The sequence below is a fragment of the Pseudomonas sp. MDV22-iso1 genome, from assembly GCF_058145095.1.
The window spans coordinates 57,294-110,268 of sequence record NZ_JBYVMF010000021.1 but is presented as its reverse complement, the minus strand read 5'-3'; the positions used below and the strand labels follow the sequence as shown (position 1 = coordinate 110,268).

The following is a 52,975-nucleotide window of genomic DNA, read 5'->3' as shown; positions in this document are numbered from 1 at the left end:
CTTGTATTTCTTTTATCTAAAAACTGATTAGCTCGGGCGCGCACGATGCTAATGGATGTTCACTTTTTTCTCACGGCTTCTGCAAATGATGGTGGCGCAGGGAAATGCTTACCCATTGAGGAATTCATAACCAAGCCGTAGGTTGGTAATTCTAATGGACTCATGATTTGATTTCGTAGACCTCTGTTAGCTTCAATTAGTTTTTGGGTCTGATTTATGCCTTCGAAGAAGTCGAAATCGTTAACTATGCCTTTGGGGAGTGCTACATTCAAATCTACTAGTGCGACTTCTCTTTGTATTAAAGTGTTTATGTTCTGGTCGATGTGTTCTATTGGTGAATTAGCCGAAACTCGTATGGGGTTGCTGCTTAATGGTTTTGTTAGTGTGGAATTGTTGATCAGGTACTGCTCCGGTTTGATGTTTTTTGACCTTGCGAGGTTTGCGATTCTAACCTCACCGCCTAAACTGTTTACAGATTCACTCAACAATTTTGTTGTTGTGGGAGAAAGCTTTTGAGTGGGATGCAATGCATCCGAAGATCGAAATATATTTTGGTTAAGAGTTTCAATGAAAGTAGCAAACCATTTATGGCCATTTGGATCTCGTCTATTAATCGGATTTCCACTGCAATATCCATATGCGTTCAACCCCCCCTCCCCAAACGGACTCCAACTGTCCGGGCTGTTGAACCGCATCAACACCGGGTTGAATTGCCGATACCCATTGCCCAAATGATAATGCCCGGTCACCGGGTCGGGTCGTTCGCCGTTAAATCCGAGCAAGCTGAGCAAGCCGTTTTCAAGGGGGCGATGACCATAGGGCGAGTAGGCGATAGGGTTGGGCTGGTTCGCATCGATTGCGTTCAGTACCGAGCGCTGTTGATCCGTCGCCAGTAACGTGGCGGTCCTCTTGCCACCCTCACTCTGCTGCTGCGCCAACAGTTGATCGTCGTGCTGCACGATGGTGCGTTGCACACCGCTTTGTATCTCAGTGGCGAGGCGAGTTTTGCAGTAATACCGCTGGGTGGGTTGTTGAAAGGGAGTGCTATTGACCAGCCGATCAAGCGGGTCGTAGTTGTAGCGACTCAAGAGTGTTTCACACTTAGAAGTAGGCATTGACTGAAGCTCCGTGCAAAGGTCGAAAAAGCCGAGCCTTCAGCATCGATCCTTTCCCAGTCGTTGCCTACCTATCAGAACTGCTAGGGTTTTGCCCTTTCTGAAGTCAAACCTTCGGCATTGTCGCCAGCATCGATGCTCGCTGGCTCACCTCGAAATACCAGCCCGCCAGCTTGGGATTCGCTTCGCGCCAGTCCAGATCCGGGTGGCGCAGATCCAGATAGCCCAGCGCACAGGCCACACTGATCGCGGCCACATCAAAATGGCTGGTCAGCTCGGCAATCGCGTCTGCTTCCAGCACGGTCAACGCCCGGCGGATTTTGTCGCGCTGGCCGTCCAGCCATTCGTCCCACTGTTTTTCCGGCGCGCGCAGGGCCAGTTCGTAGCGGGTCAACACCGCCGCGTCCATGATTCCGTCGGCCATGGACGCGAGGGTCATCCGCCGCCAGCGGGCCGAGCCTTCACGGGGGATCAGTGGGTTGCCGACATGCTGGTGATCGAGGTAATCGAGGATCACCCGGCTGTCGTGGATAACGCTGCCATCGGCCAGGCGCAGGGCGGGGATTTTGCCCAAGGGGTTGTCTTCGATGAGGGTCAGGTCCGGGCTGACCGGAGTGAGTACGCTGGATTGCAGCGCCACGCGGTTTTGCTGACCGGTTTCGTGGAGCAGCACCATGACTTTGCGAACGAAGGGCGAAAGAGGGTTGTGGTACAGCGTCATGCTCGGGGTGGACATGGTGGCGTCTCGTTCGGTGGTAGTGACGGCAGCATAGCGCGTTGGGGTGGCAGCTCAAGATTGCACGACGTGCTGTGGTTTGGGCTGACGCACGACGGTCCAGACGATGAGATTTCTGTAGCAGCTGCCGAGCCTGCGAGGCTGCGTTCGGCTGCGCCGCAGTCGTAATCCGGGAAACCAGGTTTGCCTGAAAGAACGTGGTCTCAGGTTTTACGACTGCTGCGCAGCCGAACGCAGCCTCGCAGGCTCGGCAGCTGCTACAGGGGCAGTCGTAGGCCCCGCGGCTGCTACAGGGGTTTCAGTAATCCACGCAGGGCGATGATGGCGGGGATGCCCAGGCCGAGCCAGCTCAGGGCGTCCCAGACGCCATCGCCCAACAACGCTGCGAACAATCCGGCAGCACTGAACAGACCGATGACCGTGGGAAGGGCGAAGACTTTCCAGAAGTTCGACTGACGCGGCCTCATGCTTGGGCCTGCGCAATGTCCGCCACGGGTTTCGCTGCTTTGCGGCGCACGACCCAGAGGTAAACCCCACTGCCGAGAACGATGATGGTCAACACGTCCAGCGTCGCCCAGAGGATTTTCATCGGCATGCCGCCGTAATCACCGAAGTGCAGCGGCTGCGACATGCCCATGGCGTCCATGTACCACGGTCGCTCGGCCACGGCGGTGACTTGCAGGGTGCTGGCGTCGATCAGCACCGGCGTGAGCAGGTGGGAAGTGAGGTGCGTACTGCCTTTCATGAACACGGCGTAATGGTGTTCGCTGGAAAACCGGGTGCCCGGGAACGCAATGAAATCGGGTTTCATGCCCGGTGCGACTTCCTTGGCGATATCGAGCAGGCGTGTCGCCGGCGCCAGTTGTGTCAGTGGTGGCGCGTCACGGTAAGGCGCGACCATCGCGCTGAGGGTGTCGGTGCGCCACGCAGCAATCAGCAGGTCCGCGCAGGCACTGATAACGCCGGTAACGCCGACCACCAGCGCCCAGGTCAGGGTCACGACGCCGATCAGGTTATGCAAGTCGAGCCAGCGCAAGCGGGTGGATTTTTCCTGGCGCACGGTGGCGAATTTCAACCGGCGCATGAACGGCAGGTACAGCACCGCACCGGACACGATCGCCACAACAAACAGTATCCCCATGAACGCCAGCAGCAACTTGCCCGGCAGGCCGGCGAACATGTCCACGTGCAGGCGCAGCATGAACATCATGAAGCCGCCGTTGGCCGACGGCATCTCCAGCGCTTCGCCGGTGCGCGCGTCGAGCATGAAGGTATGGGACGAGTTCGGCTCGGTGCCGGCTGTGGCCGCCATGATGGCGATCATGCCGTTGGGGTCTTCGTCGTCGTAACCGAAGTACTGCATGACCTCGCCAGGACGATGTTTCTCGGCCGCCAGCACCAGTTGCTGCAGATTGAGCTGGGGTGTGTCGGCCGGCATTTGCTTGAGTTCGGCCGCATCGCCGAGCAGGTGATCGATCTCGTGATGAAAGATCAACGGCAGGCCGGTCAGTGCCAGCATCAGCAGAAAGGCCGTGCAGATCAGGCTGGTCCAGGTGTGGACGAACGACCAACGGCGGATTGTTTTACTTTTCATTTCCAGACCTTCAAAAATACCAAAGCCGTCCATGGAGGACGGCCGGGTCTTGGGGTGTGTCAGGTCAGCCCGTTACCACTTGTAGGTTGCACTGGCGACGACGCTGCGCTGGTCACCGTAGTAGCAGTAGAAACTGTCACAGGTGGAGATGTAATCCTTGTCGAACAGGTTGGTTGCATTCAGTGCCAGCGACGCACCTTTCAAGCTGTTGTCCAGACGGCCGAGGTCGTAGTGAACCGCGGCGTCGAACACGGTGTAGGCATCAGCCTTGCCCAGCTCGGTGTTGGCCTGATCGCCGTAGGTGTTGCCGGTGTAGCGAACGCCTGCGCCGACGCCGAAGCCGTCCAGCACGCCGTTGTGCCAGGTGTAATCGGTCCACAGCGAAGCCTGTTGATTGGGCATCAGTTGCAGGCGATTGCGCTTGAACGTGCCGTTCTGTACTTCGGACTTGGCCAGGGTGTACGCGGCGATGACCTTGAGGTTGTCGGTCACGTCGGACACGGCTTCCAGTTCCAGGCCTTTGACTTTGACTTCACCGGTCTGGCTGGTGATCGACACGTTGTCCGAGTTGATCGTGGTGACGGAGACGTTTTTCTGGGTCAGGTCATACACCGCCGCGGTCAGCAGGGTGTTGCTGCCAGGCGGTTGGTATTTGATGCCCAGTTCCCATTGCTTGCCTTCGGTCGGTTTGATCGAGTCGGTTGGCGAGGCGGTGGCGTTGCTGGTTGGCTGGAACGATTCGGCGTAGGACAGGTAGGGCACGACACCGTTGTCGAACACGTAGCTGATCGCCGCGTTGCCGCTGAAATTCTTGTCCCGCTCGGTGTTGGTGGCGTCGCCTTTGTTGAAGAATTTGGTCCCGGTGTGGACCCAGTCCTCACGTCCGCCCAGGGTCAGGCGCCATTGGTCGAGGGCCATCTGGTCCTGAACGTACAGGCCGGTCTGGTTGGTCTTTTGATCGTAATCGTAGTACGCCGTCGAGCGAGGTGGCCGAACGATCGGCAGGCCGTAGATCGGGTTGTTGACGTTGGTGGTCAGGCCGTCACCGTAAATCGAGGTGTAGTGGGTGTTGGTGCGCTGGTGATCGAGGCCGATCAACAGGGTGTGAAGGACGTCGCCGGTGGCGAAGTCGGCCTGGAAGTTGTTGTCCACGGCGAACTGGCTGATGTCCTCATCGACGCTGGTGCTCGTACGGCCAACGTTACCGTCGGCATCGACTTGCGTGAACGGGTAGGCGCCGGGGGTGAGGGTCTGGAACGACAGGTCCGACTTGGTGTAGCGCAGGTTTTGCTTGAACTGCCAGACATCGTTCAAGCGATGTTCAAACGCGTAGCCCAGGGCGTAGTAGGTGCGGTCGTAGTATTCCCAGTCCGGGTCGCCCAGGTTCTTGTGATGGGAAATATCACCGAGGGGCGAACGGATTTTGGTGCCTTGCACCGGCAGGAACTGGCTGGTGATGCCGGTATCGTCGCGGGTGAACTGGGTCAGCAGGGTGAATCGGGTGTCGTCGTCGATGTTCCAGGTCAGGCTTGGCGCAATGTTGTAGCGCTTGTTGTCGACGTGGTCGATCTGCGTACCGCTGTCGCGGATGACACCGCTCAGGCCGTAGAGGAACTGGCCTTCGTCATCAATTTTGCCGGTGCTGGCGAAGTTGATCTGGCGGTGATTGTCACTGCCATATTGCACTTCGATTTCATTGCTCGATTCGGCGCTGGGGCGGCGGCTGACCATGTCGAGCAAACCACCCGGCGGGGTCTGGCCGTACACGGACGAGGCCGGACCACGCAGCAGGGCGAGGCGATCAAGGTTCCAGGTTTCCTGTTTCGGGTTGGCGTACACGCCTTTAGGCAGGGGCAGGCCATCGAGGAACTGGGTCGGTTCGAAGCCACGCACGCGCAGCCAGTCGGCACGGGTGTCGCTGCCGTAACTGCTGGCGACGATTCCGGGCATGTAACGCACGGCGTCATCGATGTTCTGGACGTTGCGATCGTCCATCTGCTGGCGCGTTGCGACCGAAATCGAGCGCGGTGCTTCAACCAGTGCGGTGTCGGTCTTGGTGCCGGCGGCGGTGCGAGTGGCCAGGTAACCCTCCACCGGGCCCCAGGCGCTTTCCGTGTTTTCCACACCCATGATGCTGGTTGTCGGCAAGTCCATCACGCCCTCAGGCACGGCCACCAGGCTGAAGGTGCCGGCGCTGCTTTGTTCCAATTGCAGACCGGTGCCGCGCAAAGCTTCGCGCAGGGCGCCCGTAGCGTCGAACTGGCCTTTGACCGGTGCCGAAGTTTTGCCCGCTGCCAGCGATGGGTTCAGTGACAGGGCAAGACCGGCCTGGCTGGCGATCTGGTTGAGCGTGCTGGCCAAGGGAGCGGACGGCAGGTTGTAGGCGCGAACGCTCGACGCCTGATCGGCGGCCATCAGCTGAGCGCTAAGCAGAGGGGCACCGAGTGCAATGGCGATAGCCAGCAAACCGGGGCGCAACAAGGTGTCTAGCGAGCGGGACATACAGCGGCTCCTGAAAGGGAATACTTCTCAATTGCCTAGGTGCCGAACGAGAATCCAAAAGTGATAGGGCTGGATGAAAATAATTTCGATTCATTAAACAAATCTTGTGGTGAGGCTTACGACCTCATCGCGGGCAAGACCACTCCCACATTGGATCAGCTGTGAATACAACTTCTGCGCCTGGCACATATCCACTGTGGGAGTGTGGCTTGCCCGCGATGGCAATAGACCTGTCGACACAAAACTCAGGGCTTGGCTTCAGCCTTCGCCACTGTCACCCACCATTGGGTGTGCTGTTCGATCTGCACCGGCAACGTGGGTAGCAGCGCACTCAGGGCCTTGTCCGTATCGTTCAGCGGGAAGCTCCCGGTGATGCGCAAATCAGCGACCTCGGGCGCGACGCCAAGGTGTCCACGTCGGTAGCGACCGAGTTCATGGATCAGGTCTTCGAGCCGTGCGTTGTCCACGACCAGCATGCCGCGGGTCCAGGCATCGGCACCGAGGTTGAGCGCGAGGATCGGGCCGAGGCCGTTATTGCGCATCAGCACTTGCTGGCCCTCACGAAGGATCTGCTCTTCGGGATTCGACTGCGGATGCGCGGCGACTGCCGACTTCAATACGCTCAGGCGTGTGCCGTCTTCCTCGCGCTTGACCAGGAAACGCGTGCCCAGTGCGCGCATGCTGCCTTCGCGGGTTTCAACGATGAAAGGCCGGGCATCACCGTGGCCTGTCTCGATGAGGATTTCCCCTTCCTGCAGGACAATCAGTCGTTGCTTCTCATCGAAGCGTACGTCCACGGCGCTGTGGGTGTTGAGGTTGATCAGTGTGCCGTCGGCCAGGTGCAAGGTGCGCTGCTCACCCGTGGCGGTGCGCTCATCCGCCAGCCAATAGTCGAGCGGCAGGTAACGCTCCCCGGCGAACAATGCCAGGCCAACCACAGCGACAATACTGGCCAGGCCGCTACCGAGCTTGCGCACCCGGCGGCGAATACCTTCGCGCGATTGCAGCAACGCGGTGCGAGCCGGGCCGCTGGCCGCGCTGAAGCGCTGATCGAGCATGCCCAGCTGGCGCCAGGCGCGAGCGTGTTCTTCGTGGGCGGCGTGCCATTTGGCAAACTCTTCGCGCTCCACCGGGTTGCCGGAATCCAGGGACAATTGCCAGGCAATGGCCGCATCCAGCACCTGCGCCGAGACGGGTTTGGAACTGACCGGGCTCATACCGGCTCACCGTAAAGCGCGATGTAGCACTGACGGATGCCTTGGGCCAGGTACTGACGCACGCGGGGGACCGAGACACCCAAGCGTTCGGCGATCTGCGCGTGGCTGAGGCCGTCGAGGCGGTTATAGAGGAAGGCGGCGCGGGCCTTGCTGGACAGTTTACCGAGTAGGCAGTCGATGTTTTTCAGGTCTTCGAGGATGAGCTGCTGCTCTTCGATCGAAGGGTGTTCGCCTACAGGAATCAGCATCAGCTCGGTGAGATAAGCCTGTTCCAGTGCCGCGCGACGGAAATAGTCGAACAGCAGGCCTTTGGCAATCGCGACCAGGAAGGCCCTGGGCTCGCGTGGCTCTTTGAGTTCATCGCGTCCGAGCAGCCGGACGAAGGTGTCCTGGCTCAGGTCTTCGGCCCGTTGCGGACAAGCCACGTTGCGTCGAAGCCACGCCAACAGCCAGCCGCGATGGTCGCGATATAACGCGCCGACGAGGTTGTTGTGGGGGCTTTGAACTGACGACACGCAGCATCACCGATTGGGAAGGGTTAACTAACGAGAATAGTTCGCGATTGTGTCAGAGGCGGGGGAGGTAAGCAATTGGCGCTGGTCGGGTGGGAATGTTCCTGTTCAAGCGCCCGACGCGATCCCTTGTAGCAGCTGCCGAAGGCTGCGTCCGGCTGCGCAGCAGTCGTGAAATCAGTGTTCGCGGTGCAGCAGGTAAACCGAGACGGAAGGGTTGACGACTGCTGCGCAGCCGAACGCAGCCTTCGGCAGCTGCTACAGGGACCGTGGTGATTTAAAAAGACGGTGCTTGCTGCCTGCGCTTCCATTGGCTCAACCGTTGCTGCAGGTTCAACGGGCTATGAATCTGTTGCTGCCGTGCGCGGCTGAAGAGGATCAGCGCCAGTTCTGCGGTGGCCAGCGCGTCGGCGCTGGCATTGTGTCGCTCGAAGACTTCGAGCTTGAACTGGTCAATCCACTCATCCAGCCCGGCCTCGCGGATGTTCGCCTGCGGACACAGCAGCGGGGCGATGTCGGCCACATCCAGAAACGTATGCTGCAACTTGTAGCCCAGATGATCTTTCAGCGCCCGCCCCAGCATGTGCTGGTCAAACGGTGCATGAAAGGCCAGCACCGGGCTGTCGCCCAGGAACTCCATGAAATCGACCAGCGCCTCGGCCGGGTCACTGCCGGCTGCAATCGCGCTCGGCCCCAGGCCATGAATCAGCACGCTGGGGGCCAACTTCAAGTCGGCGCATTGCAACGTGTGCTCGAACTGCTGGCTGAAGTCGATCGCGCCGTCCTCAATCACCACTGCGCCGATGGATAACACTCGATCCTTGTTCAGGTTCAACCCAGTGGTTTCCAGGTCAAGCACGACCCAACGTTGCTCGCGCAGGCTGCATTCACTCAACCCGGCGACCGCTGGCAACTGGCGGATACGCTGTTGCAGTTCACCCGGCAAACTCTGCCTGGCCGGGCGCAGCCATGAAAACAGGCTCATAGCTGATACCGCAGGGTCAGGCTGCTTTGCAGACGCTGGGCCTGGCGCAGGGATTCACGCAGGATGCGTCGATCAAGGTGATTGAGGCTGTCAGGATCGACCCGGTTGGAGTACGGCAAGTTTTCCCGGGTCTGAAGCTGGTGCTGCTGCATTCGGGTCTGCTGAATGAAGTGATACGCCTCTTCATAGGCGGCACCGTCCAGCCGCTCGATCACCTCTTTATCGACCAGTTGGCGGAAACGCTCCAGGGTGTTGTTGGCCTCGATGCCATGAGCCAGCGCCAGCAATCGGGCCCCGTCAACGAACGGGGTGAGCCCCTGGACTTTCAGATCCAGCGTGGCTTTCTCGCCATGCTTGCGGGCCAGTACAAACTCGCGGAAACGTCCTACCGGTGGGCGATTGCGCAGTGCGTTTTCGGCCATCATCCGCTGGAACAACCGGTTGTCCGCCACCTGGTCAAGAATCCCGCGACGCAGTTGGTCGCCACTCTGCTCGTCGCCCCACACCACGCGCAAATCGAAATAGATGCTCGAACCCAACAGGTTCTCCGGCGTGGCTTCGCGGATGAACGCCGAAAACCGGCGTGACCATTCGGCCCGGGACAAACACAGCTCAGGGTTGCCGGCCATGATGTTGCCTTTGCACAAAGTGAATCCGCAAAGCGCCAGGCTCTGGTTGATCTGATGCGCGATGGGCAGCAGCTTGCCGCGTATTTCTGCCGCGTGGGCGGCGTCACGGGCTTCAAACAGAATGCCGTTGTCCTGATCGGTGTGCAGGGTTTGTTCGCGGCGACCTTCGCTGCCAAAACACAGCCAACTGAACGGCACGCCGGGGTCGCCTTTCTCGGCCAATGTCAGTTCGATCACCCGGCAAACGGTGTGATCGTTGAGCAGGGTAATGATGTGAGTGATCTGGGTCGAAGACGCGCCGTGGGCCAGCATGCGTTCAACCAGTTGGCCGATCTCGCCGCGCAACGCCACCAGGTTTTCCACGCGTTGCGCGCTGCGGATCGTGCGGGCCAGGTGCACCAGATCGACCCGTTGCAGGGAAAACAGGTCCCGTTCCGACACCACACCACACAGGCGCTGGTCCTTGACCAGGCACACATGGGCGATGTGTCGTTCGGTCATCGCAATGGCCGCGTCAAACGCACTGTGGTCTGGCGACAGATAAAACGGCGCCTGGGTCATGTGCCGTTCGATGGACTCACTGAAATCGTTGATGCCCTCGGCCACCACATGGCGCAGGTCGCGCAGGGTGAAAATGCCCAGCGGCGTTTTGTGCTCATCCACGATCACGATGCTGCCGACCTGCTGTTCGTGCATCAGGGTCACGGCTTCGCGAAGGGGGGTGGTCGGGCTGCACGTCACCGGATGGCGCATGGCCAATTCACCCAGGCGGGTGTTCAGGGAATATTGAGTGCCGAGGGTTTCCACGGCTTTTTGCTGGACTTGCTGGTTGACCTGATCCAGCAGGCTGCTGACGCCGCGCAGGGCAAAGTCGCGAAAGGTGCTGGAAAGCGCGAACAGTTTGATGAACGCCAGCTTGTTCAGTTGCAGGCAAAAGGTGTCTTCGGCCGCGAGGTGTTCGGTGCGCGTCGCTCGTTCACCCAGCAGCGCCGCGAGCGGGAAACATTCGCCGGTGGTGATTTCAAAGGTGGTCTCGGTTCCGCCCTTCGCGGTGTGGGGACGTTCACCCACGACCCGGCCTTGTTTGACGATGTAGAAATGTTCAACGTCGCCATCGGCGGGCTTGATAATACTTTCGCCAGGGCCATAGAAACGTAACTGGCATTGCTCTACCAGATAGGCCAGGTGGGCATGTTCCATCTGATTGAACGGCGGGAAACGCTGAAGGAATTGCAAAGTGCCCTGGATGTTCTGCAACACCGCGGTTTTCCCTGCCTGTGTGAAGGCGTCCGCTTTACTCATAACCATTACCGCAGTCTTTTTTTGAATTGTTGTTGTCGGATGACTTAGCCATGGTCGACCCCTATCCGCAGGGTGCCCATTGGACGTAAGTCTAGGTAGGCAAATGGTGTGAGCAAATGTCGGAGAAACCCTACGCAACTGTGGGAAAAATCCCACCGTTCCCCTATTGGAAATATTTCCGACGAAGTGCACATTGAACGTCTTCCTGGCGATGTCTCACCACTGGGCCAGGAACGATTTTGAAACTTTTGAGATAGCCATGTCTGACCACGATATTTTGAGTGACGCCGAGCGCGAGGCGCTAAGTGCCGTCATGCTCGAACCCGATCTGCCGCCGCAGCGAGTGCTGATCGTTGACGACGATAAAGACGCACGCGAGTTGCTGTCGGAGATCCTTGCATTGGACGGCATTCGTTGCATGACGGCAGCCAGTGGTGAAACCGCACTCAAAATGTTGAGCGAGAAGCCTTCGATTGGCCTGGTGATTACCGATCTGCGGATGGGGCATGTCGATGGCCTGGACCTGATTCGCCAGGTGCGTGAGTCGGTGAGGGCGGCGTTGCCGATCATCATTGTGTCCGGCGATGCCGATGTGAAAGACGCTATCGCGGCGATGCATTTGAGCGTGGTGGATTTTTTGCTCAAGCCCATCGATACCGGCAAGTTGCTGGGGTTGGTGAAGCATGAGTTGGGGATGGAGCCTTAGCGCTTAAGGCTTTCGTGGCGAGGGGATTTATCGGAATGCCGCACCACCCCGTTCGGCTGCGAAGCACTCGTGAATTGGTGAATGCGATTGTTCCGAAAGGATCATAGGGGCCGCTCCGCGACCCAACGGGGATAAATCCCCTCGCCACGATTGTTCGTATTCTCAAACAAAAAGGCCCTGATCTTTCGATCAGGGCCTTTTTTTGTCCGGCATCAGCGCTCAGTTACAGGCCATTGGCAGCCTTGAACTCGCGACGACGACGGTGCAGCACCGGCTCGGTGTAGCCGTTTGGCTGCTTGGTGCCTTCTACCACCAGTTCGACGGCTGCCTGGAAGGCAATGTTGCTGTCGAAGTTCGGTGCCAGTGGACGGTACAGCGAGTCGTTGGCGTTTTGACGGTCAACCACGGGCGCCATGCGCTTGAGGCTTTCCATGACTTGCTCTTCGGTGACGATACCGTGGCGCAGCCAGTTGGCGATGTGCTGGCTGGAAATACGCAGCGTTGCACGGTCTTCCATCAGGCCGACGTCATTGATGTCCGGCACTTTCGAACAACCGACGCCCTGGTCGATCCAGCGCACCACGTAACCGAGAATGCCCTGGGCGTTGTTGTCCAGTTCGTTCTTGATCTGTTCCGCGGTCCAGCTCGGATTTACGGCCAGCGGGATGGTCAGGATGTCGTCCACCGAAGCGCGCTCACGCTTGGCCAGTTCGGCCTGACGGGCGAACACGTCGACCTTGTGGTAATGCAGCGCGTGCAGCGCGGCAGCGGTCGGCGATGGGACCCAGGCGGTGTTGGCACCGGCCATCGGGTGAGCGATTTTCTGTTCGAGCATCGCGGCCATCAGGTCGGGCATTGCCCACATGCCTTTACCTATCTGGGCGCGACCTTGCAGGCCGGTGCTCAGGCCGATATCGACGTTCCAGTTCTCGTAGGCGCCGATCCATTTTTCAGCCTTCATGTCGGCCTTGCGCACCATCGGGCCGGCTTCCATGGAGGTGTGGATTTCGTCGCCGGTGCGGTCGAGGAAGCCGGTATTGATGAACACCACGCGCTCGGCAGCAGCCTTGATGCAGGCCTTGAGGTTGACCGTGGTACGGCGCTCCTCGTCCATGATCCCGACTTTCAGCGTGTTGCGCGGTAGACCCAGCACGTCTTCGATACGGCCGAACAGCTCGTTGGTGAAAGCCGCTTCTTCAGGACCGTGCATCTTCGGCTTCACGATGTAGACGGAGCCGGTACGGGTGTTTTTGCGCGACGTGTTGCCGTTGAGGTTGTGCATTGCCGCGAGGCAAGTCACCAGGCCATCGAGAATGCCTTCCGGCACTTCGTTGCCCTCTTTATCGAGGATCGCGTCGATGGTCATCAGGTGACCGACGTTGCGCACGAACAACAGCGAGCGACCGTGCAGGCTCAATTCGCTGCCGTCGACACCGGTGTAGGTGCGGTCGGCGTTCATGGTGCGGGTGAAGGTCTTGCCGCCCTTGGTGACTTCTTCCGAGAGGTCGCCCTTCATCAGGCCGAGCCAGTTGCGGTAGATCACCACTTTGTCGTCAGCATCGACGGCGGCGACGGAGTCTTCGCAGTCCATGATGGTGGTCAGCGCGGCTTCCATCAGGATGTCTTTGACACCTGCGGCATCGGTCTGGCCAACCGGGGTGGTGGCATCGACCTGAATTTCAAAATGCAGACCGTTGTGCTTCAACAGGACCGCGGTCGGTGCCGCAGCATCGCCGTGGAAGCCGATCAGTTGGGCATCGTTGCGCAGGCCGGTGTTGCTGCCGCCTTTCAAGGCAACCACGAGCTTGCCATCGACAATCTTGTAGCCGGTGGAATCGACGTGGGTGCCGGCTGACAATGGTGCCGCTTCGTCAAGGAAGGCGCGAGCGAAGGCAATGACCTTGTCACCGCGAACCTTGTTGTAGCCTTTGCCTTTTTCCGCGCCGTCAGCTTCGCTGATGGCATCGGTGCCGTAGAGGGCGTCGTACAGCGAACCCCAGCGGGCGTTCGAAGCGTTGATGGCGAAACGCGCATTCATCACCGGTACCACAAGCTGTGGACCGGCCATGCGGGCAATTTCGTCATCGACGTTTTGCGTCGTTGCCTGGAAATCGGCCGCTTCTGGCAGCAGATAACCGATGTCTTGCAGGAAGGCTTTGTAGGCCACGGCATCATGGGGTTGACCGGCACGGGCTTGGTGCCAGCCATCGATACGAGCCTGGAAATCATCGCGTTTGGCGAGTAGGGCTTTGTTCTTCGGCGCCAGGTCATGAATGACCTTGTCGGCACCGGCCCAGAACTTATCGGCGGTGAGGCCGGTACCGGGAATGGCTTCGTTGTTAACGAAGTCGAACAGGACTTTGGCGACCTGCAGGCCACCGACTTGAACGTGTTCAGTCATTGCTTGCCTCACTCTGCTCAGCTATTTCGCTTTTCAGCTCTTCAATTATGACAATGAAGCCTCTGGCCATTTAAACCACAAACCCGTTCACCAGTACATGCCATTGCGGGCGGCTGGGAGTTGGTCCAATCAACGGCTTGGGGCCTTGCTGACGGGGCTTTCAGGGTTGCGACTGCGCCTTGGCAGACATCGATCCAACGTTATGTAGTGCGCGCTGCGGCATACTACATGATGAATTGCGGTTGTGAAAATTAGACTAATTACGTCGTTCTGCGACCCCATGACGCATTGCGGTCGCGTCGGGGAACGGGATGTTCTCAAAAAACCATCAGATTGTTCCAGTTAAATATCAGAAGTTGTACACGATTTGTTTTTTCAGTTTGTTCAGCGCTGCATTAAATCGTGGGCAAGCCCGCTCCCACAGGTCCTGCGCAATCCTTGTGGGAGTGGGCTTGCCCGCGATGGCGGCAGACCTGTCAGCGCAGAATCTGCCCTTGCCTATACTTCCTTTTCTATAACAAAAGAGGGCTGCGCCATGGACCACCTCGTACTTACTGTTTTCGCTCCGGACAAGGCTGGGCAGGTCGAGCGCATCGCCCAGTGCATTGCCGAGCATGGCGGCAACTGGCTGGAAAGCCGTATGTCGCGCATGGCCGGCCAGTTTGCCGGGATTCTGCGGGTGGGCGTGCCAGCGGAGGCCTACGATGAATTGGTGGATGCCCTGCAGGCGTTGTCGGCCCATGGCATTCGCGTGCTGATTGCCGAGAGCGGCATTGAACAATCCTGCACCTGGAAGCCCATCGCGATGGAGTTGGTCGGCAATGATCGTCCGGGCATTGTGCGGGACATCACCCGGTTGCTCAGTGAGCAAGGCGTCAATCTGGAGCGGTTGGTGACCGAAGTGCGTCCGGCGCCGATGAGCAGCGAACCGCTGTTCCACGCCGAAGCGATTCTGGCCGTACCCCTGACGCTGTCTTTGGATGTCTTGCAGTCGCGCCTGGAAACCCTGGCTGATGATCTGATGGTCGAATTGGTGTTACGCAGCGAGCCCTGAAAGGAATAGTCAAAAAAGGTTATCCAAGTTAAACGTGCACCTGCCTGTGGATAACCTGTAGAGACAGCCCGCCAGCCCACGCGGGCCGGGCTTCTTCAAGACTTGATCAAAAAACCAGCAGTTTCAACAAGTTGCGCACAAACGCCGGGGATCACGCTGTGGATAACCTTGGGGCAGATAGTCGCAGGCCACGTGATTCGTGGTCTGTAGAGGTTTGTGTGTTTTTTGATCAGCGGCGGCGACGAAGACTTATCCACGCATCAATGCTGTAGACCGCCAACCCCGCCCAGATAAAGATGAACGCCACCAGCGTGCTGGACGACAGGTGTTCGTCGAACAGCAAGACGGCCTGCAGCAGCACCAACGTCGGCGCCAGGTACTGGAGAAATCCCAGCGTGGTGTAGGGCAAATGCCGTGCGGCGGCGTTGAAACAGACCAATGGCACCAACGTGACCGGACCCGCGGCCACCAACCACCAGGCTTGCGACGTGGTCCAGAACTCGGCTTGAGCGCTGCTCGCGGCGGGATTGAACAGCAACCAGGCCACCGCAATCGGCACCAGCATCCAGGTCTCGACCACCAGGCCGGGCAGGGCTTTGACCGGGGCTTGCTTGCGGATCAGGCCGTAGAAGCCGAAGGTCAGCGCCAGCACCAGCGATACCCAAGGCAAGCTGCCGACTTGCCAGACCTGCTGTGCCACGCCTACCGCGGCCAGGCCCACTGCCAGCCATTGCATGCGCCGTAGCCGTTCGCCGAGGATCAGCATCCCCAGCAGCACGTTAACCAGCGGATTGATGTAGTACCCCAGGCTGGCTTCAAGCATGCGCCCGTTGTTCACCGACCAGACGTAGGTCAGCCAGTTGGCCGCGATCAGTGTGCCGCTCAGCGCGAGGATTGCCAGTCGGCGTGGGTTCTCGCGCAGCTCGCGCCACCAGCCTGGATGTTTCCAGACCATCAGCAGTAATGCGCCGAACAGCGCAGACCAGAGCACCCGGTGGATGATGATTTCCACGGCTGGCACGCTGGCGATGGCTTTGAAGTAGAGCGGGAAAAGTCCCCAGATGATGTAGGCGCTCAGGCCCAGGATGTACCCGCGACGCGGGTTGGCGGCTTGCATGAAGAATCCTTGCTTAGGCAGCTAACAAAGAGGGGATTGTAAGGAGGTTTGTCCGCAGATGTCCTGCCTGAATAGTTTGGGGCGGTGAACACAGAACCTGTGGGAGTGAGCCTGCTCGCGATGGCGGTTTCCTATTCAACGCATCGGTGACTGAGCCACCGCTATCGCGAGCAGGCTCACTCCTACAATTAGATTTGTGTTGGTCAGAACAGCTTCAGCGGTTCTTCATTCAGCGCAGACAGTTGCTCGCGCAATGCCAACACCTGATCCCCCCAGTACCGCTCGGTACCGAACCACGGAAAGCTGTGGGGGAAGGCCGGGTCATCCCAGCGACGGGCGAGCCAGGCGCTGTAGTGCATCAGGCGCAATGCACGCAACGGTTCGATCAGCGCCAGTTCCCGGGGGTCGAAGTCGTGGAATTCGTTGTAGCCATCCATCAACTCCGACAGCTGTCCGAGACATTCCTGACGATCGCCCGCCAGCATCATCCAGATGTCCTGCACCGCGGGGCCCATTCGGCAGTCATCAAGGTCAACGATGTGGAACATCTCGTCACGGCACATCATGTTGCCGGGGTGGCAATCGCCGTGCATGCGGATGTTCTGGTGCGGCGTGGCCTTGTAGACCTCTTCCACGCGCTTGAGCAGGTCGCGCGCAACCGATTCGTAGGCTGGCAGGAGGCTACGGGGTATGAAGTTGCCTTCCAGCAAGGTGTTCAGCGAATCATGGCCGAAGTTTTTCACGCCCAGTGCTTCGCGGTGTTCGAACGGTTTGGTAGCGCCTACAGCGTGCAGTCGACCCAGCAGTTGCCCCAGGCGATAGAGCTGATCGAGATTGCCCGGCTCCGGCGCGCGGCCACCACGACGGGGGAACAGGGTGAAACGGAAACCATTGTGTTCGTGCAGGCTGGCCCCGTTGTGGATCATCGGCGCGACCACGGGTACATCGCATTCGGCGAGTTCGAAGGTGAACTGGTGCTCTTCGAGAATCGCTTCGTTAGTCCAGCGCTGAGGGCGGTAGAACTTGGCGATCAGCGGCTCGGAGTCTTCGATGCCGACTTGGTATACGCGGTTTTCGTAGCTGTTGAGCGCCAGAATGCGGGCGTCGCTGAGAAAACCGATGCTTTCGACGGCATCGAGCACGAGATCTGGGGTGAGGGTTGCAAACGGGTGGGCCATGCTGACTCCTGCGCGCAGCAGGCTGCCGCGTCCGGCCAAGCATGGTAGCGCAGACGGGGCGTGTTTAGGGGTTGGGTTGAGGTGTGGGTTGTCCGGGCTGACACTATCGCGGGCAAGCCTTGCTCCCACGGGTCACGCGCCAATTTCAACATGGCACATATCCCGTGGGAGCAAGACTCGCCCGCGAAGAGGGCCGATCAGGCGCCGACGATGCCGCCATCTTCGCGGGAAATGGCCATCACCGAAGACCGGGGTTTGCCGTTCGGCAGGTGTTCAGGGAACGTCGAGCCACCGTTCTCCCCTGGATGTTGAATCCCGACGAACAGGGTTTTCTGGTCCGGCGAGAAACTGATCCCCGTGACCTCGCAGCCAATCGGCCCGACCATGAAGCGGCGGATTTCGCCGGTCACCGGGTCGGCACAGAGCATCTGGTTGTTGCCCATGCCGGCAAAATCACCGGCGTTGCTCGAATCACCGTCGGTCAGAATCCACAACCGGCCAGCCTTGTCGAACCCCAGACCATCCGGACTGTTGAACATGTTCTGCGGCGTAATGTTCGTGGAACCACCCTTCGGCGAGCCCGCGTGAACCCCCGGATTACCGGCGACCACAAACAAATCCCAGCTGAAAGTTTTCGCGCCGTGATCATCACGGTCGGTACGCCAGCGCAGGATTTGCCCGTAGACGTTCTTCTCGCGAGGGTTCGGCCCACCCACCGGTTGACCGTCTTCGCCGCGTTTGGCGTTGTTGGTCAGGGTGCAGTAGACCTGGCCGTCATTGGGGCTGACGACAATCCACTCCGGGCGGTCCATGCGCGTGGCTTTGACGACGCTGGCAGCAAGGCGTGCGTGGATCAGTACTTCGGCCTGATCGGCAAAGCCGCTGCTGGCATCGATGCCGTTTTTGCCGTGGCTCAGCTCGATCCACTCACCCTTGCCTTTCGGGTGATCGGCATTACCGTCGCCCGCGTCGAAGCGCGCCACGTACAGGGTGCCGTGGTCCAGCAGGTCGCGGTTGGCTTTAGGGGATTTGTGGTTGATCTTGTCGCGGCTGACAAATTTGTAGATGAATTCGCCGCGCTCGTCGTCGCCCATGTACACCACGGCATGCCCGTCAGCGGTTTCTGCCAGTGCGGCGTTCTCATGTTTGAAACGACCCAGCGCCGTGCGTTTGACCGGGGTCGACTGAGGATCGAACGGGTCGATCTCCACCACCCAGCCGTGACGGTTGAGTTCGTTGGGATTCTTCGCCATGTCGAAGCGTGGATCGTGGGGGTGCCAGTTGATTTCTTTGCTGGTGGCCACCACGCCGTAGCGCTTCTGTGCCGCATCGAAGGTTTGCTCGGCATTGGTGCTGCCAAAGCAGTCGGTGAAGTTTTCCTCGCAGGTCAGGTAGGTGCCCCACGGCGTCTTCCCGTTGGCGCAGTTCTGAAACGTGCCGAGGACGGTTTTGCCTTGAGGGTCGGCGCTGGTTTTCACCAGGGCATGGCCGGCAGCGGGACCGCTCAGGCTGATCGGTGCATTGCCATGAATGCGTCGGTTGTAGCGCGAGCCCTGGACGAAATGCCACTGGCCGTTCTTGCGCTGCACTTCGATCACCGACACGCCTTCGCAGGCCAGCGCCTTGCGCACTTCATCGGCCGACTGCGGCATGCCGCCGTGGGGATAGAGGTAGCGGTAGTTGGTGTATTCGTTGTTGATCGCCATCAGCGCCCGGTCGTGCTCGCCGGGAAATTCGAACAGGCTCATACCGTCGTTGTTGTCGCCGAACTGGACTTCCTGCTGCTGGGCTGTGCCGTTGCCACTGGGGTCGAACGCCGGGCCATCTTTGTGCAGAGGCTGGCCCCAACTGATCAGCACCGAGGATTTGTAGCCTGGCGGCAGGCTGATGGCGTCGTTGGTGGCGGCGGGAATGCTGTCAAAGCCCAAGAGTTTGCTGGTGCCTGCGCTGACGCTCGCGGCCAGCACGCTGCGACTCAGCAGGTTGCCGCCCATGAACATGGCGGCGCCGCAGAGGGCGCCGGCGCTGATGAAGCCACGACGGCTGAGACCGACCATCTTTTCGAGGTCGGTGGATTGATTGTCTTCTAATAGGCTCACATCAGGCTCCCTGCTGGTTTTTGCAGACACCTTAAAGAGCGTTAATGACGCTTATGTTTCAGAGCGGTGTACCGAGCAAGACATTTGACGGTGCGAATTGCACTTGCACGGGTGCGCCGAGGGTCAGGCCAAGCGTGCGCAAGTGAAATGGCTCGGCCAGTGCGCAAAGTGTCTGGCCGTTCGGCAGGCCGATTCGGACTTCGCTGGGGCCATCTTCGGCGTCGAGGATTTCTTCGAGGATGCCTTGCAGGCAGTTGTTTCCAGGTGCTGTCGGGTGGTCGATGGCGAACAGCTCCAGCCATCCGGCCTTGATCAGCGCCACCACTTCGGTGCCGGTTTCCAGCTCCAGGCGCAGGGTGCTGTCGTGGGTGATCTGCGTATCAATGATCAAGCCGGCGGCCAGTTCAAGCCGGATCCGGTCGTTACGTCCCTGAGCATCGATCGCGACGACTTTGCCGTGCAACTGATTACGGGCGCTGGTTCTGAGCATCAGGCGACCGAGCAGGTCCAGGTCGCTCGCATCTTCAGCGGCTTCGAGTACCTGAGCCTGCAAGGCTTGCAGCTTTTGATACAGGCGCAGCACGCGTTCGCCCTCGCTGGACAACTTCGCGCCACCGCCGCCCTTGCCGCCGACACTGCGTTCCACCAAGGGCTTTTGCGCGAGGTTGTTCAGCTCATCAATGGCGTCCCAGGCGGCCTTGTAACTCAGGCCCGCGCTTTTCGCGGCGCGGGTGATCGAGCCTTGTTCGGCGATGTGCTGCAGCAGGGCGATGCGCTGCGGTCGGCGGACAATGTGCTGGGACAATAACGACGGCATGGACATGGTTCGGCGCTTTGGGTAGTGGCGATGCAGAGGACGTTGGCGGCTTGCGGTGCGGGAGTCAAGTCAGGCTATGATCCTGTGGGAGTGAGCCTGCTCGCGATTGCGGTGTGTCGGTCGCATCAATGTTGAATGACCAACCGCCATCGCGAGCAGGCTCGCTTCCACAGGGGGCTATGTACTCAAATCAACCAGCATCACCGGGTTTGGGTGTGCGGGCCAGGCAGTAGACGTCGACCCGTGCGGCGCCGGCCTCCATCAGCAAACGTGCCAGGGCGTGGGCCGTGGCGCCGGTGGTCAAGACGTCGTCGACCAGGGCCAGGTGACGCCCCTTGATTGCGGCATCCTGCGTCAAGGCGAAGGCGTTGCGCAGGTTCTTTTTACGGGCATCGGCCTTCAGGTCCTGTTGCGCGCTGGTGTCCTGAATTCGCAGCACCAGCCGCTCATCACAGGGAATGCCGAGGCCGGCGCTTAGCCAGTGGGCAAGCATGGAGGCCTGGTTGAAGCCGCGCTGACGCAGGCGTTTTGTGGACAACGGCACAGGGACCAGGGCATCCGGGCGCGACAGGTCTTCATCGAAGCGATGTTGCAGGAATTGCACAAGAAGTTCGCCGAGCAGGCGGCCAAACGGCCACTTCGCGCTGTGTTTGAAGCGGGGGATCAGCGTGTCGACGGGAAAACTGTAGGCCCATGGCGTCGCAACCTGTTCGAAAGCGGGCGGTTGCTTCAGGCATTGACCGCACGTCATGCCCGCGAACGGTAAAGGCAGGGCGCAGGTTTCACATTGATCACCCAGCCACGGCAGCTCGGTTTCGCAGGCCATGCAGATGGGCGCGTTGTCTTCGGAGGCTTCGTTGCAGAGTAAACACGACTGTTCGTTTTTTAACCAGATGTAAACCGGCCTGTCGTAACATGGTTGACAGCTCATCGCTCTTCCTTAAATATGCCGAACATCCGTGTCGCGCCTGTGGGTATTACGTTCCCCCAGTCGCTCGCCAAGCATAAAACAAGGAAATGCCCATGAGCGCCAGCACCACTGCAACCCTGCGTCATGACTGGTCTTTGGCCGAAGTCAAAGCACTCTTCGTTCAGCCATTCAACGACCTGTTGTTCCAGGCGCAGACGGTGCACCGTGCGCATTTCGACGCAAACCGGGTCCAGGTGTCGACGTTGCTGTCGATCAAAACCGGTGCCTGCCCGGAAGATTGCAAATATTGTCCGCAGTCCGGTCACTACAACACCGGCCTGGAAAAAGAAAAGCTGATGGAAGTGCAGAAGGTCCTTGAGGAGGCCGCACGCGCCAAGGCCATCGGGTCGACCCGTTTCTGCATGGGCGCGGCGTGGAAACACCCGTCGGCCAAAGACATGCCGTACGTGCTGGAGATGGTCAAAGGCGTGAAAGCCATGGGCCTGGAAACCTGCATGACCCTCGGTCGTCTCGATCAGGACCAGACCGAAGCGCTGGCCCAGGCCGGCCTCGACTACTACAACCACAACCTCGACACCTCGCCGGAGTTCTACGGCAGCATCATCACCACTCGCACCTACGGCGAGCGCCTGCAAACCCTGGCTTACGTGCGTGATTCGGGGATGAAAATCTGCTCGGGCGGCATTCTCGGCATGGGCGAATCCCTCGATGACCGTGCGAACCTGCTGATCCAGCTGGCCAACCTGCCGGAGCATCCGGAGTCGGTGCCGATCAACATGCTGGTAAAAGTGGCCGGCACTCCCCTTGAAAACGCAGAAGATATCGACCCGTTCGACTTCATTCGTATGCTGGCCGTCGCGCGCATCCTGATGCCGCAATCCCATGTACGCCTGTCCGCTGGCCGCGAAGCGATGAACGAGCAGATGCAAGCCCTGGCATTCTTCGCCGGTGCCAACTCGATTTTCTACGGCGACAAACTGCTGACCACCGCCAACCCTCAGGCCGACAAGGACATGCAACTGTTCTCGCGCCTGGGCATCTTGCCGGAAGCTCGTGAAGAGCACGCGGACGAGGTGCATCAGGCCGCGATCGAGCAGGCGCTGGTTGAACAGAAGAGCAGCGAGCAGTTTTATAACGCCGCTGTTTGATTCGATGCTGAACACTTGTAGGAGCTGCCGCAGGCTGCGATCTTTTGATCTGGATTTTTTAAGATCAAAAGATCGCAGCCTGCGGCAGCTCCTACAGGGGATGCGTCTCCTTCTTTATCTGCGAGGCCTGCATGTCTTTCGATCTCGCCGCACGCCTTGCTACCCGTCGTGCCGAAAACCTCTATCGCCAGCGTCCATTGCTCGAAAGCCCTCAAGGCCCGGAAGTGGTGGTCGATGGCCGGCCATTGCTGGCGTTCTGTAACAACGATTACCTGGGGCTGGCCAATCACCCGCAGGTCATCGAAGCCTGGCGCGCGGGCGCTTCGCGCTGGGGCGTGGGTGGCGGCGCTTCGCACCTGGTGATCGGCCACAGCGGCCCGCATCACGCACTGGAAGAAGCGCTGGCCGACTTGACCGGTCGTCCCCGTGCGCTGCTATTCACCACGGGTTACATGGCCAACCTCGGCGCGGTTACTGCGTTGGTGGGGCAGGGCGATACGGTGCTGGAAGACCGGCTCAATCACGCGTCCTTGCTGGATGCCGGCCTGTTATCTGGCGCACGTTTCAACCGCTACTTGCACAACGATGCCGTGAGCCTGGCCAAACGCCTCGAAAAAGCCACCGGCAACACGTTGGTAGTCACCGATGGCGTCTTCAGCATGGACGGCGATCTCGCCGATTTGCCGGCGCTGGCGCGGGAAGCCAAGGCCAAAGGCGCGTGGCTGATGGTCGATGATGCCCACGGTTTTGGTCCGCTGGGCGCCCATGGTGGCGGGATCGTCGAACATTTTGGCCTCAGCCAGGACGACGTGCCGGTCTTGGTTGGCACCCTGGGCAAGGCCTTCGGAACGGCCGGGGCTTTTGTGGCAGGCAGCGAAGACCTGATCGAAAGTCTGATCCAGTTCGCTCGCCCGTACATCTACACCACCAGCCAGCCACCGGCCCTGGCCTGCGCGACGCTGAAAAGCCTCGAGCTTTTGCGCACTGAGCATTGGCGGCGCGAACACCTGAACACATTGATTCGCCAATTCCGCCACGGTGCCGAGCAGATTGGTTTGGAGCTGATGGACAGTTTTACGCCGATCCAGCCGATCATGATCGGCGACGCAGGTCGTGCGGTTCGCCTGTCACAGTTGCTCCGCGAGCGCGGACTGATGGTGACCGCGATCCGTCCACCGACCGTGCCCGCTGGCAGCGCACGACTGCGGGTGACCCTGAGTGCCGCGCACAGCGAGGCGCAGGTACAGCTATTGTTAAATGGACTGGCCGATTGTTTTGCACTACTGGGACCGGAGCCAAGCCATGCGTAATCGACTGATTCTGCTGCCGGGCTGGGGCCTCGGGGTTTCTCCGCTGGAGCCCTTGGCCGCCGCGTTGCAGGGACTGGATGAGCACCTGCGGGTCGAGATCGAGCCGTTGCCAGAGTTGGAGTCCAGTGATCTTGAAGAATGGCTGGATGAGCTCGACTCATCTGTGCCACAGGACGCCTGGCTCGGCGGTTGGTCCCTCGGCGGCATGCTCGCGTCCGAGTTGGCCGCGCGGCGAGGGGATCGCTGCTGCGGTCTGGTGACCCTGGCGAGCAACCCTTCGTTTGTCGCCCATGAGCAGTGGCCCAGTGCGATGCCCGGTGAAACCTTCGATGCGTTTCTGGCGGGTTGCAACGGTGACCCACGAATGACCTTGAAACGCTTCTCGCTACTCTGCGCTCAAGGCGCCGAGGACTCACGCGGGCTGTCGAGGCTGATGCTGGGCGGCGCGCCGCATACGGCTTCGTCAGTGTTGATGAGCGGCCTGGAACTGCTGGCACAACTGGATACCCGCGCAGCGTTGCAGGCGTTTCGGGGCCCGCAATTGCATTTATTTGCGGGCATGGACGCGCTCGTTCCAGCCGAAGCGGCGAGCGATTTGCTGACGTTGCTGCCAGATGTCGAAATTGGTCTGATTGAACAGGCCAGTCACGCGTTTCTTCTGGAAGACCCTCACGGTGTGGCGGGGGCGATCCAGGCTTTTTTGCATGAGTGCGGTGATGACTGATCTCTCTCTTCCCAACCTTCCCCAGGGCTTGCCCGACAAACGTCAGGTGGCAGCGTCTTTTTCCCGCGCGGCGGCGAGCTATGACAGCGTTGCCGAGTTGCAGCGTGATGTGGGTAGCCAGTTATTGAGTCGCTTGCCCGAAGGTTTTTCACCTGATCGCTGGCTGGACCTGGGCAGCGGCACAGGCTATTTCAGCCGGGCGCTCGGCGGGCGGTTTCCTGCAGGTGAAGGGGTGGCGCTGGACATTGCCGAAGGCATGCTCAATCACGCACGGCCGTTGGGTGGCGCCACGCATTTCATCGCGGGGGACGCAGAGCGGTTGCCGCTGCAGGATTCAACCTGTGACCTGATCTTCTCCAGCCTCGCGGTGCAGTGGTGCGCGGATTTTGCTTCGGTGCTCGGTGAAGCCCATCGGGTGTTGAAACCGGGGGGGATTTTCGCGTTTGCTAGTCTGTGCGTGGGTACGTTGTTCGAGTTGCGCGACAGTTGGCGTCAGGTGGATGGCAGGGTGCACGTCAACCGTTTCCGTGAGTTCGAGGTTTATCAGCAATTGTGCGCTGACAGCGGACTGAGGATAGGGAGTCTGCAAGTTCGTCCGCATGTGCTGCATTACCCGGACGTGCGCAGCCTGACCCATGAGCTCAAGGCATTGGGTGCGCACAACCTGAACCCCGGTCGGCCGGGTGGTTTGACCGGTCGGGCGCGAATCCTCGGTTTGATCGAGGCTTACGAGCAATTTCGTCAGGCCGAAGGTCTGCCCGCGACTTATCAAGTGGTCTACGCCGTTCTGGAGAAACCCTTATGAGTGCAGCCTATTTCATCACCGGTACGGACACCGATGTCGGCAAGACCACCGTTGCCGCCGGTTTACTTCACGCCGCGCGCTCGGCAGGCATGAGCACCGCAGCAGGCAAACCGGTGGCGTCCGGCTGCGACGTGACGCCCAAGGGTTTGCGCAATTCGGATGCACTGGCGTTGCTGGCGGAATGCTCGCTGCCAATGACCTACGTGCAAGTCAATCCGGTCGCGTTCGAACCGGCGATCGCACCGCATTTGGCCGCCAGGGAAGCTGGCGTGGCGTTGACCGTGCAGTCCTTGTTGGTGCCGATGCGGCAGATTCTGGACATGCAGGCGGACTTTACCCTGATAGAGGGCGCTGGCGGTTGGCGTGTGCCGCTGGCGGATCAGGACAACCTGTCGGACCTGGCCATCGCGCTGGGCCTGCCGGTGATTCTGGTCGTCGGCGTGCGGTTGGGTTGCATCAACCATGCGCTGCTGACGGCTGAAGCCATTGCGCGGGACGGTCTGCAACTGGCGGGGTGGGTGGCCAATATCATCGATTCCAAGACGTCGCGCCTGGAAGAAAACCTGGCAACCCTGGCCGAGCGAATTCCCGCGCCGTGCCTGGGGCGAGTGCCCAAGCTCAAGTTGGTGACTGCAGAAGCGGTGGCCGAGCATTTACAGCTGGATCTGCTGGACTAGGTTTTGGCTATGACAAGGCACTGTGCCATTAGTGTTTTTGTCGGGCCTTTTACCCGTGTGTCTGCTTCAATGCCAGTTGTTGATCCTTCCCAAGGACGAGTTCTCCCATGGAAATCTCAGGAAACACCGCTTTTTATGCCGGTCTGAGCACTGTTCAGGCTGGGCAGAGTCGCGTCGACCAAGCTGCCGGGCAAATCGCCAGCGCCACCGTCGACCGTTCGGTGGTCAGCCAGTCGTCCGACGTTCAGGTCGATCGTTTGCGTGGCGTTGACCGCGCTCAGCACTCGGACCTGGCCAGCGACGCTGTGGAGATGGCTCAAGGCAAGCTGCAACTCGAGCTGGGGGCAAAGGTGGCCAAGGCTTCCGATGAAATGCTTGGCACGTTGATCGACACTTACGCCTGATTCTTTCGCTGTATCCGCACCCTCGACGCCGCGCTTGTTCGCGGCGTTTTTCTGCGTAAGTCCTTCTCGCTCAACTAATCTTTTCTCTAGCGTCCGTTGCTCCATCAACCGCCGTACACGGCTGCGCGTGCGCAATGCAAAAGCCGTGATGACGAACGGCAAAAGATCGACGCTTGACAAGATTTGGTCGTAAACGTATGTTTCAAACAACTGTTTGACCGTCACAACAAATCATTACGGTCGTTCATTCCCGGTTACATCAGCAGAGGTTTATCGCTATGCCTGACTACAAGGCCCCCTTGCGTGATATTCGCTTCGTTCGTGACGAACTGCTCGGCTACGAAGCGCACTATCAGAGCCTTCCGGCTTGTGCGGACGCAACTCCGGACATGGTTGACGCCATTCTTGAGGAAGGCGCCAAGTTTTGTGAGCAGGTACTGGCTCCGCTGAACCGCGTGGGTGACACCGAAGGCTGCACCTGGAGCGAGTCCGGCGTTAAAACCCCGACTGGCTTCAAAGAGGCCTATAAGCAGTTCGTTGAAGGCGGCTGGCCAAGTCTGGCTCACGACATCGAGCACGGCGGCCAAGGCCTTCCGGAATCGCTGGGTCTGGCGGTCAGCGAAATGGTGGGTGAAGCCAACTGGTCGTGGGGCATGTACCCAGGCCTGTCCCACGGTGCGATGAACACCATCAGCGAGCACGGCACGCCTGAGCAGCAAGAGGCTTACCTGACCAAGCTGGTTTCCGGCGAATGGACCGGCACCATGTGCCTGACCGAACCGCATTGCGGCACCGACCTGGGCATGCTGCGTACCAAGGCTGAACCTCAGGCTGACGGTTCCTACAAAGTCTCCGGCACCAAGATCTTCATCTCGGCCGGCGAACACGACATGGCCGACAACATCGTCCACATCGTGCTGGCACGTCTGCCGGATGCACCGGCTGGCACCAAAGGCATCTCGCTGTTTATCGTTCCCAAGTTCATGCCGAACGCTGACGGTTCGATCGGCGCTCGCAACGCCGTGACCTGTGGTTCCCTGGAACACAAGATGGGCATCCACGGTAACGCCACCTGCGTAATGAACTTCGACGCGGCCACCGGTTTCCTGATCGGCCCGGCGAACAAAGGCCTGAACTGCATGTTCACCTTTATGAACACCGCTCGCCTGGGCACCGCGTTGCAAGGTCTGGCGCACGCCGAAATCGGCTTCCAGGGCGGCTTGAAATACGCTCGTGATCGTCTGCAGATGCGTTCCCTGACTGGCCCGAAAGCGCCGGAAAAAGCCGCTGACCCGATCATCGTTCACCCTGACGTACGTCGCATGCTGTTGACCATGAAGGCGTTCGCCGAAGGCAACCGCGCGATGGTTTACTTCACCGCCAAGCAAGTCGACGTGGTCAAGTACGGCGTGGACGAAGAAGAGAAGAAGAAAGCCGACGCACTGCTGGCCTTCATGACGCCAATCGCTAAAGCCTTCATGACCGAAGTCGGATTCGAGTCCGCCAACCATGGTGTACAAATCTACGGCGGCCACGGTTTCATCGCTGAATGGGGCATGGAGCAGAACGTTCGCGACAGCCGCATTTCGATGCTGTACGAAGGCACCACTGGCATCCAGGCACTCGACTTGCTGGGCCGTAAAGTGTTGATGACCCAAGGCGAAGCGCTGAAAAGCTTCACCAAGATCGTCCACAAGTTCTGCCAGACCAACGAAGGCAACGAAGCGGTCAAAGAGTTCGTCGAGCCGTTGGCTGCGCTGAACAAAGAATGGGGCGAGCTGACCATGAAGGTCGGTATGGCGGCCATGAAAGACCGCGAAGAAGTCGGCGCGGCGTCCGTGGATTACCTGATGTACTCCGGTTACGCCTGCCTGGCCTACTTCTGGGCTGACATGGCGCGTCTGGCTGCTGAGAAACTGGCTGCCGGCACCACCGAAGAGGCGTTCTACACCGCCAAGCTGCAGACTGCGCGCTTCTACTTCCAGCGCATCCTGCCGCGTACCCGCACTCACGTGGCAACCATGCTGTCGGGCGCTAACAACCTGATGGACATGAAAGAAGAGAACTTCGCGCTGGGCTACTAAGCCTTAACGCAGTCGTTCAAAAAACCGCTGCTCCTTCGGGAGCGGCGGTTTTTTTTTGCCGGTGACGTTCCGACGCGGCAGTCGCAAAAAACCGAGGGAGGTCGAAAAGTCGATCTGCTGACTGACCACGTTTTTAATCGCGGTGCCGCGATCTGCCGGGCAAGGTGCTTTCCGGGACATGGAGGTTGGCAGCGATTGCGCTCCGGATGCGCGCCTGGCCACTGGTTGAAACATGCCGTCTAAAAAAACCGTACTAAATCACTCAGAAAGTCCCGGCATCTGCCGTTACAAGGAGAGGGCACAATGCCATCAATCGATGTGACGGTCGGAGTTTTTACCCTTGCCGCGTTCTTCCGCTGTACGTTTCAGTCATTTCTTGCCGTCGTTGGTGCTTTTGCTGGCAGGGCTCGCGGCTGCCTACGTTAAAGACCTCAATGTCTTCTTCACCTCGCTGTTCAACGTATTGCCAACGCTGGTGCTGTTGCTGGGCGGGGCCTACTGCGCGGTTTATCGCCGCCAGCGCGAATTGTTCCTGATGGTCACGGTGTACATCGCCTACTACTTGCTGGACGCGCAGACCGACTATTACCGCGACAACGGCAAGGTACGTGATGACGCCGCGGTGATTTTTCATTTGGTGTGCCTGCTACTCCCTCTGATGTTCGGTGTGTTCGCAGCCTGGCAGGAACGCACCCATCTGTTCCAGGACATGGTGGCGCGCTTCGCCGTGTTGCTGGCCGTCGGCAGCGTGGCGTTGGGGCTGGAGCAGAGTTACCCACAGGCGCTGTTGATGTGGCTGGCTGAAATCCGCTGGCCCGCGCTGCATGGCGCCTGGATGAGTCTGATCCAGCTCTCTTATCCCGTATTCATCGCCATGTTCGTGCTCTTGAGCTGGCAGTACTGGCGCAAGCCGAGACCCTTGCACGCCGCACAGCTTGTGGGCTTGCTGGGGTTGTTCTGGATGTTGCCGAAGACGTTCATCCTGCCGTTCACGCTGAACATCATGTGCAGCCAGGTGATGTTGATGATTGCGGCAGCGGTGGCTCATGAAGCCTACCAAATGGCCTTCCGCGACGAACTCACGGGGTTGCCGGGTCGCCGCGCGTTGAATGAACGCATGCAGCGCCTGGGACGCAATTACGTGTTGGCGATGAGCGACGTCGATCACTTCAAGAAATTCAACGACACCCATGGCCACGATGTGGGCGATCAGGTGCTGCGGCTGGTCGCCAGCAAGCTGTCGAAAATCGGCGGGGGCGGCAGGGCGTATCGCTATGGCGGTGAGGAATTTGCACTGGTGTTCGCCGGCAAGACCCTTGAGGAGTGCCTGCCGCACCTGGAAGTCATCCGCGAATCCATCGCGACGTACAACATTCATTTGCGCAACCAGGACAACCGTCCTCAGGACGATCAGCAAGGACGACAGCGCCGGGCCGGTTCGAGTGCTTCAAGTGTGTCGGTCACGGTCAGCATTGGCGTTGCGGATCGACTGGAGCAGCGCACCCCGGAACAAGTGCTCAAATCCGCGGACGAAGCGCTCTACAGCGCCAAGGGGGCCGGACGTAACTGCGTGGTGGCGTATGGTCAGAATCGCCGTGGCGCCGTGCGTATGGACGCCGCTACGGATTGAGTGATGATGGCGCATTCAGCGTCTGGACTGTGATTGTAGGGCGTGGTTGGCGGCAGTAGGTTTGAGTGATCTGCTGACGGAGAAAATGCCATGCCCGAGTACAAAGCTCCCCTGCGCGACATGCGCTTCCTGATCGACCACGTCTTCGATTTCCACAGCAACTACGCGGCTCTGGGCGCCACTGACGCCAGCCCGGACATGGTGGCGGCGATCCTCGAAGAAGGCGCGAAATTCTGCGAGAACGTGCTCGCGCCGCTCAATCGCAGCGGCGACGAAGAAGGCTGCCATTTCGACAATGGCGTGGTGACAACGCCAGCAGGTTTCAAGCAAGCCTTCGCCCAATACGTTGAAGGCGGCTGGCACGGTCTGGCAGCGGATCCTGCTTATGGCGGCCAGGGGTTGCCCAGCTCCCTGGGGCTGGTGATCAGCGAAATGGTCGGCTCCAGCAACACGTCCTGGGGTATGTATCCGGGGTTGACCCACGGTGCCATGTCGGCCATTCATGCCCACGGCACCGAAGAACAGAAACTCACTTATCTGAGCAAACTCACCGCCGGGCAGTGGACGGGCACCATGTGCCTGACCGAAGCCCATTGCGGTACCGACCTGGGCATCATCAAGACCCGCGCTGTACCAACGGCCGATGGCAGCTACGCGATCTCCGGCAGCAAGATTTTCATCTCCGCCGGCGAGCACGATATGAGTGACAACATCATTCACCTGGTGTTGGCGAAGCTGCCGGATGCGCCGGCAGGGACCAAGGGGATTTCGCTGTTTATCGTTCCTAAGTTCCTGCCCGATGGCGACGGTGAGGCGGGGGAGCGCAACGGCGTTTCCTGTGGCTCTATCGAACACAAAATGGGCATCAAGGCCTCGGCCACCTGCGTGTTGAACTTCGACGATGCCAAGGGCTACTTGATCGGTGAGCCGAATAAGGGCCTGAACTGCATGTTCACCATGATGAACCACGCTCGTCTCGGCACCGGTATGCAAGGATTGTGCTTGGGCGAGGCGAGCTTTCAGGGGGCGATCAAGTACGCCAACGATCGCTTGCAAATGCGTTCGTTGACCGGCGCGAAAGCACCGGAGAAGCCTGCTGACCCCATCATTGTTCATCCCGACGTGCGTCGGATGTTGCTGACCATGAAGGCCTTCAACGAAGGCAACAGGGCGCTGACTTACTTCACTGCACAGTTGCTGGACACTGCGCATCTGAGTCCCGATGAAACGGCGCGTCAGGAGGCTGAGGATTTGTTGGCGTTCCTGACACCCATCTGCAAGGCCTTCATGACCGATACCGGGCTGGAAGTGACCAACCACGGGATGCAGGTGTTTGGCGGCCACGGTTTCATCCGTGAGTGGGGCATGGAGCAATTGGTTCGTGACTGCCGGATTGCCCCGATCTACGAAGGCACCAATGGTATTCAGGCGCTGGATCTGTTGGGACGCAAAGTGCTCGGCAGCCAGGGCAAATTGCTGCGGGGTTTCACTAAAATCGTCCATAAGTTCTGCGCAGCAAACGCCGCGCATCCGCAACTCGCGCCCTACGTCGCGCAGCTCAACGATTTGAATCGGCAGTGGGGTGAGGTAACGACCCAGGTGGGCATGGCCGCGATGAAGAATGCGGATGAAGTCGGCGCCGCGTCAGTGGATTACCTGATGTACAGCGGCTACATCATTCTCGGCTATTTGTGGCTGCGCATGGCGCTGGTGGCGCAGGCCCAGATCGACGACGGTAGCGGCGATGCCGATTATTGCCGGGGCAAACTGGCGACCAGCGAGTTTTACTTCAAGCGATTGCTGCCACGTACTGCCGCTCATCGGGCGGCGATCGAGGCCGGCAGTGATTGTCTGATGAAGTTGCCGGCGGAGTTGTTTGCGCTCTGACTTTTTCTCTGTGGCGAGCTCGCTCGCCACAGGATTTTCTTGATCTCCATACTGCACTTATGTGACTGTAGGATAAGTTATGGTCACAGCATGACCCTATGTGTCGTAAAAGTTGTTGGGTTACACTCGAACTCAACAAAGACACCATTCATGTGAATCAACTGTAAAGATCCTGCGAGGTTTGCCATGGCTGACTACAAAGCGCCCCTGCGCGATATGCGCTTCGTCCTCAATGAAGTATTCGAGGTCGCCAAACTCTGGGCCGAGTTGCCTGCACTGGCCGAAACTGTCGATGCTGAAACGGTCGAAGCCATTCTGGAAGAAGCCGGCAAGGTCACCAGCAAAACCATTGCGCCCCTGAGCCGTGCAGCGGACGAAGAAGGTTGCCATTGGGCGGACGGTGCTGTCACCACGCCGGCAGGTTTCCCACAGGCTTATCAGACTTATGCTGAAGGCGGATGGGTCGGCGTAGGTGGCGATCCGACCTATGGCGGCATGGGCATGCCCAAGGCGGTGTCGGCCCAGGTCGAAGAAATGGTCAACTCCGCGAGCCTGTCGTTTGGTCTGTATCCGATGCTGACGGCCGGTGCCTGCCTGTCGATCAACGCCCACGCCAGCGAAGAACTCAAAGCCGCGTACCTGCCCAACATGTACGCCGGTGTCTGGGCTGGCTCCATGTGCCTGACCGAGCCTCACGCCGGTACGGACCTTGGGATCATTCGCACCAAGGCCGAACCTCAGGCCGACGGTTCCTACAAGGTCAGCGGAACCAAGATTTTCATCACCGGCGGTGAACACGACCTGACCGAGAACATCATCCACCTGGTACTGGCGAAACTTCCGGACGCACCGGCAGGGCCGAAAGGTATTTCGTTGTTCCTGGTGCCGAAGTTCATGGTCAATGCCGATAGCAGCCTGGGCGCGCGTAACGCGGCGAACTGCGGTTCGATTGAACACAAGATGGGCATCAAGGCTTCATCGACGTGCGTGATGAACTTCGATGAAGCCGTGGGTTACATCGTCGGCGAGCCGAACAAAGGCCTGGCGGCAATGTTCACCATGATGAACTACGAGCGTCTGGGTGTCGGCATTCAAGGCCTCGCCACGGGTGAGCGTTCGTACCAGAACGCGATCGAGTACGCCCGTGACCGTTTGCAAAGCCGTTCGCCGACCGGCGCGCAGAACAAGGACAAGGTCGCTGACCCGATCATCGTCCACCCGGACGTGCGTCGCATGCTGTTGACGATGAAAGCCTCGAACGAAGGCGGCCGTGCGTTCTCCACCTACGTGGCGATGCAACTGGACACCGCCAAGTTCAGCGAAGATGCCACGACCCGCAAACGTGCCGAAGACCTGGTGGCGTTGCTGACGCCGGTTGCCAAGGCATTCCTGACCGATCTCGGCCTGGAAACGACAGTCCATGGCCAGCAGGTGTTCGGCGGCCACGGCTATATCCGTGAATGGGGCCAGGAACAGCTGGTGCGCGACGTGCGTATCACCCAGATTTACGAAGGCACCAACGGCATCCAGGCGCTCGACCTGGTGGGCCGCAAGATCGTCGGTACCGGCGGGGCGTTTTATAACCTCTTCGCTGACGAGATTCGTCATTTCACCGCGACGGCCAGCGCTGATCTGGCGGAGTTCACCAAGCCGCTGAACGATGCCGTGACCACGCTCGACGAGCTGACCGGCTGGTTGCTGGATCGGGCGAAAAACAACCCGAATGAAATCGGTGCCGCCTCGGTCGAGTACCTGCAAGTCTTCGGCTACGTGGCTTACGCCTACATGTGGGCACTGATGGCCAAGGCTGCATTTGGCAAGGAGGCGCAGGAGGATTTCTACGCGAGCAAACTGGGCACGGCGCGGTTCTACTTCGCGCGTTTGCTGCCGCGGATCCACTCGTTGAGCGCTTCAGTGAAGGCGGGCAGTGAATCGCTGTTCCTGCTGGATGCAGCACAGTTCTAAAAATGTAACGTCATGTAAGCATTCTCTTACATGACGTGCTGCCTTTCTGCCCTATGCGAAAATTGGATCCAGAGCTAATCTACTTCACATGGACGTAGCGCAGGAAGCGCACTAGCAACAACATGGACACGTAGGATTCTGCCAGGATGGCGGAGCGAAATGGATGTCAGGGAAACAGTCTGCAAAGCCCCGCTTCGGCGGGGTTTTCTTTTGCCCGCAGAAAAGTGGTCAGCTGAGCCCGTCGATGTTGACCGGGTTGTTCAAGCGATCAAGCGGCCCGTTGATGACTTCTTCCAACAGTGTGCGCAATAAAGCCAGTGAGGCTTGTTGGCGCTGCACATCCCGGCACACCAGCCCGACTTTCAACGGCACTCGCGGTTCGGTCAACGGTTTCCACAGCAGTTCGTCGCTGCCGAGCGCCTTCTGCGAGCGCCCCGGAAGGACCGTCGCCAGTCGGGTATTCGGCAGACTGTCGAGAATCCCTGCCATATTGTTCAGTTCCGCCTGCACCTGCGGTCGCCGTCCCAGGCTGGCCAATTGCGTCTGCCAGATCTGCCGGACTTGAAACTCTTCTCCCAGCAGCAACATCGGCAACTCGGCCGCCTGGCTCATCGAGACTTTCTTGAATTCCCGCAACGGGTGATCCGCCGGGATGACCAGCGTCAGCTCATCTTCGTACAGCATCACACCGTGCAACCCCGGCTGGCGTGGCGGCAGGTAGCTGATGCCGATGTCCAATGAGCCGTTGAGCAACCGACGCTCGATCTCCAGTCCCGTTAACTCATAGATCTGCACGACAAGATGCGGCTGCGCCTTGCGTACCCGTTCGAGCATCTGCGGTACCAGGCTGGTGTGCACGGTTTGCAAGACGCCGATGGCCAGTGTTCGCAGCGCCTGCCCCTTGAAATTACCCAGCGCTTCGCGTGCGCGTTGCAAGCCATCGAGCAAGGGCAGTGCGTGGTTGTATAGCGTATGGGCCGCCAGCGTGGGCAGCAGCCGTTTGCTGCTGCGTTCGAACAGGCTGACATCGAGGTTTTGTTCGAGGTGGCGGATCTGCTGGGACAGGGCGGGCTGGGAGATGGACAGTCGCTCGGCCGCACGGCCCACATGGCCTTCTTCGTAGACCGCGACGAAATATCGCAGTTGCTTGAAATCCATAAGTAACTCTTATCGAAAATGCTGGTAAATCGAAATGGCTCAGGGCCGCGCCTGAGCATAGTCTAACCGCATTCAAAAGGCTTACAGGGCCATAAACCGAGATGAATACCGTTGACGTCGATGGCATTTGCATAGGCAAGGCAAAAAACCTCGAACGAGGTTTGATCGGATGAATCTGTTCAATTTGCGTCGTAGCCCGCCCAGTATCGATGACCTTGTGGAAGGCAGTTTTCAGGCTTGCAGCGACAATAAGCCCTCCAGCGATTGCCTGATGCCTAGCGTTGAGCGACCTGCGCAAGTATTTGTGCGCGGTCAGGGCTCGTGGCTGTGGGACAGCGATGACCGTGCCTATCTGGACTTCTCCCAGGGCGGCGGCGCCAACAGCCTTGGGCACAGTCCTACGGTGTTGGTCAACGCGATCACCGAGCAGGCGCAATCGCTGATTAACGTCGGTTTCGGTTTACAGCATCGCGGCATGCTCAATCTCGCCAATCGGCTGTGCAAGAGCACCGACAGTGATCAGGCGTACCTGCTCAACAGCGGTAGCGAAGCCTGTGAAGCGGCGATCAAATTGGCGCGTAAATGGGGTCAGCGATATCGCGGCGGCGCTTCAAGGATCATCGTTGCAAACAACGCGTGCCATGGACGGAGTCTTGCCACGATTTCGGCGTCGGACAGTACAACGCTGACTAATCGATTCGAGCCGCTGTTGCCCGGTTTCAGTCATGTACCGTTCAATGACCTGCCGGCCCTGCATGCGGCTGTTGATGCCCAGACCGTGGCGATCATGCTCGAGCCGATTCAAAGCGATGCCGGGGTTATCCCGGCCACCGAGCGTTACCTTAAAGACGTCCAGCAGTTGTGCCGCGAGCTCGGCATCCTGTTGATCTTCGACGAAGTGCAGACCGGTATCGGCCGCTGCGGCGCCTTGCTTGCTGAACAGTCCTACGGCGTGCGGGCAGATATCGTGGTGCTGGGGAAAGGACTGGGTGGCGGCGTTCCCTTGGCGGCGTTGCTGGCACGTGGGAAGGCCTGTTGTTTCGACATCGGCGAACTGACCGGGACCCACCATGGCAACGCATTGATGACCTCGGCTGGCCTGGCTGTGCTCGACAGCGTGCAGGACAAAGGCTTTCTCGATCATGTCGACGAAACCGGTCAGCACCTGCGTGAAGGTCTGGCGCGCCTGGCCCATCGCTACGGTCACGGCGAATTGCGCGGGCGAGGGTTGCTATGGGGGTTGACCCTGTCCGACGACTCCGCTGATGCGGTAGTCAAGGCGGCTTTGCACGAGGGCTTGCTGCTAAATGCCCCACAGCCTGATTGCCTGCGCTTTACCCCGGCACTCACCGTCAGCACATCCAACATCGACGAAATGCTCCTGCGCCTGGCCCGCGCTTTCTCTCGCGTGCGCACCGCGCAACTGCAATGTCGCAAAGGGATTGCCGTCTGATCGGACTCGCCCTACACGAATTCCCGAACCGTCTCGCGGTATAACGCATCGCCCCACGCCTGATTCTTTTGGCGTGGGGCGTTTTTTTTAACGATGAAGCAATAGAAGGCGGTGAAAGAGCTGCTAAACATCGTTCAAAAACACGGTCTGGAAATACTGGCCTGAAGATCCGTACTGAACCCTGACCAGCGGCGCGTGTCGATTAGCTGTGTGGCTCACACGAGCCGATTTCAATCAGGAGCTGACCCATGGACTTCATTCGAATCATCATTGCAATTCTGTTGCCGCCACTGGGTGTTTTCCTGCAGGTGGGTTTCGGCGGGGCGTTCTGGCTGAACATTCTGCTGACGTTGTGCGGATACATTCCGGGGATCGTGCATGCGGTGTACATCATCGCCAAACGCTGAAAACTGTAGCGTTCGTTAGATCGCTTTGCGAGCAGGCTCGCTCCCACAGGGTGCGAGCCGGTCGACCTGTGGGAGCTGGCCTGCCAGCGATGCGGTATCAGCTGTCGAGCGCCATGATCCTTCGATAAAACAACCATTCCTGCTCCAGCGCATGTGCCTGATTGCCTGCCTTGCGAAAGCCATGGCGTTCGTCGGCGTAGTAATGCGCTTCCACCAGAATACCGTTGTCTTGCAGCGCCTTGACCATGTCACGGGTCTGCTGCGGCACCACCACGGCATCCAGTTCACCCTGAAAGAAAATCATCGGGACCCGGATGTTGCTCGCATGTAGCAACGGTGTTCGCGCCTTGTAGCGCTCGGCATCCTTCTCGGGATCGCCGATCAGCCAGTCGAGATAATCACCTTCGAACTTGTGGGTCGCGCGGCTGAGTGCAACCGGGTCGCTGACGCCATAAAGACTGGCGCCGGCGCGGAACACGTTGTGAAAGGCCAAGGCACAAAGGGTGGTGTAACCGCCGGCACTTCCGCCACGAATGAACGCCTGGTCGCCGTCGATCATCCCCCGGTCCGCCAGGTAGGCGACCACCGCGCAGGCGTCCTCGACATCTACCGCGCCCCAGCTCAAATGCAAAGCCTGGCGATACGCCCGGCCATAGCCACTGCTGCCGCGATAGTTAAGGTCAGCCACGGCAAAGCCGCGTTGCGCCCAGTACTGAATGCGTGGATCGAGCATCGGGTAACAAGCGGAGGTCGGCCCGCCATGGATAAACACCACCAGCGGCGGTTTCGCCTCACCGGTCATCGCCGGATAAAAGAAGCCATGGGCCTCGCCTGAGCCACTGGGGTAGCACAGCGTATGTGGAACGCTGATGTGTTCGGCGGGCAACGGTGTGACGCCGCCCGCCAGTACCTTCACCTGGCGGGTGCCGCGATCGATCGCGATAACGGCCGATGAACTGACCGGTGATGCAGCGATGCAGTAGATAAATTGCTCATCGATCGCCAAATGACGGAAGCGGCTGTAAGGGCCCGTGAAGTCTTCACTGACGTCAGCGACCAGGCCCAGTTTGCCGAATCCATCTTCGGTCCAGCTGGCCAGGTAGCTGTCTTCACTGAACGCAAGCCAGGTGCAGCCGCCGAGTTGCCAAGGGGCGGGTCCGTGGTCGGCTTCTGCACTGGGCAGCGGACTCAAACCTTCTGCAGATTCCACCCAGGGCTGCCAGAAGCCGGCGCGATCCGTCAGGCAATACAGTCGGCCACTGCGATCGAACCTGGGTTGTTGCAGCGATTCTTGAACGTTGTCGCCGGCCACGCAACGCGGCAGGGAAAAGCCGCCATCGTCGAGGCGATCGGCGACCATCAGGCGAGTGGCTGTCCACGGCTGATCCGGTCGGCTCCATTCGATCCAGGCCAAGCGTTGCGAGTCGGGACTCAATGTCGGCGCCGCATAAAAATCAGCCCCTTCGACCAGCAGATGACGCGTGCCGTTAACGACATCGATAGCCACCAGGCGATGCTGGTCACGGTTCTCCTCGACGGCCATGACCTGTCCGTTGGCGAACTGCAAATCGCCATAACGGCACTCGCCGCGAGTCAGCCCTTCGGGCGTCCCGCCCGTGAGCGGCTGTCGATACAGCTGCTGGTCGGCTTCGTTGACGAACACAACCCCGTCATCGGTCAGACAAAACGCGCCGCCGCCATATTCATACACCCGACTGCGCACGCTGAAACCTGGTGGCGTCAGGCAATGCGCCTGACCCTTATGCCAATGCCAGATTCGGCAAGCGGCGTCTTCGGGTCGGTATTCGTTCCAGAACAGGCCATGCCGGCCGACCTGCAATTCGGCAAAGTCGACACCGGCAGCGACGGCTTTGGCGGCGCTGAAGGGCTCAGCTTTTAGCGATGAGGCGTGAGTTTCGTTCATTGCGAAAGGCCAGTTGTTCGATGGTCTGAGTCGCGTGCTCGGCTTCTTCGCGGGCCTTGAGAATCACGCCGTGATGTTGCGATTTACTGCACACCGGGTCAGCGTTGCTGGCGTCACCGGTGAGCATGAAGGCCTGGCAGCGGCAGCCGCCGAAGTCTTTTTCCTTCTCGTCGCAAGAGCGGCACGGCTCGGGCATCCAGTCGTAGCCGCGAAAGCGGTTGAAGCCAAACGAGTCGTACCAGATGTGCTGCATGCTGTGGTCGCGCACGTTGGGAAACTGCACCGGCATCTGTCGGGCACCGTGACAGGGCAAGGCGGTTCCGTCCGGCGTGACGGTCAGAAAAATACTGCCCCAGCCATTCATGCAGGCTTTTGGGCGCTCTTCATAATAATCCGGCGTGACGAAAATCAGTTTGCACGGATGCCCTTCGGCTTCGAGCCTGGCGCGGTATTCGTTGGTGACGCGTTCGGCGCGCACCAGTTGTTCTTTGGTCGGCAGCAAACCGACCCGGTTGAGCTGCGCCCAGCCGTAAAACTGACACGTCGCGAGCTCGACGAAATCGGCCTCAAGGGCGATGCACAGCTCAATGATCCGGTCGATCTTGTCGATGTTGTGCCGGTGGGTGACGAAGTTCAGCACCATCGGGTAGCCATGGGCCTTCACTGCTCGAGCCATTTCCAGCTTCTGGGCGAACGCTTTTTTCGAACCCGCGAGCAAGTTGTTCACTTGCTCGTCACTGGCCTGGAAACTGATCTGGATGTGGTCCAGACCCGCTTTCTTGAAATCGCTGATTTTCTGTTCGGTCAGGCCGATGCCCGAGGTGATCAGGTTGGTGTAGAAACCCAACTTGCGCGCTTCGGCGATCAACTCGGCAAGGTCCTGGCGCACCAGCGGTTCACCGCCGGAAAAGCCCAGTTGAGCCGCGCCCATTTCCCGCGCTTCGCGAAACACCTTGATCCACTGCTCGGTGCTCAACTCTTTACCCTGCTCGGCGAAATCCAGCGGGTTGGAGCAGTAGGGGCATTGCAGCGGGCAACGGTAGGTCAGCTCGGCCAGCAGCCACAGAGGCAAGCCGATTTCAGGTTTGGGCGGCAACGTGCCTGACACAGTGTCAGGCAAGTTCGATCCAGTGCTCAGCACGGGCGACCTCCATGAATTGCTCGATGTCTTCACCGAGCTCGGGCACGCCGGGAAACTTCGCATCAAGTTCGGCGATGATCGCCGCAACGTCGCGCTCGCCATCGATCAAACCGCCGATCAATGCAGCGCTTTCGTTGAGTTTGATCATGCCTTCAGGGTAGAGCAGCACATGGCCTTTTTGTGCCGGTTCGTACTGATAACGGTAGCCAGTACGCCAGGTCGGGGTCTTGCTGCGATCGAAACTCATAAGGTGATTCCTTTATGCCAGACCCGCTGTTCAGTCACGCTGTGATAAGGCGGGCGGTTCAGTTCGTAGGCCATGCTCATGGCATCGAGCATGCTCCAAAGAATGTCCAGTTTGAACTGGAGAATTTCCAGCATGCGCTCCTGGCCTTCACGCGTCGTGTAGTGCTGCAAGGTGATCGCCAGTCCGTGTTCGACATCGCGCCGTGCCTGGCCCAGGCGGGTACGGAAGTATTCGTAGCCGGTCGGGTCAATCCACGGGTAGTGCTGCGGCCAGCTGTCGAGACGTGACTGGTGGATTTGCGGCGCGAACAGTTCGGTCAACGAGCTGCTGGCGGCTTCCTGCCAACTGGCCCGACGGGCGAAGTTGACATAGGCGTCCACGGCGAAACGCACGCCGGGCAGCACCAGTTCCTGAGAGCGCAGTTGATCCGGATCGAGCCCGACTGCCTGGCCCAGACGCAGCCAGGCTTCGATGCCACCGTCTTCGCCGGGAGCGCCGTCATGATCGAGCAGGCGTTGAATCCACTCGCGGCGAATCTCGCGATCCGGGCAGTTGGCGAGGATTGCGGCGTCCTTCAGGGGGATGTTCACCTGATAGTAGAAGCGGTTCGCGACCCAACCCTGGATCTGCTCGCGGGTCGCCCGGCCTTCATACATCGCCACGTGATAGGGGTGATAGATGTGGTAGTAGGCGCCTTTGGCGCGCAGCGCGGCTTCGAATTCGGCGGGGGGCATCGGGGTGTCAGTCATTTCGGTTCTCCGGGGCATAACCGTAGAGTTGTAGCGCCTGTACCGGCCTCATCGCCAGCAGGCTGGCTCCCACAGGGGAATGCGATCAACTCGCCAGCAGGCAGCTCCCACAGGGGATTGCGATCAACTGTGGGAGCCAGCCTGCTGGCGATAGACCGCGCAGCGGTCTCGATTTCTTACAACACAATACTCATGCCGTCATACGCCACTTCAACATCGCGTCGCACCAGCTCCGCTCGCTCGGGTGAATCCTCATCGAGAATCGGGTTGGTGTTGTTGATGTGGATAAGTACTTTGCGCGGCAGTGGCAATTGCTCGAGCACTTCGAGCATGCCGCCGGGGCCGTTCTGCGCCAGGTGACCCATTTCCCGACCGGTGCGCGTACCGACGCCGCGGCGCTGCATCTCGTCGTCATCCCACATCGTGCCATCCACCAGCAGGCAATCGCTGCCCGCCATGATCTCCAGCAGCGGCGCGTCGACTTTCCCCAGGCCCGGTGCGTAGAACAGCTTGCCGCCGGTGTTCACGTCTTCGACGATCAGGCCAATATTGTCGCCTGGGTGCGGGTCAAAGCGGTGCGGCGAATAGGGGGGCGCGGCGCTACGCAGGGGCAGAGGGGTAAAGCGAAGATTGGGGCAGGCAGGGACGGTGAAGCTCTGGTCCAGTTCGATACGGTTCCAGCTCAATCCGCCGTTCCAGTGGGTCAACATGGTGAACAGCGGAAAACCGGTGCTCAGGTCTTCGTGGACCATGTCCGTGCACCACACCTGGTGCGGGCATCCTTCACGCAAGCTGAGCAGGCCCGTGGTGTGGTCGATCTGGCTGTCCATCAGGATGATCGCGCTGATACCGGTATCGCGCAGGGCGCGGCCCGGTTGCATCGGGGCAAAGCTCTGGAGCTGGGCGCGGATGTCCGGAGAGGCGTTGCACAGCACCCAGTTCACACCGTCATCGGAAATCGCGATGGACGATTGGGTGCGCGCTGTTGCCCGCAGGCTGCCGTCGCGAAAGCCTGCGCAGTTCACGCAGTTGCAGTTCCACTGGGGGAAACCACCGCCAGCGGCGGAACCTAGAATCTGGACAAACATGGTCGCTCCATCATTTCGAATCTGAAAATAAAAACGCCCCGGTGAACCGAGGCGTTGAACCGCGAGAGATCTTAGCGGCTTGCGAAGTACATGGTGACTTCAAAGCCGATACGCAGATCGGTGTAAGCAGGTTTGGACCAGGACATGGGAGTGCTCCTTCAGGTGGTGGGACGGTTGAGATCTATACATATAGTCCACCTCCACGCGGAGATGTTCAGATAGTTAGGTGGCTATGTTACTCAAAATTACAGAGTCCTTGCCCGTGAAACTTTGAGAAAGCTAATTGCGCCACCGGTAAAGATCATTTTGCCACTTGCCAGGGTGAGCCAGGGCTTGCCCCGCTGGCCAGACAGCGCCAACCGCCGTCGGCGTGAATCAGTCGTTTTGCAGCGGCCAGTAAAGCCTGCCGGTCGATCATCAGAATGGCACGGGGCAGACGCTCCAGATAATCCGACGAGTGGCCGGCCAGCTTTGCTTGCCAGAGCAGTTCGGCCGCCAGGGTGTCGGGAAGCGTGGCGCTGTCGAATTGATCGGCCAAGGATTGGCGCTGTGCGACGAAGGTGGTTTCGTCGATGCGTTCGATCATGCCCGGCAAGTCGGCCAGGAATGTTTTCACGTGCTCCAGCAGCGCTACCGGAGCCACTGTCGGCGACTGCACACCGAACAGAATTCCCGTCTGCCCGTGGACCTGACGCAGGGCGCTGAACACCGCATAACCCAGTTGCAGCTCTACACGCAGGCGCTGATAAAACGGCGTCTGGCATATATGCGCGAGCAAACGCCAGGCTGCTTCATCAGTGATGTCCAGGGTCGCCGTGGGACAGAAAAGCAGTAACGCATGCTCATTGGACTGTGTATCGATGGCGGTCCACAGGTGCTGAGCGTGGATCGAGGGCGCGGGCGTCGATTGATTGTCCGCAGCGCCCGGCACCCGGCTCAAGGCAAAGCCCATCGCCGCTTGTGTTTGCGCGGACAGACCGGTCGCGAGTCCATCCCAGCGCGCGCCTAACCAGAGTTGCAGCAGGTCGTCCGAGTCAGCGGTGCGCTCAAGGCAGTGGCCCGGCAGCGCTTGAAGCAGCTGCCGAATCGGAATCAGTGCCACCTTCTGCGGTGCTGGCAGCGGGGCGTCCGCATCGGATTTTGTCAGCTCTTTCAGCGCATGTTCGAGGATGGTCGGCATCGGTTCTTGCAGGCCGGTCATCTTCAGTAACCATTGATTGCCTGATGCGCTGAAGGAGAAGTCGATACCGGCCTGACGCGCGTCTTCGCGTAATGGCTGAAGACGGGTTTCCAGGTTCGCTTGCAGGTTGCTGTGAGGGCTGGCCGCCAGTTGCCAGCGTAGGTACACCGCGCCTTCATCGGTGTGATCCGGCAACGCCTGACTGAATTGCATCGGCGAATGTTCACGACGGGTGCGCGAGCGATCCTGAGCAAAAGTGCGCAAACCTCGGTGTTTGCTGGTCTGGCCACGAATCAGGCCGGCGTTCGGGGCTGGCGCCTCGCTGCGCAGAAACGGGTTGGGTGCTGGCAGCTGCCATTGGCCGCTGAAGTTATCCACAGCGCCCATTTGTTTGAGGATTTCTCGAAGTGCAATAACGCCCTGGTCGGATAACCCGGTTTCCTGCTGTGTGACATCAAGTTGAGCCAATTTCAACGCACCAGCTACCTGCTGCTCATGGTGCAGGAGGGCGCTGTATTCTTCGCGCAACCCGATCCAGGGTTGGTGGCTGGCAAAAAATCCCAGCCAATCCAACAGCGGTTCGCGCAGTGCCTTCTGCGATTGAGTGGTCGCGAACTCGATGTCCAGCAGGGCCTGGCCGCCAAACCGATACAGCGGCGTGGCGTTCATATGCTCCGCTAACCCGCGAGCCTGCAGCTCGGTCAGCAGGCCGCCGGGTTTTGCCGCGTTGAGCCAATGACACAGAAAGGCCAGCGCTTGGGACGACGAATCCGCAAGAGCTTCGAAGGCAAACAGCAGATCCAGTCGATGGTCAGCAGCCTGTTGATAACTTTTGCCTAAAGCATCCATCAGCGCAGGGGGTGTTTGTTGCGGGACTGTTGCACCCGCTGCAATGGCGCTGCCGAAGGTCTCGGCCAACGCTCGCAGTTCATCGATACGGTGTGGCCCGACCAGACTCAGCGTCATCTGTCCTGTTTGATAAAAGTGCTGATGAAAGTCGCGTAACGCCTGCTGAAACGCAGGTTGCGAGACGGGCAGGCTGTCGCGGTTGCCCGCATGAAAGCCCCGCAGTGGATGAGTCGCCGAGAGTCCGTCGAACAGCGCGCGCTCCTGTTGAGCCGCCGCGTCCTGAGACCAGGCAACACACTCCGCCTCCAGTACTTCCCGTTCCCGCAACTGATCGTCCAGGTTCATGCACGGGTGAGCGAGCATGTCCGACAGACGCTCCAGCCCACCGGCAAATGCCTGCGGCGGCAGTTCGAAGAAGAAGTCAGTGGTGCGTTCGCTGGTCCTCGCATTGACCTGGCCGCCGTGACCCTGCACGTAGGCCATCAGCCCTTGGTTCGCAGGGAAACGCGCGGTACCGAGAAACAGCAGGTGTTCAAGAAAGTGCGCCAGCCCCGGCCATGCCAATGGCACGTCGTGACTGCCTGCTGCAACCCGCAATGCAGCGGCGCAACGCTTCAAGTGTGGCGCATGACGCAGCGTCACCCGTAGGCCATTGGCCAGGGTTTCAGTGTGGGGGCGGGAGGGATTCAACGCAGGCATGAGCACTTCCAGAACAGAGAAGCGCTAATGCTAGCGGATAACGGTGGATCAGCGCTTGTTCAGCTCGCCGTAAAGCTCAGGGCGACGATCGATAAGGTAGTGATATGCGGTCCGCGAGTCGACCATCAACTGACGATCCAGCTCGCCGACAATCAGCGCTTCATCGAGACCGGCCTGGGCAATGCGGCTGCCATCCGGCGCGGCGATGCTGCTCTGGCCGCAGTAGTGAATCTCGCCTTCGTGCCCGCAGTAGTTGGCGTAGGCCACATAGCATTGGTTTTCGAAGGCTCGGGCGCGGACGGTGACGTCAGCGATAAAGTCGAACGGCACCATGTTCGCCGTCGGCACCAGAATCAGCTCGGCACCTGCCAGGGCAAGGCGACGAGCATTTTCCGGAAACTCCAGGTCGTAACAGATCAGGAAACCGAGCTTCCAGCCGTTAAGTTCGACCAGCGGCAACTCGTCACCGCCGGCGCTGAACATGGAGTGATCAAGATCGCCGAAGAGGTGGGTCTTGCGGTAATTGCACAGGCGCTCACCGTTGGCATCGATCAGTTGCACCGAGTTGTAGATCTGCCCGTCCTCGGTGCGCTCGGGGTAGCCATACAAAATGGCGATCCCGGCTGTCTTGGCAATGCGCGCGATCTGCTGCGCCGATTCACCGTTGTGCACTTCGGCCAGCACGCTGACGGCATCGACGCCGATGTTGTAGCCGGTCAGGAACATCTCCGGCAGCACCAGCAAGTCTGCACCCTTGGCCTCCAGCGCGAGCTGATGCAGGCGATGCAGATTGCCGGCAACATCAAGGGGCAGCGGCGGACATTGGTAAAGGGCTACGCGCATTTGGAACTCCTTTTACTCGGGCAAGGCGATCGGACCGATCTCGTTGAACACATCTCCTGGACCCGGGTTCTCGGCGTGAGTTTCACCGCCGAAGTGCTTCATGATGCCCCAGACCGCGTTAAGGGAGGTCTGCACCGCGCCTTCGACCCATGCTGGCGTCCATGAAACATCGTCGCCGGCGATGAAGATCCCGCGCTGTTCGGCGGGCATGTCTTGCTGCATGAAATGTGCGTACATGCGCTGGTTGTAGCGGTAGTGGCCGGGCAGGGCGCCTTTGAATGCGCCGAGGAAATGCGGATCGGATTCCCATGACACGGTGATCGGGTCGCCGATGATCCGCGCAGCAATGTCGACTTTCGGGTAGATCTTTTTCAAGGCGTCCAGCGCCAGTTTCACGCGCTTTTCGACCGGGTGCGGGAGCATCTTCAGCGCGTCGCTCATCCACGAATAAGACAGGCAGATCACACCGGGCTTGTCGTCACCATTGTCGAAGAGGTAAGTGCCGCGGGTCAGGCGATCGGTGAGGGTCATGCTCATCAGGTCGCGGCCGGTTTCCGGGTCCTTGTCCTTCCAGAATGGTCGATCGACCATCACGAATGTTTTCGAGGACTGCATGTAACGGGTGCGGTCCAGGGCCATCCACATCTTTTGCGAAAACAGGGTTTCGTCGCATTCGATCTGGGTGGTCAGCAGCCAGCTCTGGCAGGTTGTCAAAACAGCCGCGTATTCACGGGTGTCGCCGTAGTTGTCGGTGACGGTAAAACGTCCGTCTGGCGCATGGGCAATTTTTTTCACGCCAGAGCGCGGTGCACCGCTGTGCAACGAACTGAGGCTCGTGCCTTGCGGCCAGTGCACGCAACGTTCCGGTACATGGCGCCAGATGCCGAGGGGGACTTGCTCCACGCCGCCGACGACCAGGTGCTGATGGTCATCGCAGTTGGTCATCACCACGCGGAAGATTTCCAGCATCGAGTTAGGGAAGTCAGAGTCCCAGCCACCCGTGCCGAAACCTACCTGGCCAAACACTTCGCGGTGGTGGAACGACAACTTGGCGAAGGCTTTGGAGGTGGCGACGAAGTCGTAGAAAGTGCGGTCGTCCCACAGTGGAACCAAGGTGTTCCATAGCTCTTTGAGGCGCGACACGTCGCGGTCGCGGATGGCTTGCTGGATATCGGAGAACTGCGAACCGGCTTCGAGCGCATCCGCCCAGGCGTCAGCGACTTCCTGGAACAGCGCCGGAAGGTCCGCCAGCTTCTCTGCGTAATGGGTTTTACCTTCCAGGTCGATGACGGTGCTGCCCGAAGCTGGCGTCAGCGGGTTCGGGAAAGGTTTGGTTTCCAGACCGAGCTTGTCGACGTAGTGGTAAAACGCGGTGGATGACACCGGAAAACGCATGCCGCCGAGCTCTGCGACGATGCCTTCAGCGCCGTTGAATGCCTGGGAGCGCAGGCGTCCGCCCATTTTCGAGGCTTCGTAAACGACGGGCTTGAGGCCCAGTTTCATCAATTCATAGGCTGCCACCAAGCCCGCGATGCCGGCACCGACAATCGCGACTTCTGCACCGTGATTGTGTGCGGGAATGCTACCCAGGCCAGCCGGGTGCTCAATCCAGTCGTCGAAGCCGAAAGGAAAGTCAGGACCAAAGATGGTGACTGGTTTTTTACCGTCTGCAGGATGGCGATTATTCTTGTTCATGGCTGACCTTGCTGGCGACCCGACGCGGTAGGCGCATCTGAGTATAGGAAAAGATGGCAGCCATTCTAGAGAGCGTAGAACACGTTAATAAGACGCAAAGTGTCGTCGTTTTGCCTATCTACTGATCAAAGTGACGACCTGTCGATACATACTGTCCACTGTGGGGGCGAGCAGGCTCGTTTCCACAAGGAATCGTGTTTAAACCGGTTGCCCCCGGTCAATCTTGCTACTGAGGATGATCGACGTCGTGGTCTTCTCCACGCCGTCCACACTCCCGATCTGATCCAGCAACTGATCCAGCTGCTCGGGCGATTCAGTGCGCAGCCACGCGACGTAATCAAACTCACCACTCACTGCACACAATTGCTGAACCTGCGCCATCGCACTGAGGCGTCTCAGCACTTCTTTGCCCGAGCGCGGCTGCACGGTGATCCCGACATACGCCTGCAATCCGCCATCCACTACGCGCTGACCCAGTCGCACGCCGTACCCGGTGATGACTTTGGCTTTTTCCAGTCGGGCAAGTCGCGAGGTCACCGTGGTGCGGGCGATGCCCAGTTGGCGAGCGAGCATGGCCACACTTTCGCGGGCATTGATCTGCAAGGCAGCGATCAGTTGGCGATCGATTTCGTCAAGAACGGGTGGGCGAATGTCAGGCAAGGGGCGTCTCCAGCGGCACAGATCAGTGGATTGGCATGTTACAGGCACCGCTTGCACAACGGATGCCTGATCCGTATTCAGTACCGTTCAGGACATTTTCAGCTGCGACAATTTGCCATAAGTAACTAGGTAGTACATCATTTCTCAATTGTCACACTTGGGGAAAATGACTGACATGAATAATTCTGGGGCTGCCGGCGGCAGCCAATGGTTGCTGCGGGGGCTGGGTGTCCTGATTGCCTTGATCGGGCTCGGCCTTGCCGGTGGTGGTGCTTACCTGATCTCACTGGGCGGAAGCTGGTACTTCCTGCTGATGGGGTTGGCGATGCTGGTTTCCGGGCTGATGATCGCTCGCCTTAAACCGCAAGGGGCGTGGCTGTATGGCCTGGCGCTGATCCTGACCGCGCTTTGGGCCGTGTGGGACACCGGTTTCGAGTACTGGCCGCTGGTCTCGCGCGTGCTGACATTTGCCGTGATCGGACTGGTTGTCGCCCTGATCTATCCCACGCTGGTGCGGGCTTCCGGCGCAGCGGCGGGGCGTGGCGCTTATGGCCTGGCAGGCATTCTGGGCGTCGGCGTGGTTGCAACACTGGCCTATATGTTCGTGCCAACTCACGTGGTCAAGGCCACGACTGAACCATCGGTGACGCCGGTGACTCCGGGTACCGAGCAGAAGGACTGGGCTCATTGGGGCAATACGACGGCGGGCAACCGCTTCGCTGCACTGGACCAGATCAACAAGGGCAATATCGACAAGCTGCAGGTGGCCTGGACTTTCCGCACCGGTGACCTGCCGCAAAGCACCGGCGCAGGCGCGGAAGACCAGAACACGCCGCTGCAGATCGGCGACACCGTCTACACCTGCACGGCGTACGGCAAAGTCTTTGCACTCGACGCTGACACGGGTGCACAGCGCTGGAAGTTCGATCCGCAAGGCACTGCGCCGAACTGGCAACGCTGCCGAGGCCTGGGTTATTCAGAAACCCCTGCGACCCCGGACAAACAGCCAGCGGCCTGTACGAAACGTCTGTTTCTACCGACCGGTGATGCGCGTCTTATTGCAATCAATGCCGAGACCGGCAAACCGTGTGAAGAGTTTGGCATCAAGGGAACGGTCGATCTCACAACCGACATGGGCGAAGTAAAACCGGGCTACTACCAGCAAACCTCGACACCTTTGGTGGCCGGTGATGTGGTGATTGTCGGTGGGCGCGTGGCGGACAACTATTCCACCGGCGAGCCGCCAGGGGTGGTTCGTGCGTATGACGTGCGCAGTGGCGAGCTGGTGTGGGCGTGGGATCCGGGTAACCCGAACACGACCAAACGCCCTCCAGCGGGGGAGACTTATACCCGCGGCACCCCGAACGTCTGGTCGGCGATGTCCTACGACGCCAAGCTGGGTCTGGTTTACTTGCCGACCGGCAATGCCACTCCGGACTTCTTCGGTGGTCAGCGCACCGAATTCGATGACAAGTGGAACTCGTCCATCGTCGCTATCGACGTGAAAACTGGCCAGGTGCGCTGGCACTTCCAGACCACTCACCACGACTTGTGGGACTTCGACCTGCCTGCGCAACCGTTGCTGTACGACGTGCCGGATGACAAGGGCGTCATGCAGCCTGCGTTGGCACAGGTCACCAAGCAGGGCGAGATCTTCCTGCTCAACCGTGAAACCGGCGTGCCGATCGCCCGTGTTGAAGAGCGTCCGGTGCCGCAAGGTAACGTGCCCGGTGAGCGTTATTCGCCGACCCAGCCGTTCTCGGTCGATATGCCGTCGATTGGTAATCAGAAACTGACCGAATCGGACATGTGGGGCGCCACGCCGTTTGACCAGTTGATGTGCCGGATTCAGTTCAAGGGCATGCGCCACGAGGGCGTGTATACCCCGCCTGGCCTTGATCGTGCGTTGCAGTTCCCGGGATCCTTGGGCGGCATGAACTGGGGTAGCGTCTCGGTGGATCCGACCACGAACTACATGTTCGTCAACGACATGCGCCTGGGCCTGGCCAACTACATGATCCCCCGCGACAAGATCGCTGCGGGCGCCAGTGGTATCGAAATGGGCGTGGTACCGCAGGAAGGCACGCCTTTCGGGGCAATGCGGGAACGTTTCCTTTCGGCGGCCGGCATTCCTTGCCAGAAACCACCGTTCGGCACGATGTCCGCCATCGACCTCAAGACCCACAAACTCGTCTGGCAGGTGCCGGTTGGCACCGTTCAGGACACCGGCCCGCTGGGTATTCGCATGCACTTGCCGATCCCGATCGGCATGCCGACCCTTGGCGCGTCGCTGGCCACCCAGTCCGGCTTGCTCTTCTTCGCGGGAACCCAGGATTTTTACCTGCGTGCTTTCGATACCGGCAACGGTAACGAGATCTGGAAATCCCGTTTGCCGGTCGGCAGCCAGTCCGGGCCGATGACGTATGTTTCGCCGAAAACCGGGAAGCAGTACATCTTGCTCACCGTGGGTGGCGCGCGTCAGTCGCCGGATCGGGGGGACTATGTGATTGCGTATGCGTTGCCTGAGTAAAGGTTGAATCGCAGACACGAAAAGCCGCGCCATTGCGCGGCTTTTTGTCGGGCGGAAAAGAGGGTGTAAAAATCGACTAGGATTGAGGCAGGCGAAGGTGCGAGGTGAAGGGCATGACAACAACGCTACCTACCGCAGTACGCGACCGTGCGTTGCAAGTTGCCCAACACGAAATGGGACACTACGTCGTGGCCCGCGCGCTGGGATTTGAAACGGGCGGTGTGACCCTGATGGTGACGAGAGACTTGAGGCATAAAGGTGGCGCTTCCATTGGCTTGGTGCGGCCAATTGCATCGATGGAGGCCATGAGGGAACATTTGGGCGCCCGGATGATGGTTCTCCTGGCTGGCGCGATGGCGCAAACACTGCCTTCAAAACCTTCAGCCGCCAAGCGCGTCGATAAGCCCAAAGCCACAGCCATCCTTAAAGGTGAGCAGGGTGCTGAGCAGGATTACGCAAAAATCAGGGAGCTTCAGCATCTGCTGCGCAACATCGCCTACCCGCAAACCATTCCTGCGTCGGGCGAGCGCATAGAGGCGCAGCTTAAAGCGATGACTGATCGGCTGTGGTTTCGGACTCAGGAAATCATCGAAGATCAGGCCGATACGATATCGGAACTGGCAGGGACGCTGGTGGACGCGATGACTCTGGTGGAGCAATGGGGGCGAGCGGCGGATATGTATGAGGTTGTGTACACCGGGCCGATGCTGGAGCGGCTGCGCGCGGTGCAAGCCATCCCTTCGTCCAGTGTTTGGACTGACAGTTGCAGTGATGTTGTTCAGCGCCGCAAATAACAAACACAACCAAACGTCAGACACGAAAAAGCCGCGCAATTGCGCGGCTTTTTTGTTTGGTGGGCCCACACGGACTTGAACCGTGGACCAAAGGATTATGAGTCCTCTGCTCTAACCAACTGAGCTATAGGCCCTCAGTAGGTCGCGGATTATAACGACGGTTTCTCTGCTGTGCTATCCGAAAAGTCTGAAACTGCTATACGAAGAAACGTCTCGGCGAATTCGTCCGGTGGAAGTGGCAAGCTGACGATGTAGCCCTGGATCTGTTCGCAACCTTCCGCCGCGAGGAAGTGTTGCTGCGCCTGCGTCTCGACGCCCTCGGCGATCACGGTGAATTGCATGCTGCTTCCCAAGGCAATGATTGCTCGCACGATCGCCACGTCGTGGGGGTCATCAGGCAGGCCCCGGACGAAAGACTGATCGATTTTCAGGATGTCCAGGGGTAGGCGTTTGAGATAACTCAGGGACGAATAACCGGTTCCGAAATCATCAATCGCCAGCTGCACACCCAGGTATTTTAGTTGGTGCAGCACGGCCAAGGCTTCTTCGGCCTGGCTCATGATGAAGTTTTCGGTAATTTCCAGTTGCAATAGATCGGGTCTGAGCCGGTTGTCCTTGAGCAGTTGCTCGATGCGTCCCAGCAGGTTTGGCTGGCGCAGTTGTGCACCCGCGAGGTTGACCGACAGCGGGCCCAAGGGCTGGTAGACCTGGTTCCATTCGAACATCTGTCGGCAGGCGGTTTCGAGCACCCAGTCGCCGATTTGCAGGATCATGCCGTTTTCTTCGGCCAGCGGAATGAAGTGTTCCGGCGGTACATCGCCGAAAGTTGGATGACGCCAGCGAATGAGCGCTTCGGCCCCGACCAGGCGATGGTCGTCGAGGCTGATTTTCGGCTGGTAATGGAGGTGCAGCTCGTTGCGCTCGATGGCGCGTCGCAGTTCGTGTTCCAGCGCCACGCGTTCGCTGGCTTGAGCGGTGAGGTCGCGTGTGTAACTTTCAACCCTGTTGCGACCCTTTGCCTTCGAGCGGTACATCGCGGCGTCGGCGTTTTTGACCAGCGTGGCGACGTCGCAGCCGTCCTGTGGATACAGGCTGGTGCCGATACTGGCGCTGATGAAAAACTCGTGCTCACCGGCCTGGAAAGGGGCGGCGAAGCAATTCAGCAGTTTATTGGCAATGTTATCGGCGTCGCTGGACTGTTGCAGGCCGGGAAGCAGGATGATGAATTCGTCGCCTCCCAGTCGCGCCACGGTGTCGATGTCGCGCAGCTGCTCTTTCAATCGAACGGCAATGCCTTTGAGCAGCAAGTCGCCGACCGGATGACCAAGGCTGTCATTGATGTGTTTGAAGCGATCCAGATCGAGGAAAAGCACGGCGCCCTGACCGCCGTTTTCTTGTTGATTGTTGAGTGCGGTGAGCAGTCGGCTTTCGAACAGTGTGCGGTTGGGCAGCCCGGTCAACGGATCGTGGTGCGCCTGGTAGTCGAGCTTGGCCTGGGCATGCTTGAGGCTGGAGATGTCCGCAAACACGGCGACAAAGTGAGTAATGAATTTGTCCCGGTTGCGCACCGCGCTGATCGTTAGCCAGCTCGGGTACAGCTCGCCATTTTTGCGCCGGTTGGAAATCTCGCCCTGCCAATGCCCTTCGGCGGTGAGTTGATGCCACATTGCGGCATAGAAAGCACTGTCGTGCAGGCCTGAGGCGAGCAGGCGAGGGGTGTGGCCCAATGCTTCGCTTTCGCTGTAGCCCGTGATTTCGGTAAACGCGCGATTGACCGCGCTGATGTGCTGCTGGGTGTCGGTGATCAACACACCTTCGGCGGTGCTTTCGAATACGGTGGCGGCCTGTTGCAGTTTTTCCTGCATGAGGTGGCGCTCGGTGATGTCCCGGGCGATGGTAAGCATGCAGTCTTCATTGCCGATCGGCAGCGGGCGACTGGACACTTCGCAGAGACGGATTTGCCCATCGCTGCGGCGGATGTGGCAACTGAAGTCACGGACGAAGCCGTCTCGCTTGAGCAAATCGAGCA

The 52,975-nt window shown here is 59.5% G+C and carries 43 protein-coding genes and 1 tRNA gene (1 of these 44 running past the window's edge); 16 read left to right on the top strand and 28 right to left on the bottom strand.

Annotated features, from left to right (window positions below; genetic code table 11):
- Positions 1–59: 59 nt before the first annotated feature.
- The 9 genes from AC3ZVB_RS21900 to AC3ZVB_RS21860 all read right to left on the bottom strand — a co-directional run bounded on the left by AC3ZVB_RS21900 (position 60) and on the right by AC3ZVB_RS21860 (position 10,598).
- Positions 60–1,115, bottom strand: coding sequence for an RHS repeat-associated core domain-containing protein (locus AC3ZVB_RS21900; protein ID WP_490147724.1), 1,056 nt, complete (start codon positions 1,113–1,115; stop codon positions 60–62).
- 106 nt (positions 1,116–1,221) lie between these two features.
- Positions 1,222–1,851 (bottom strand): glutathione S-transferase, encoded by a 630-nt coding sequence (locus tag AC3ZVB_RS21895; RefSeq protein ID WP_490147723.1) that lies wholly within the window; start codon positions 1,849–1,851, stop codon positions 1,222–1,224.
- A 287-nt stretch (positions 1,852–2,138) separates the two neighbouring features.
- Positions 2,139–2,318 carry a hypothetical protein gene (locus tag AC3ZVB_RS21890; protein ID WP_162436217.1) on the bottom strand — a complete coding sequence of 60 codons (180 nt, stop codon included), beginning with the start codon at positions 2,316–2,318 and terminating at the stop codon, positions 2,139–2,141.
- Positions 2,315–3,445 carry a PepSY-associated TM helix domain-containing protein gene (locus tag AC3ZVB_RS21885; protein ID WP_490147722.1) on the bottom strand — a complete coding sequence of 377 codons (1,131 nt, stop codon included), beginning with the start codon at positions 3,443–3,445 and terminating at the stop codon, positions 2,315–2,317. The genes AC3ZVB_RS21890 and AC3ZVB_RS21885 overlap by 4 nt, the downstream gene beginning before the upstream one ends.
- 72 nt (positions 3,446–3,517) lie before the next feature.
- Positions 3,518–5,947: a TonB-dependent siderophore receptor gene (locus AC3ZVB_RS21880; protein WP_490147721.1), complete on the bottom strand. Its 2,430-nt coding sequence runs from the start codon at positions 5,945–5,947 to the stop codon at positions 3,518–3,520.
- Positions 5,948–6,192: 245 nt separating this feature from the next.
- A complete protein-coding gene (locus AC3ZVB_RS21875) occupies positions 6,193–7,164 on the bottom strand; it encodes a FecR domain-containing protein (protein ID WP_194691100.1) in 972 nt (323 codons plus the stop codon).
- Complete coding sequence (locus tag AC3ZVB_RS21870; RefSeq protein ID WP_490147720.1) at positions 7,161–7,679, bottom strand: RNA polymerase sigma factor; 519 nt, start codon at positions 7,677–7,679, stop codon at positions 7,161–7,163. The genes AC3ZVB_RS21875 and AC3ZVB_RS21870 overlap by 4 nt, the downstream gene beginning before the upstream one ends.
- 274 nt (positions 7,680–7,953) lie before the next feature.
- Complete coding sequence (locus AC3ZVB_RS21865) at positions 7,954–8,661, bottom strand: 3'-5' exonuclease (RefSeq protein WP_490147719.1); 708 nt, start codon at positions 8,659–8,661, stop codon at positions 7,954–7,956.
- Positions 8,658–10,598: a putative nucleotidyltransferase substrate binding domain-containing protein gene (locus tag AC3ZVB_RS21860; protein WP_490147718.1), complete on the bottom strand. Its 1,941-nt coding sequence runs from the start codon at positions 10,596–10,598 to the stop codon at positions 8,658–8,660. Before AC3ZVB_RS21860 ends, AC3ZVB_RS21865 begins: the two co-directional genes overlap by 4 nt.
- 253 nt (positions 10,599–10,851) lie before the next feature.
- On the opposite strand from AC3ZVB_RS21860, the gene AC3ZVB_RS21855 reads away from it, so the two are divergent.
- Positions 10,852–11,298: a response regulator gene (locus tag AC3ZVB_RS21855; protein WP_162436224.1), complete on the top strand. Its 447-nt coding sequence runs from the start codon at positions 10,852–10,854 to the stop codon at positions 11,296–11,298.
- 223 nt (positions 11,299–11,521) lie between these two features.
- On the opposite strand, the gene AC3ZVB_RS21850 is transcribed toward AC3ZVB_RS21855, so the two are convergent.
- Complete coding sequence (locus tag AC3ZVB_RS21850) at positions 11,522–13,699, bottom strand: malate synthase G (protein WP_490147717.1); 2,178 nt, start codon at positions 13,697–13,699, stop codon at positions 11,522–11,524.
- Between the two features lie 535 nt (positions 13,700–14,234).
- On the opposite strand from AC3ZVB_RS21850, the gene AC3ZVB_RS21845 reads away from it, so the two are divergent.
- Positions 14,235–14,753: a glycine cleavage system transcriptional repressor gene (locus AC3ZVB_RS21845; protein ID WP_123410579.1), complete on the top strand. Its 519-nt coding sequence runs from the start codon at positions 14,235–14,237 to the stop codon at positions 14,751–14,753.
- Positions 14,754–14,982: 229 nt separating this feature from the next.
- Here the strand turns inward: AC3ZVB_RS21845 and rarD are convergent, their stop codons facing one another.
- From rarD to AC3ZVB_RS21820, 5 genes are all read right to left on the bottom strand, one after another.
- On the bottom strand, positions 14,983–15,870 hold the full coding sequence (rarD, locus tag AC3ZVB_RS21840; protein ID WP_194691104.1) for an EamA family transporter RarD: 888 nt from the start codon (positions 15,868–15,870) through the stop codon (positions 14,983–14,985).
- Positions 15,871–16,073: 203 nt separating this feature from the next.
- Complete coding sequence (locus AC3ZVB_RS21835; RefSeq protein WP_162436227.1) at positions 16,074–17,048, bottom strand: serine/threonine protein kinase; 975 nt, start codon at positions 17,046–17,048, stop codon at positions 16,074–16,076.
- A gap of 197 nt (positions 17,049–17,245) precedes the next feature.
- On the bottom strand, positions 17,246–19,147 hold the full coding sequence (locus tag AC3ZVB_RS21830) for a PhoX family protein (RefSeq protein WP_490147716.1): 1,902 nt from the start codon (positions 19,145–19,147) through the stop codon (positions 17,246–17,248).
- A 58-nt stretch (positions 19,148–19,205) separates the two neighbouring features.
- Positions 19,206–19,970: a TOBE domain-containing protein gene (locus tag AC3ZVB_RS21825; RefSeq protein ID WP_490147715.1), complete on the bottom strand. Its 765-nt coding sequence runs from the start codon at positions 19,968–19,970 to the stop codon at positions 19,206–19,208.
- Positions 19,971–20,154: 184 nt separating this feature from the next.
- Positions 20,155–20,895 carry a ComF family protein gene (locus tag AC3ZVB_RS21820; protein ID WP_490147714.1) on the bottom strand — a complete coding sequence of 247 codons (741 nt, stop codon included), beginning with the start codon at positions 20,893–20,895 and terminating at the stop codon, positions 20,155–20,157.
- 92 nt (positions 20,896–20,987) lie between these two features.
- On the opposite strand from AC3ZVB_RS21820, the gene bioB reads away from it, so the two are divergent.
- The 10 genes from bioB to AC3ZVB_RS21770 all read left to right on the top strand — a co-directional run bounded on the left by bioB (position 20,988) and on the right by AC3ZVB_RS21770 (position 33,529).
- Positions 20,988–22,043 (top strand): biotin synthase BioB, encoded by a 1,056-nt coding sequence (gene bioB / locus AC3ZVB_RS21815; protein WP_058415231.1) that lies wholly within the window; start codon positions 20,988–20,990, stop codon positions 22,041–22,043.
- 131 nt (positions 22,044–22,174) lie between these two features.
- Positions 22,175–23,353, top strand: a complete 1,179-nt coding sequence (bioF, locus tag AC3ZVB_RS21810; RefSeq protein WP_490147713.1) for an 8-amino-7-oxononanoate synthase — start codon at positions 22,175–22,177, stop codon at positions 23,351–23,353.
- Positions 23,346–24,077, top strand: coding sequence for an alpha/beta fold hydrolase (locus tag AC3ZVB_RS21805; RefSeq protein ID WP_490147712.1), 732 nt, complete (start codon positions 23,346–23,348; stop codon positions 24,075–24,077). The genes bioF and AC3ZVB_RS21805 overlap by 8 nt, the downstream gene beginning before the upstream one ends.
- Positions 24,070–24,882, top strand: coding sequence for a malonyl-ACP O-methyltransferase BioC (gene bioC / locus AC3ZVB_RS21800; RefSeq protein ID WP_194691112.1), 813 nt, complete (start codon positions 24,070–24,072; stop codon positions 24,880–24,882). The genes AC3ZVB_RS21805 and bioC overlap by 8 nt, the downstream gene beginning before the upstream one ends.
- A complete protein-coding gene (bioD, locus tag AC3ZVB_RS21795; RefSeq protein ID WP_162436234.1) occupies positions 24,879–25,559 on the top strand; it encodes a dethiobiotin synthase in 681 nt (226 codons plus the stop codon). The genes bioC and bioD overlap by 4 nt, the downstream gene beginning before the upstream one ends.
- A gap of 107 nt (positions 25,560–25,666) precedes the next feature.
- A complete protein-coding gene (locus AC3ZVB_RS21790) occupies positions 25,667–25,963 on the top strand; it encodes a pyrroloquinoline quinone biosynthesis protein PqqE (RefSeq protein ID WP_490147711.1) in 297 nt (98 codons plus the stop codon).
- A 278-nt stretch (positions 25,964–26,241) separates the two neighbouring features.
- Entirely contained in the window at positions 26,242–28,047 is a 1,806-nt protein-coding gene (locus tag AC3ZVB_RS21785; protein ID WP_162436236.1) for a phenylacyl-CoA dehydrogenase, read from the top strand.
- A gap of 340 nt (positions 28,048–28,387) precedes the next feature.
- The gene (locus tag AC3ZVB_RS21780; protein ID WP_490147710.1) at positions 28,388–29,677 is read left to right on the top strand and encodes a GGDEF domain-containing protein; all 1,290 of its coding nucleotides are present in this window, start codon (positions 28,388–28,390) and stop codon (positions 29,675–29,677) included.
- Between the two features lie 90 nt (positions 29,678–29,767).
- The gene (locus tag AC3ZVB_RS21775) at positions 29,768–31,564 is read left to right on the top strand and encodes an acyl-CoA dehydrogenase C-terminal domain-containing protein (protein WP_162436238.1); all 1,797 of its coding nucleotides are present in this window, start codon (positions 29,768–29,770) and stop codon (positions 31,562–31,564) included.
- 186 nt (positions 31,565–31,750) lie between these two features.
- Positions 31,751–33,529: an acyl-CoA dehydrogenase C-terminal domain-containing protein gene (locus AC3ZVB_RS21770; RefSeq protein ID WP_490147709.1), complete on the top strand. Its 1,779-nt coding sequence runs from the start codon at positions 31,751–31,753 to the stop codon at positions 33,527–33,529.
- Positions 33,530–33,757: 228 nt separating this feature from the next.
- Here the strand turns inward: AC3ZVB_RS21770 and AC3ZVB_RS21765 are convergent, their stop codons facing one another.
- Positions 33,758–34,687, bottom strand: a complete 930-nt coding sequence (locus tag AC3ZVB_RS21765) for a LysR family transcriptional regulator (RefSeq protein WP_162436240.1) — start codon at positions 34,685–34,687, stop codon at positions 33,758–33,760.
- Between the two features lie 169 nt (positions 34,688–34,856).
- Here AC3ZVB_RS21765 and AC3ZVB_RS21760 point away from each other — a divergent pair, with 169 nt between their 5' ends.
- Together AC3ZVB_RS21760 and AC3ZVB_RS21755 are read left to right on the top strand one after the other, a co-directional pair.
- A complete protein-coding gene (locus tag AC3ZVB_RS21760; RefSeq protein ID WP_162436241.1) occupies positions 34,857–36,140 on the top strand; it encodes an aspartate aminotransferase family protein in 1,284 nt (427 codons plus the stop codon).
- Positions 36,141–36,388: 248 nt separating this feature from the next.
- Complete coding sequence (locus AC3ZVB_RS21755; protein WP_003228885.1) at positions 36,389–36,547, top strand: YqaE/Pmp3 family membrane protein; 159 nt, start codon at positions 36,389–36,391, stop codon at positions 36,545–36,547.
- 97 nt (positions 36,548–36,644) lie between these two features.
- Here AC3ZVB_RS21755 and AC3ZVB_RS21750 read toward each other — a convergent pair whose 3' ends face one another.
- The 10 genes from AC3ZVB_RS21750 to AC3ZVB_RS21705 all read right to left on the bottom strand — a co-directional run bounded on the left by AC3ZVB_RS21750 (position 36,645) and on the right by AC3ZVB_RS21705 (position 47,622).
- Entirely contained in the window at positions 36,645–38,471 is a 1,827-nt protein-coding gene (locus AC3ZVB_RS21750) for a S9 family peptidase (RefSeq protein WP_162436242.1), read from the bottom strand.
- Positions 38,437–39,579: a pyrroloquinoline quinone biosynthesis protein PqqE gene (gene pqqE / locus AC3ZVB_RS21745; protein ID WP_162436297.1), complete on the bottom strand. Its 1,143-nt coding sequence runs from the start codon at positions 39,577–39,579 to the stop codon at positions 38,437–38,439. The genes AC3ZVB_RS21750 and pqqE overlap by 35 nt, the downstream gene beginning before the upstream one ends.
- 4 nt (positions 39,580–39,583) lie before the next feature.
- Positions 39,584–39,859 (bottom strand): pyrroloquinoline quinone biosynthesis peptide chaperone PqqD, encoded by a 276-nt coding sequence (pqqD, locus tag AC3ZVB_RS21740; protein WP_162436243.1) that lies wholly within the window; start codon positions 39,857–39,859, stop codon positions 39,584–39,586.
- Positions 39,856–40,608 carry a pyrroloquinoline-quinone synthase PqqC gene (pqqC, locus tag AC3ZVB_RS21735; protein WP_162436244.1) on the bottom strand — a complete coding sequence of 251 codons (753 nt, stop codon included), beginning with the start codon at positions 40,606–40,608 and terminating at the stop codon, positions 39,856–39,858. Before pqqC ends, pqqD begins: the two co-directional genes overlap by 4 nt.
- A gap of 176 nt (positions 40,609–40,784) precedes the next feature.
- The gene (gene pqqB / locus AC3ZVB_RS21730; protein ID WP_162436245.1) at positions 40,785–41,696 is read right to left on the bottom strand and encodes a pyrroloquinoline quinone biosynthesis protein PqqB; all 912 of its coding nucleotides are present in this window, start codon (positions 41,694–41,696) and stop codon (positions 40,785–40,787) included.
- 71 nt (positions 41,697–41,767) lie between these two features.
- Entirely contained in the window at positions 41,768–41,842 is a 75-nt protein-coding gene (gene pqqA, locus AC3ZVB_RS21725; RefSeq protein ID WP_009045898.1) for a pyrroloquinoline quinone precursor peptide PqqA, read from the bottom strand.
- Positions 41,843–41,997: 155 nt separating this feature from the next.
- Positions 41,998–44,424 carry a pyrroloquinoline quinone biosynthesis protein PqqF gene (gene pqqF, locus AC3ZVB_RS21720; protein ID WP_490147708.1) on the bottom strand — a complete coding sequence of 809 codons (2,427 nt, stop codon included), beginning with the start codon at positions 44,422–44,424 and terminating at the stop codon, positions 41,998–42,000.
- Positions 44,425–44,472: 48 nt separating this feature from the next.
- The gene (locus tag AC3ZVB_RS21715; RefSeq protein WP_194693805.1) at positions 44,473–45,267 is read right to left on the bottom strand and encodes a carbon-nitrogen hydrolase family protein; all 795 of its coding nucleotides are present in this window, start codon (positions 45,265–45,267) and stop codon (positions 44,473–44,475) included.
- Between the two features lie 12 nt (positions 45,268–45,279).
- Positions 45,280–46,962 (bottom strand): flavin monoamine oxidase family protein, encoded by a 1,683-nt coding sequence (locus tag AC3ZVB_RS21710; protein WP_490147707.1) that lies wholly within the window; start codon positions 46,960–46,962, stop codon positions 45,280–45,282.
- A gap of 198 nt (positions 46,963–47,160) precedes the next feature.
- Positions 47,161–47,622: an Lrp/AsnC family transcriptional regulator gene (locus tag AC3ZVB_RS21705; RefSeq protein WP_162436249.1), complete on the bottom strand. Its 462-nt coding sequence runs from the start codon at positions 47,620–47,622 to the stop codon at positions 47,161–47,163.
- A gap of 175 nt (positions 47,623–47,797) precedes the next feature.
- On the opposite strand from AC3ZVB_RS21705, the gene AC3ZVB_RS21700 reads away from it, so the two are divergent.
- Positions 47,798–50,152: a glucose/quinate/shikimate family membrane-bound PQQ-dependent dehydrogenase gene (locus tag AC3ZVB_RS21700; protein ID WP_490147706.1), complete on the top strand. Its 2,355-nt coding sequence runs from the start codon at positions 47,798–47,800 to the stop codon at positions 50,150–50,152.
- Between the two features lie 113 nt (positions 50,153–50,265).
- On the top strand, positions 50,266–50,946 hold the full coding sequence (locus tag AC3ZVB_RS21695) for a peptidase M41 (RefSeq protein ID WP_490147705.1): 681 nt from the start codon (positions 50,266–50,268) through the stop codon (positions 50,944–50,946).
- A 57-nt stretch (positions 50,947–51,003) separates the two neighbouring features.
- On the opposite strand, the gene AC3ZVB_RS21690 is transcribed toward AC3ZVB_RS21695, so the two are convergent.
- Positions 51,004–51,080: transfer RNA gene (locus AC3ZVB_RS21690), tRNA-Ile, on the bottom strand.
- Positions 51,081–51,095: 15 nt separating this feature from the next.
- A protein-coding gene (locus AC3ZVB_RS21685) for an EAL domain-containing protein (RefSeq protein ID WP_194693802.1) crosses the window boundary here: on the bottom strand, positions 51,096–52,975 show its 3' portion. 1,867 nt of this gene lie beyond the right edge of the window; the window shows 1,880 of its 3,747 coding nt (coding positions 1,868–3,747); its start codon lies beyond the right edge, outside the window — the gene reads right to left on this strand; its stop codon occupies positions 51,096–51,098.

Coding starts and splice junctions, on each gene's coding strand:
- AC3ZVB_RS21900 (WP_490147724.1), bottom strand. CDS start 1,115: ATGCCTACTTCTAAGTGTGAAACACTCTTGAGTCGCTACAACTACGAC.
- AC3ZVB_RS21895 (WP_490147723.1), bottom strand. CDS start 1,851: ATGTCCACCCCGAGCATGACGCTGTACCACAACCCTCTTTCGCCCTTC.
- AC3ZVB_RS21890 (WP_162436217.1), bottom strand. CDS start 2,318: ATGAGGCCGCGTCAGTCGAACTTCTGGAAAGTCTTCGCCCTTCCCACG.
- AC3ZVB_RS21885 (WP_490147722.1), bottom strand. CDS start 3,445: ATGAAAAGTAAAACAATCCGCCGTTGGTCGTTCGTCCACACCTGGACC.
- AC3ZVB_RS21880 (WP_490147721.1), bottom strand. CDS start 5,947: ATGTCCCGCTCGCTAGACACCTTGTTGCGCCCCGGTTTGCTGGCTATC.
- AC3ZVB_RS21875 (WP_194691100.1), bottom strand. CDS start 7,164: ATGAGCCCGGTCAGTTCCAAACCCGTCTCGGCGCAGGTGCTGGATGCG.
- AC3ZVB_RS21865 (WP_490147719.1), bottom strand. CDS start 8,661: ATGAGCCTGTTTTCATGGCTGCGCCCGGCCAGGCAGAGTTTGCCGGGT.
- AC3ZVB_RS21860 (WP_490147718.1), bottom strand. CDS start 10,598: ATGGTTATGAGTAAAGCGGACGCCTTCACACAGGCAGGGAAAACCGCG.
- AC3ZVB_RS21855 (WP_162436224.1), top strand. CDS start 10,852: ATGTCTGACCACGATATTTTGAGTGACGCCGAGCGCGAGGCGCTAAGT.
- AC3ZVB_RS21850 (WP_490147717.1), bottom strand. CDS start 13,699: ATGACTGAACACGTTCAAGTCGGTGGCCTGCAGGTCGCCAAAGTCCTG.
- AC3ZVB_RS21845 (WP_123410579.1), top strand. CDS start 14,235: ATGGACCACCTCGTACTTACTGTTTTCGCTCCGGACAAGGCTGGGCAG.
- rarD (WP_194691104.1), bottom strand. CDS start 15,870: ATGCAAGCCGCCAACCCGCGTCGCGGGTACATCCTGGGCCTGAGCGCC.
- AC3ZVB_RS21835 (WP_162436227.1), bottom strand. CDS start 17,048: ATGGCCCACCCGTTTGCAACCCTCACCCCAGATCTCGTGCTCGATGCC.
- AC3ZVB_RS21825 (WP_490147715.1), bottom strand. CDS start 19,970: ATGTCCATGCCGTCGTTATTGTCCCAGCACATTGTCCGCCGACCGCAG.
- AC3ZVB_RS21820 (WP_490147714.1), bottom strand. CDS start 20,895: ATGAGCTGTCAACCATGTTACGACAGGCCGGTTTACATCTGGTTAAAA.
- bioB (WP_058415231.1), top strand. CDS start 20,988: ATGAGCGCCAGCACCACTGCAACCCTGCGTCATGACTGGTCTTTGGCC.
- bioF (WP_490147713.1), top strand. CDS start 22,175: ATGTCTTTCGATCTCGCCGCACGCCTTGCTACCCGTCGTGCCGAAAAC.
- AC3ZVB_RS21805 (WP_490147712.1), top strand. CDS start 23,346: ATGCGTAATCGACTGATTCTGCTGCCGGGCTGGGGCCTCGGGGTTTCT.
- bioC (WP_194691112.1), top strand. CDS start 24,070: ATGACTGATCTCTCTCTTCCCAACCTTCCCCAGGGCTTGCCCGACAAA.
- bioD (WP_162436234.1), top strand. CDS start 24,879: ATGAGTGCAGCCTATTTCATCACCGGTACGGACACCGATGTCGGCAAG.
- AC3ZVB_RS21790 (WP_490147711.1), top strand. CDS start 25,667: ATGGAAATCTCAGGAAACACCGCTTTTTATGCCGGTCTGAGCACTGTT.
- AC3ZVB_RS21785 (WP_162436236.1), top strand. CDS start 26,242: ATGCCTGACTACAAGGCCCCCTTGCGTGATATTCGCTTCGTTCGTGAC.
- AC3ZVB_RS21775 (WP_162436238.1), top strand. CDS start 29,768: ATGCCCGAGTACAAAGCTCCCCTGCGCGACATGCGCTTCCTGATCGAC.
- AC3ZVB_RS21770 (WP_490147709.1), top strand. CDS start 31,751: ATGGCTGACTACAAAGCGCCCCTGCGCGATATGCGCTTCGTCCTCAAT.
- AC3ZVB_RS21765 (WP_162436240.1), bottom strand. CDS start 34,687: ATGGATTTCAAGCAACTGCGATATTTCGTCGCGGTCTACGAAGAAGGC.
- AC3ZVB_RS21760 (WP_162436241.1), top strand. CDS start 34,857: ATGAATCTGTTCAATTTGCGTCGTAGCCCGCCCAGTATCGATGACCTT.
- AC3ZVB_RS21755 (WP_003228885.1), top strand. CDS start 36,389: ATGGACTTCATTCGAATCATCATTGCAATTCTGTTGCCGCCACTGGGT.
- AC3ZVB_RS21750 (WP_162436242.1), bottom strand. CDS start 38,471: ATGAACGAAACTCACGCCTCATCGCTAAAAGCTGAGCCCTTCAGCGCC.
- pqqD (WP_162436243.1), bottom strand. CDS start 39,859: ATGAGTTTCGATCGCAGCAAGACCCCGACCTGGCGTACTGGCTACCGT.
- pqqC (WP_162436244.1), bottom strand. CDS start 40,608: ATGACTGACACCCCGATGCCCCCCGCCGAATTCGAAGCCGCGCTGCGC.
- pqqB (WP_162436245.1), bottom strand. CDS start 41,696: ATGTTTGTCCAGATTCTAGGTTCCGCCGCTGGCGGTGGTTTCCCCCAG.
- pqqF (WP_490147708.1), bottom strand. CDS start 44,424: ATGCCTGCGTTGAATCCCTCCCGCCCCCACACTGAAACCCTGGCCAAT.
- AC3ZVB_RS21715 (WP_194693805.1), bottom strand. CDS start 45,267: ATGCGCGTAGCCCTTTACCAATGTCCGCCGCTGCCCCTTGATGTTGCC.
- AC3ZVB_RS21710 (WP_490147707.1), bottom strand. CDS start 46,962: ATGAACAAGAATAATCGCCATCCTGCAGACGGTAAAAAACCAGTCACC.
- AC3ZVB_RS21700 (WP_490147706.1), top strand. CDS start 47,798: ATGAATAATTCTGGGGCTGCCGGCGGCAGCCAATGGTTGCTGCGGGGG.
- AC3ZVB_RS21695 (WP_490147705.1), top strand. CDS start 50,266: ATGACAACAACGCTACCTACCGCAGTACGCGACCGTGCGTTGCAAGTT.